Here is a 55,532-nt window from a genome sequence, read left to right on the forward strand (position 1 = left end):
TTCGCCAAGACACTGCCGGGCGGCCAGCGTATTGCCCATGGCACCATGATCTTTTCGATCGGCGTGGGGCTCACCGCATCGCTGATCAATCCAGTTGCCTTTTCCTACGGCTATGATCGTCTGCGTTTCGTGCGTCCGGTCCATATCGGCGATACGATCCGCACCCGTGTGACGATATCCGCCAAGGAGGAGGATCCGAAACGGCCGAAATCGGGACGCGTCGTGGAACGGTTAGAAGTTATCAACCAGCGTGGCGAGGTCGTTCTCGCCGCCGACCACATCCTGGTCGTCGAACGCAAAGCATGAGGGATCAAAAATGACAGCGGATCTTAAAGGCAAGGTCGTCCTGATTACGGCTGCCGCTCAAGGCATCGGACGTGCTTCGGCCTTGGCCTTTGCAAAGGCCGGCGCGAAGGTTCACGCGACGGATATCAACGCGGAAGCGCTTGCGGCACTTGCCAAGGAAGCCGATGTCGCGACGCACCGGCTCGACGTCCTCGACACGCAAGCGGTCGAAGCGCTTGTCGCAAAGATTGGCGCCGTCGATGTCCTCTTCAACTGCGCCGGCTTCGTGCATGCGGGTTCGATCCTGGAGATGAAGGATTCCGATCTCGAATTCGCCCTCGACCTCAACGTCAAGGCGATGATCCGCACCATTCGCGCGGTGCTTCCGGGCATGCTCGAGCGCAAGGATGGCGCCATCATCAACATGGCTTCGGTCGCCTCCAGCATCAAGGGCGTGCCGAACCGGTTTGCTTATGGCGTGACCAAGGCAGCCGTCATTGGCCTCACCAAAGCCGTCGCCGCCGATTACGTCTCCCAGGGCATTCGCTGCAACGCCATTTGCCCAGGCACCGTTGAAAGCCCGTCGCTGCAGGATCGCATGCGGGCGCAGGGCGATTATGAGACGGCGCGAGCCGCCTTCATCGCCCGCCAGCCGATGGGCCGCCTCGGCACTCCGGAAGAGATCGCCGCGCTCGCCGTTCATCTTGCGAGCGCTACCTATACGACCGGCCAAGCCTATGCCATCGATGGCGGCTGGACCATCTGACCACCGAGTTCAAGGATTTAAGATATGAAGCTTCTGCGTTACGGCGTTCCGGGTCACGAAAAGCCGGGTATTCTCGATGCGAACGGCACGCTGCGTGACCTTTCCGGTCATGTGGCCGACCTCTCCGGTGCGGCACTCGATCCCGACAAACTGGCGGAACTGAAGTCGCTCGATCTTGCCGGTCTGCCTGCCGTTGTCGGCAACCAGCGGCTCGGCCCGTGTGTTGCCGGAACCGGCAAGTTCATCTGCATCGGCCTCAACTATTCCGATCACGCGGCTGAAACCGGCGCCACGGTTCCGCCGGAGCCGATCATCTTCATGAAGGCGACTTCGGCGATCGTCGGCCCCGATGACGATCTCTTGATCCCGCGCGGTTCGACCAAAACCGACTGGGAAGTCGAACTCGGCGTCGTCATCGGCCGCAAGGCGAAGTACGTGAGCGAAGCCGAAGCACTCGACTATGTCGCCGGCTACTGCGTTGTGCACGATGTCTCCGAGCGCGCCTTCCAGATCGAGCGGCAGGGCCAGTGGACCAAGGGCAAGTCCTGCGACACCTTCGGCCCGACCGGCCCCTGGCTGGTAACCAAGGACGAGGTGCCGGATCCGCAGAACTTGCCGATGTGGCTGAAGGTCAATGGCGAGACCATGCAGAACGGTTCCTCCAAGACCATGGTCTATGGCGTTGCCCATCTGGTCTCCTACCTGTCGCAGTTCATGTCGCTGCAGCCTGGTGACATCATCTCCACCGGCACGCCGCCCGGCGTCGGCATGGGCATGAAGCCGCCGCGTTATCTCAAGGCCGGCGATGTCGTCGAACTCGGCATCGAGGGCCTCGGCAGCCAGAAGCAGAACGTACGCGCGGACGATTAAGTTCTACCGACTGGAGTGACCATGACCCGCATCACCAATCTGCGCGTCTTCGACCTGCGCTTTCCAACCTCGCAGGGCCTCGACGGATCCGATGCCATGAACCCAGACCCGGACTATTCCGCGGCCTATGTCATCCTCGACACCGACAAGGAGGGCGTAGCGGGCCATGGTCTCACCTTTACGATCGGCCGGGGCAACGACATCTGCTGCATGGCAATCAGGGCCATGCAGCACCTGATCGTCGGTCAGGACACGGCGGACATCCTCGCCAATCCGGGCCGCTTCTGGCGGCACCTCACGAGCGACAGCCAGCTGCGCTGGATCGGTCCCGAAAAGGGGGCGATCCATCTCGCGACCGGCGCCGTGGTCAATGCCGTATGGGACCTGCTTGCCAAGGAGATCGGCAAACCCGTCTGGCGCCTGGTATCCGACATGTCGCCGGAAGAGATCGCCGATATCATCGACTATCGCTACATGACCGATGTGCTGACCCGCGACGAGGCGATCAACATCCTCAAGAAGGCCGAGCCAGGAAAGGCGGCCCGCATTGCGACGCTCGAGAGCGAAGGCTATGCCTGCTACACGACCTCGGCCGGCTGGCTCGGTTATGACGACGACAAGCTCAGGCGGCTTGCCCAGGAAGCGATCGATCAGGGTTTCAACCATATCAAGATGAAGGTCGGCCGCGATCTTGCCGACGACATCCGGCGGCTCACCATCGCACGCGAAGTGATCGGTCCGGACCGTTATCTGATGATCGATGCCAATCAGGTATGGGAGGTCGGTGAGGCGATCGATTGGGTGAAAGAGCTTGCCTTCGCAAAGCCGTTCTTCATCGAGGAGCCGACAAGCCCCGACGATGTCGCCGGTCACCGCAAGATCCGCGAGGCGATCGGGCCGGTGAAGGTCGCGACCGGCGAGATGTGCCAGAACCGCATCATGTTCAAGCAATTCATCGCCGAGGGTGCGATCGATATCGTCCAGATCGATAGTTGCCGCATGGGTGGGTTGAACGAGGTTTTGGCGGTGTTGCTGGTCGCGGCCAAATACGGTCTGCCCGTCTGGCCGCATGCCGGCGGAGTAGGGCTCTGCGAATACGTCCAGCATCTGTCGATGATCGACTACGTTGCCGTCTCCGGCACGAAAGAGGGGCGCGTCATCGAGTATGTCGACCATCTCCACGAACACTTCGTCGACCCGTGCGTGATTGAAAACGCGGCCTATATGCCGCCGCAAATGCCCGGCTTCTCGATCGAGATGAAGCCTCAGTCGATCGCGGACTACACATTCCGCGGGTGATGAAGAAGTTTATATAAGAATACATCATTCAGATTGTTAAAAGCCGGAGCGGTGACAGATCGCTCCGGCTTTTTGTTTTCATACCTGCCTCTTCCAACGGGCGGCATTGTGCTCTTGACGCTTAAGTTCATTCATGAATAGATCATTCATCCGTTGTGCATTCCGGAGGGGAGTCCGGAAAGAGGAGGAACTGATGAAGACCTTGATCGTCGCGGCCGCCATGGCCGCTCTTTCCTATTGCGGTATCGCCAACGCTCAGGAATACAGCCTGCGGTTCTCGACCTCGCAGGTGAACCCCAACGAACCGATCGTCAAAGCGATGAAGACCTATGCCGGGCGCGTCGGCCAACGTTCAGGCGGCCGCATCGCCATCACGGTGATGACCGGCGATCAGCTCGGGGCACAGAAGAAGGTCAACGAAATGGTCATGAGCGGCGCGAGCCTGCTCAGCGCTACGGACTATGGCCAACTCGGCCAGTTCGTGCCGGATCTGTCCATTCTGGCCGGCCCCTATGTCTATCCGGATCTGGCAGCGACCGATCGTCTCTTTGCGTCGGATCTCTACAAGGAGCTTTCCGGCAAGCTCGAGGCGCAGGGCATCAAGATCATCATGCCGAATGGCCTTTTCGGCTATCGCCATATCATCGCCAACAAGCCGGTTCGCTCACCGGCCGACCTTGCCGGTGTCACCATTCGCGTGCCGTCGTCGCCGATCATGATGGCCACCTTCGCCAACTATGGCGCCCGGCCGACGGAGTTGCCGTGGGGCGACGTTTACAACGCCCTGCAGACGGGTGTCGTCGACGCCGCCGAAGGTCCGTTCGGCTCGATCGCCGGCGCGAAGCTGAACGAAACCCGAAAGGTGATTTCGAAGACCGGGCACCAGATCATGTTCACGGCCTGGGTCGCTTCCAGCCAGTTCTTCAACGGCCTGCCGGAAGACCTGCAGAAGATCCTGATCGAGGAAGGCCGGACGATCGCCAAGGAACTGACTGAGATGACGCTCGAAACGGACGATGCCTACGCCAAGCAGCTCGCAGCTTCCGGCGTCGAGATCGTCACCGACATCGATATCCCGGCCTTCATCGAAGCCTCGCGTGCGGCTTACGAGAAGGTGCCGAATATCACACCTGGGATGTACGATCAGGTGCAGAAGGCAATGGCCGAGTAAGCGCTCGAGCGGGCGTGGCGCGCGGCCGCATTCATGCCGTCGGCTCGGCGTCGCCGCCATTCCCATTCCGCCCTCTAGGATATCGAGACAACCATGGAAACCTCACGACCACAGGAGGAAGCAATTCCTCTGCTCAGCCTGCGCCGTGCCGATGAGGCGATTGGCGTTGCGGCACTGCTCGTCATCGTCTTTTCGATTCTTTGGGGAGTGATCAGCCGCTACATCTTTCCGCAGCCGGCGGCCTGGACCTACGAACTGGCGATCATGGCCTTTGCCTATCTCGTCTTCTTCGGTGCAGTCGCCGGTGTCCGCCTCGGCACTCATGCGGCCATCGACGTTCTCGTCGCAGCGTTCCCCTCGGGCTGGCAGAAGGCGGTCGCCTGGTTCAACTACCTTCTGCTGGCCCTGTTCTTCATCGCCATGACGATCCTCTTCTCCTGGCAGGCCTGGACGTCGCGCCACGTGCACACGATCGCGCTCGATCTATCACGCAGTCTTTCCTACGGGCCGCTGGCGCTCGCTTCGGCCGGCATGCTGGTCCAGCACCTCGTTGTCGAAAGACCGTGGACCGCCCGCCTGCATCGCAATGTGGAATCGCTGATATGACCTTCTTCCATCTGGCCGGCCCCTCGCTGCTGGTCGTCGTCCTCTTCCTGTTGTCGACGCCCATCACCTGGGCCATGGCGATCGGAGCACTCGCCTTCTTCGTCATCAACATGGACATGATCCCGCTCGCCAACTTCGCCCAGGAGATGGCAGAGGGTAGCCAGTCGGTTTCCCTGTTGGCGTTGCCGCTCTTCGTGCTTGCCGGCTGCATCATGAATGCATCGGGGATAACCCGCCGTCTGCTGGCGCTTGCCGACGTGATGGTCGGCCATATGACCGGCGCTCTGGCGCAGATGTGCACCGTGCTTGGCACCTTGCTCGGCGGCCTTACAGCGTCTGCCAACGCCGATGCCGCGATGCTCGCCAAGACCCTTGGCGTCGAGATGGCCGAAAGGGGTTACAGCCGCGCCTTCGCGGCGGTCATCACCTCGTCGGCATCCATCATCACCAGTCTTATCCCGCCCTCGATCGGTCTCATCGTTTATGGCTTTCTCGCGGAGACCTCGATCGGCCGGCTCTTTGCCGCCGGTGTCGTACCGGGACTTGTGCTTGCGGCCGGGCTGATGGTCACCACCTACTTCATCGCCCGTAAGCGCGGCTACAAGCCGCTCCGCAAGGAGCGCGCCACCCGGGCGGAGGGCACCCGGGCGCTGATCGACGGGCTTTGGGCCTTGTCTATCCCGATCGTGATCTTCGCCGGTACGCGCTACGGCATCTTCACCACCACCGAGGCCGGCGCCGTGGTGGTGGTCTATGTGTTGTTCGTCGCCGTCTTCGGCTACCGCGAATTTACGCTCCGCCAGATCCCGGAGGTGCTCGCAGAGTCGGTGCGCGATTCCTCCGTCGTCATGATCATGATCTGTGCTGCGGCGGCTTTCGGTTTCTATCTCGCCTGGGAACAGGTGCCGCAAGCGATGTCCGGTTGGCTGGGCGGTGCAACCGACAATCCGCTTTTGATGCTGCTCCTCATCAACGTTCTCCTGATCATCATCGGAACGGCGATCGAAGGGTCGGCTGCGCTCATTATCCTGACCCCGATGCTGATCCCGATCATCGACGGCGTCGGCATCGATCGTGTGCATTTCGGGGTGGTTTTCATCACCAATCTCACGATCGCCGGCATCACGCCCCCGGTCGGCGGCCTGATGTACATCTCGTCCATGGTGCTGAAGGTGCCGATGATGGCTTATGCGCGCGAGGTGCTGCCCTATCTCGCGATGATGATGGTCCTTCTGGTCATGCTCAGCATGTTTCCACAGCTCTCGCTGTGGCTTCCGAACCTCGTCTATGGAACCGCCGCGGTTCAGTAGTGCGATGAGATGGCCCTCCGCATCGACGGAGGGCTACGCGCCTGCGGAGACGTTCGACCGGTTCCGTCAGGCTTCAGGTTCGTGGCAAACCGCTTCGATGTTGTGCCCGTCCGGACAAAGCACGAAAGCCGCGTAGTAGTTCGCGTGGTAGCGCGGGCGCAGTCCAGGTGCGCCGTTATCTTTGCCACCCGCTTCCAGAGCCGCGCGATAAAACGCGTCGACTTGCTGGCGGCTGTCGGCCGCGAAAGCGATGTGAAGATGGGCCGGCTTTTCCTCGGTCTGGTGCAGGCACAATGAAGCCTTACCCTTTGCGCTGAGTTCGACACCGTAGGAGGGTTCGCCTTCTGCAATGATAGTCACACCGAGCGGCTCGAGTGCCCTAAGGTAGAAGGCTTTGCTCACGGCAAAGTCCCTGACGCCGAATTTGACGTGGTCAAACATAAGTTCTCCTGACATGCGCGAGCCTGCCTGGCGGTAGGGCCCGCAGTGCTGCCTGTGCTGCAATCGATCCTTCCCGGCCGATTTGCATGGGACCTAAATGGCATGTCTCAGCGATCAATGGCAAGGAACGGAGGCGGATCGCCCAATGGCGTCAGATCGACGACCGGCTGTTCGAGCTGCCGGTCGTTCGCAATCAAAGCGCCAGACTCCCCGTATCCGGCAGGCCCCGGAACGAGACATCCGTCCAGTCAACTCCCGTCCATCGGCGAGGCGGCATCAACGGCTTTTGAGATGTACATCGACCGAGGCCTGCTGCTTTGCCAGTGCATCGATCTCATCACGCGCCATCAGCGAAAACGCCGTCGAAAGGGCATCCGCGGTCGAAGCCTCCGGCGCAACGACCGAGACCCGGGCATAGCGCTTAGCGGTGGCGCCGCTTCGTGGGTCCAGAATGTGGCTGAAACGGCCTTCGGCGTCGAACTGGAACCCTTGCCCGGAGGATGTCGCAACTGCGCGGTCGGTGACGTCCAGGGTCGTGTTGACATCATCCGCATCCTCAAAGTCGGCAAGGCCGATGCGCCAGGGTTGCCCGTCGGCCCTTGAACCGATGGCGCGGTTCTCGCCCATGTCGACGAGGCTGCTGGTAACGCCGGCCTCACGCAACAGACCGACGACGCGATCGGTGACGTAGCCCTGAGCGATGCCGTTGAGTGTCAGCGCCATGCCCCGCCGGGAGAAAGCGATGCGATTGCGGTCGATGCGCACTTGCGCAAAATCGGCCAGGGCCAGCGCCTCGCGCACCTCGCCATATGATGGTCCGGCAGGATCGGCATCCGGCCTCGCGAAGTGCCGGGCGTAAAGCGCCCAAAGTGGCTGTATCGCGGGCTCGAATCGACCACCGGTGAGACCGTGAAAACGCCCGGATATTTCAAGGAGTTCCACAAGCTCTGTTGGCGGGGCCGCAAGGGCGCCAAGGCGATTCAGTTGGCTAAGGGCCGAATCGTCACGGTAAAGGCTGAAGATATCCTCTAGGCGCCGAACCTCTGCCACCACTCGGGTGATCAGCGCCTGGGCTTGCGCCCGGTCTTGATGATTGAGAACGAGTGTGGCCGGCGCCCCCAGAGCCTGACCGTGCCAGACGACAGGTTCTGACGGCAGCGCCGCCCACCCTTTTCCCCGCAGCAGCGGCAAGCCGGCGAAAGCAGCCATGATCGTGATGAAACGCCGGCGGCCGATGGGCTTATCCATGATCCTGTTCTCCCGGTGCTGTGGCATTGTCGTTGCTCTCTTCACCGGCGCCCAGGATGTAGCTTTCGGGAAGATCGGCGAAATTCACGATGCGGCCGCCATTCTCGACAACGAAGGCCTTTGCAGCTTCCTGCGAGGAGAAGGGAACCGCTTCTTCGGCGCCCATGCCGCCTCTAAGCCGGCTGTCGATGACGAAAACCGCCTTGCGCGCGTCGATCCAGTTATCGGCGCCGGGTTTTTCCCAGCTCGGCGCCTTGCCCATGTCGGATACATAGATGGCGGCAATTTCCTTGGGCTCGTCAGGCAGCATGGTGAAGGCAACGGTGTCGCGCGCCGACGAGAACCATATCGCTTCCGGTATCTTCTCAAGGATGATCTGGCCCTTGGGGCCGGCGTGTTCCAATACGTTCATGCCGCAATAGCGGCCCATGGCGTCCTGGGTGAGGGCATAGGGCGCAGGCATCTCGGCCTGCTCCTGGTTCTCGCAGGCAATAAGCAGCAGCGATGCTGCGACGATGAGGGCGAAGCGGACGGGTTTCAAATGTCCCTCCTGGAGAAAAGCAGAGTGGCAAGCGCGAGCGGCGCGGCTGTCCAGGCACAAAGCGCCGCAAGCAGAACCTCGCCTGTGAGGATCGAGTTCTTGGCAACTCCGCCCATGCCGGAGAGCGCGGCAGCGCCGCCGCTGCCGAGATTGAGAAGCCGATAGGCATCGGTCGGATTGGCAAGCAGCAAGAGGTCGAGCAGGCCATCCGGCAGTGAACGGCCTTGCGCTGCCACGAGCCCACCCAGCAGTGCCATGTCGTAGATCAGCACGAAAAAAAGCCAGAGGCCGATGGCAATGCCGCCCGCGGTGCTGCGCTCGCCCGCACTCGCACTCACGAAATAGCCGATTGCAACGAAGACCGCACCAAGCAGGACGGACGACCCGGTCATGGAAACGAAGGCGAGCCAACTTTGCACGTCCGTTGCGCCGCCCATCATGGCCAGCGCAATGGCGGCTGCGCCGTAGCCGCAAATGGTTGCGAAGCACAGTATGGCGATATGGCCGAGGAATTTGCCGAGCACGATCTGGCCGCGTCCAATGGGATAGCCGAGCAGTAGCAGCATGGTGCCGCGTTCGACTTCGCCGACGATGGCATCGTGCGAAATCAGAAGGGCGATCAGCGGCGCCAGAAAGATCGTCAGGCTCGAAAGGCTGACGATCACGACGTCGAGACGGCTCGCGCCGACATTGCCGGTGGGCGCGCTTCCGAGGAAAGTCAGCGTGAGGGCAAGGGCGGCGAGGACCAACGTCGTCGCAAGGACCCAGCGATTTCGCATGCCCTCGCGAACTTCCTTGGCCGCGATAATCAGGATGTTTTGCATCACGCCGCCTCCTGGCTGTTCAGGAAATGCGCGTAGAGGTCGTCGAGCGTCGGCTCTATCATCGTCAACGTGTCGATCCCGGAGGCCGCGTCGCTGAGGCGGTGCAACAAAGGAAGTCTTTCGGAATGGGCCACCTCGGCCTCCAGGCTGCCGTCGCCCGCTTCTGTCCATCGGACGCCGGCCTCGTTGAGAAGGTCGGGCTTTTCGCTGGAGACAGGCCGCACGCGGATTCGGGACGGCAGGCTGGCGATCCGCCTGAGGTCGTCGATGGTTCCGTCGGCGATCTGCGAACCGCGGTTGATGATGATTACCCGCCCGGCGCGATCCTCAAGTTCCCCAAGCGCATGCGAGGACAGGAGGATCGTCGTTCCGCCAGCGCGTAGTTCATCGATAAGAGTATAGAAATTGCGCCGTAGCGCCGGATCGAGACCGCTCGTCGGTTCGTCGAGAAACAGCACTTTTGGTGCGCCCAACAGCGCCTGCGCCAGCCCAAGCCTTTGCCGCATGCCCTTGGAATAGGTGCGGATGGGGCGGTCGGCGGCGCTGATCGCGAGCCCGACACGCTCGAAGAGTTCGTCTGCGCATCGGATATCCACCCGTTTCAGGCGCGCGTAGAAGGAGAGCGTTTCACGCCCCGTCAGCGCCATATGGAACGATACGCTTTCCGGAAGATAGCCAAGCGCCCGGCGGACGGCGAAATCGCCGTTTGCCGGATCTTCGCCGAGGACACGTACCTCGCCGGATGTCGGGCGGATCAGCCCGAGCAGCAGCTTGATCAGCGTCGTCTTGCCGGCGCCATTGTGGCCGACGAGCGCTACGGTCTCGCCTTCGCCGAGGGTGAAGGAAAGCGCACGCAGGGCATGCACCTTGCCGCCGTATCTTTTCGAAACCCCTTTGACGCTAACGGTCGAGGTCATGGTCATGTTCCTTTCGTGGCGGGATCGCCATCAACGGATGGCTGTCGGTGACGCCGCCAGGCAGAAGTGCGGGAAACCGCGCCTGGGCCCAGCGTACGACCTGGACCGCAGGGCTGCTCGTCAGCACGCGCGCCTGCGGTGCCGTCCAGAGGACCCGGTCGATCAGATCGTTGGGCCGGTAGGCGTTATCGGAGATGCCGTCGCCATCGAGATCGAAGCCGGGATTGTCGCTCCAATAATTGCCACGTCCATCCTCGGACCAGTCGAGATAGCGGGCGCCGACATACTTCACCTGGTTGCGGTTGCCGAGAAAGGCGTTGCCACTCAGTTTGTTGCTTTCAGAACCGGCAGTGAAATGGATGCCGATCGCGCAGCCCTCGAACAGGTTGTCCCGCAGGCGATTCTTGTTGGCGTTGTAGATGAACACGCACTTGTCCGGACCGGGCCGCATACCCGTCCTGTCTTCGACGGCATCGCCATCGGCCGCCGGAATTCCGTGCTCCTGAGACCGGACGCCACGCTCGTCCCAGCGCGAGACCGGCTGCAGGCGTCCTTTGACGATATTGCCGGTGATGGTTGACCCATTGGCATAGTTCAGAAGCAGTCCGTGGTCGCGGTCGCCATCGGAGACGTTGCCGGTGATTTTCAGCCGGCTGGAGAACATGATGGCATAGCCGACCGAGTTGCCGGTGGAGATGTTGTCGCTGATCTCGCTGTCGTTGGTGTACATGTAATGGATGGCAAAACGCAGATTGCTGAAGCGATTGCCACTGAAGACGTTACGCTTGCTGGCGTTGGTCGCGATGCCATCGCGCCCGAAGCTGATATCGTTCCCGGTCACCCGCGCGCCCGGCGCATTCCACAGCGTCACGCCGTTGCCGGTTTCGCTCAACCGGCCTTCCCCGGTGCCAATGATGACGTTGTCGCGGGCAATCGAGTTCTCGGCGCCGTGCAGATAGATACCGTAGAGATTGCCCTCGATGCGGCTCTTCTCGACGATGGCCCGTCTGGCAGTTTGTGCAACGAAGACGCCCGAATTCATGTCTTCGAGAGAGCTGCCCGATCCCGAGACGGTAATGCCGCTGAAGACCACGTCTTCGGCGGTGATGGTGACGACGCTGCCCTTGCCGTCGCCTTTGATTGCAGCGCCGGGTTCGCCGCGCAGCGTCACAGCTGTGCCGATCGTGATCGGGCCGTAAAACTCTCCGTTCTCCAGCACCAGTTCATCGCCGGGCTCGGCAGCATCGATCGCTTGCTGGAGGGCTGGCGCGGTAGCAGGCGAGAGGCGGATCGTTTCCGCCCCTGCCGTTGCCGGGATGGTGGCGGCGACTGCCGCCACCATCCCGAGCATTACCGCCTCGTGGAGACGCATCATGCCTTCTTTGGCTCCACGAACATCCGGCCCTTCATCTCCATGTGCATGGCGTGGCAGAACCAGGAGCAATAATACCACCACACGCCCGGCTTATCGGCGGTGAAGGTCACCGAGGCTGTCGCCTGCGGCGCAACTTCCATGTTGATGCCGTAGTTGATGATCGAGAAGCCGTGCGTGAGATCTTCCACCTCGTCGATGTTGGTGACGTAGACGGTTACCTCATCGCCCTGCTTCACCGTGAAGCTCTCGAGGCCGAAGGCAGGCGCGGCCGACGTCATGTAGACGCGAACCTTGTTGCCGTCGCGGATCACCTCGGAATCGACGAGCAAGTCGATATTGTCGGCCTTTGCCTGGGCGACCGCATCGGCAAAGAAGCTGTCGTCGCGGCTCCAGATGCTGACCGGGTTGATCTTCGAGTTGTGAACGATCGTCGCGTCATGCGGCTCGGCAAAGGTCGGGTTGTCGTGAACCAGCACCATTTCATCGCCCGAGATATCGATGAGCTGATCGTTCTCCGGCTTCAGCGGGCCGACGTTCAGGTAGCGGTCCTTCGAGAACTTGTTTAGAGAAATCAGCCACTTGCCGTCGGCTTCCTTCGTTTGCCCCATCGACGTGTGGTTGTGTCCGGGCTGATACTGCACATCGAGCTTCTGGCGGATCGGATTGACCTTTTCGCCCTTGTAGGCGCGTCTTGCATCCTCAAGGTTCCACTTGCAGATCTGGCTGTCGATGAAGAGCGTCGTGTAGCAATTGCCCCGGCCGTCATAGGCAGTGTGCAGCGGTCCAAGCCCGAGTTCCGGTTCGGCAACAACCGTGTCACGCGGCTTGATCTTGTCGTCGAACAGGTCGTCGAACAGGCGCACGTCCATGACGGTGACGGTCGGCGACAGCTTGCCGTTGGCGACGATATGAATGCCGTCCGGCGCCGTATTCATGCCGTGCGGGCCGTTGGAAACTGGAATATAGCGGGTGTAGGGGGAACCCTTGCGGCCGTCCAGAACCGGAACGCCGCCCATTTCCTTGAAGTCGCCTTTCGCGACCGCTTCCTCGATGCGCTTGAGGTTGAAAACGACGATCCAGTCCTGGTCCTTCGCCATCATCTCGGCGAGGTTCACGCCTTCTTCGGAGTTGTAGCAGGTGGCAAAGGCATATTTGCCCTGGTAGTCGGCGTCGACGTTGTCGAGATTACCGTCGACCATGACCTGCCATGCAACCTTCATCGTGTCGCCGTCGATCGCCGAAAAGATCGCGTGATACTGCTTGTGGTCGTCGAGAACCGAGCCGTCGTTCGGGATCGGTACGCGATCTTCGCCATTTGCGAAGACGTAGCCGGTGCGCGGGTACTTCTGCACGCGCAGACCGTGAACTGTATGCTGGTTCGGCAACTGGATGATCTTGTCGCACTTCATGACGTCGAGGCGGATGCGGCAGACACGCGTATTGGCCTTGTCGTTTGCGAAGAGATAACGCCCGTCATAGGTGCCTTCCGTGAAGGACGGGTGCGGGTGGTGCAGGTCGCCGTTGAGATAGATGCCGCCCTTGTCCTTCAGATACTCCTTGGTTTCCGGCAGGAGCCCCTCCGTCAGGATCTTGCGGCTCTCGTTCGTCATGCCCCAGCCGGTCGCGCTGTCGCGGTTGAAGACCGGGATTCGCATCAGCTCGCGCATCGACGGCAGGCCGAGGATGCGGACCTCCCCGCTGTGGCCGCCGGAGAAGAACACGTAATATTCGTCGAGTTCACCAGGCTTCACTTCGATGGACTGGCCACCGGCTGCCAGTGCCGGTGCTGCCGTAACGGTGGAAATCGTAACCGCGCCACCGACGGCCGCAGCACCCGCGACAGCCGCCGCGGCAGTGGAGCCGAGAAGCTGGCGCCTGCTGAGGGCGGTTGGGTTATTGGGATCTGACATGTCTTTGCTCCTTTGATGATGGCTTCAGACGGGCTCGCCTGTGGCCTCTTCCTTGCCGCCGATCGGCTTGCCCTTGTGGGTAACCACGGTTTTCGCCGGCGCTTGTCCCCTCGATGCAGGAGTGGAAAGCGCCATGAATTTCTCCCGCTTCAGCCGCACCTGGATCATGTGCGGGCAGCGCTGGTCGTCCTGGTAGAGTTCCTGGCAGTGCATGCAGTAGATGCACTCGTTGACGTTGATCTGCCCTTCCGGATGGATCGACTGCACCGGACATTCCTTGGCGCAGCGCTGGCAGGGCGAGCCGCATTCAGGCCAGCGCTTCAGCCATTCGAACATGCGGATGCGTCCGGGAATGGCGAGTGCGGCGCCGAGCGGGCAAAGATAGCGGCAGTAGAAACGTTCGATGAAGAGACCCGCAGCCAACAGCGTCAAGGCAAAGAGGACGAAGGGCCATTCGCGCGCGAACTTCAGGATGATCGCCGTCTTGAAGGGCTCGATCTCGGCAAAGGTCTCTGCCAGCGCCACCGAATAGAGCGACAGGCCGAACAAACCGAGGAAGATGATGTATTTCACCGGCCAGAGCCGCTCGTGCAGTCCCCAGGGCAGCTTGATCTGCGGCACCTTCAGCCATTTGGCGATACCGTTGGTAAGCTCCTGCAGGGCGCCAAACGGGCACAGCCAGCCGCAAAACGGGCCGCGTCCCCAGAACAGCAGCGCTGCCGCCACCGCCGCCCAGAGAATGAAGATCAGCGGCGCCGAGAGGAAAAACTCCCAATGAAAGCCGGTGATCAGCGAATTGACGAAGGTCAGGACATTGACCACGGAAAGCTGCGCATTGGCATACCAGCCGAGCCAAACCAGGGCGAAGAGCAGATAGCCGCGTCGTATCCAGCCGAAGAGTTTCGGCCTGCTGACCAGCCAGTTCTGGAAGAAGAAGATGGCGGTCAGTGCCAGCAGTCCGGCAGAGGCGATGACGACGGAAGCGCGGCTCATTTCCCAGATGCCGACCCACAACGGCACCTGTTGGTCATCAAGCTGGCCAGCCTCCGCCTCGGCTTGGGCGGGAGCTGCGGCGGCGGGCTGGGCGGCAGCCTGCGCAGGCGCCGCCTCGACGATCATGTAACGTTCGGGAAGCGTGTATCCGAGATCGTAGGGCAGGGTGGCCTTGTCGCGCACGCCAGTGCTGCGCTGGACCAGCAGCTGCAGTTCCCACGGCTCCGTGACGTCGAAGGTGAAGTTGTCGGGAATGATGTAGAGGGCGATTTCGCGCAGGCGAGGCGCGCCTTCGGCGGCGATCTGCGTCAGCCGCGTGTGATCGCGGTCGCGAAAGCGTAGACCTTGCCCGTCCTGCAACAGTTCGATGCGGTCGAAGATGCCACCGCGCACATAGCCTGACCCCTTGAACGAATAGGCGCCGTCACCGGCGACCAGAATGGCCGACTGGCTGGGCTTCAGCCGCTTGGCAAGGCGTGCATAACCCTCTTCGCCCAGCAGGCTCTTGCCGATGGAGAGCACGCTGACAGGCGCAAGATAGAGGTCGATGAAGCGGTCCTTGGGGTTGGCTGTTTCGGGCTTCTCGGCCGCATCCTTGTGATTGACCCGAAGGAAAGCCTCCGATACCTCACCGACGTCGAGCCGAAGGCTGCGGATCGAACCGTCGCCGAGAAGGGTTTGCCAGTCGCGGACCTCCTGTTGCGAGGGATCGAGCTTTCGAACCGGCGCAGCGCTGGCGACTGTTGCCGCGGCGTTGTCGCCGAGCCTACCGCTCCGCACCAGCTTGACGGCGGAGCGCACCACGCTGTCGCCCATCACCAGAACGGTAACGGTCGCGCCGCTGACGATGTCGACTTGAGGCGGCCGCTCGGCACCCGAGGCGACGCGCGAGAGATCACGGCCAATGATCGAATTCAGGGATTCGACGACGCGGGCTTCCGGGATGCCGATCAGAACGATCGGCTCCTTGTGGTCCACCAGCTTCAGCCCGCGCACCACGCCGGTCTTGTCGATCCCGACGACGATATGGATTGGCTTGCCGGAATAGCCGGTCGAGTTGGTGAAATCGGAGTTGAGGTAGGCGTAGCCGGCAATGTCGGCACCCTTGTAGACGGGCGCGATTGCGGGTTCGCCAATGGGGTCACCGAAACGGTCCGCGCCGGCAAAAAGCTCCGCCGGCTGAACCTTGGCGAGGTATTCGGAAAGGCCGCCGGCGGCGAACGCCTGGCCCGCAGCGGCAAGGACCGCAATGAAAAACGAAAGAAAGACGGCCAGACCGTGTTTTCGGATGGGGACGTTCTTCAGCATTCGCATTCCATCTGGCGCAGCGGCCGTTCTCAAACCAATCCTTCGCCGCGATCTTCGGCACAGGAAATTCGAGCGGAACTTAGCGACGCAGACGGCGGGATCGTTGAGCCAGATCAACCAACGGTTTTTTTGTTTCCGTAGAATGCAGGCGTTTTTTTCGGAGAGACTTCATGCCCAAACTGACCGAAGAGCCGCCCGTTCTGGACACCATGGAGGGCCTGATGCAAACAGCCGCGCGCATGGAGCAGGAGGCGATCGAAGGGTATGAGGCGCTGCGAGACAGGATGAGCGCTGAGGGGCGACCCGAGCTGGTCACGGTCTTCGAACGGCTGATCGCTGAGGAAAGATCGCATTTGTCCGAGGTCGCAAATTGGTCCAAGGCAAGCGGAATTGAAGCTGGCGGAACAGCGGCCGAGGTTTCGTCGCCGCCTGATCTCTTCGACCCTGAAGGCGCTGATTTGATTCCGGTAGAAGCCTTAAGCGCTTACCGCGCTTTTTCGATCGCCGTCAGAAACGAAGAGCGTGCTTTCGAATTCTGGAGTTACGTCGCCGGGAAAGCTCCCTCGCAAGAGATCCGGCGGGCAGCCGAAAAGATGGCCGGCGAGGAACTGGGCCACATCGCGACCTTGCGGCGCGAACGGCGGCTGGCCTTTCATCGCGGGCGCCAGGCTGCTTCGCCTGGCGCCGAGTTGACACTTGAAGATCTCGAACGGCGTCTTCATGAACGGTTGCTGGGCCTGGGAGATATTGCGGATTTGAGGGAACTAACCCGCTTCGCGCATGGCGCGAGAGAGCGTCTCGCGAGATGCTACGACCTTCGCGTGGTCTGCAGGCCGAATATCGACGGGTTTTCTCCGGCAGCGTTCGAACGTCCGGCTGTCCTTTGCGGCATAGTGCTCGACTGTTACCTCGATCTCATGGCACGCAAAAAGGACGAAAATGTCCTTGTCTTCGCCCAGGACGCTGCGTCCCAACTGGTGCGGTGTCTTCTGTTCCTGCGTGGTTTGCCCGCGGCAGGTGTGATCTTGCGTTGCGACGGTAGCGGACCGGATCACCCCGAAAGGCAATGACGGGCGTGCGTGTCTAAGCCTGGCGGTGCCCGAGGGCCATCGTGATGAGCGTGGCGAAGACCATGATGACGCCGTAGGGGATCTTGCGGCTTGCGCGGATCTCCTCGATGCGCATGACGACGGCGTAATGCGCAAATGCCAATGGCATGGGCAACCTCAAGGCCAGCATGGTCACGATGCCACCAAGCAGCAGGAAAAGAGCGAAGGGGAGCATGCCGTGCCAGCCGACGAAGAGGCCGATCGGCAGGAATAGCTTGGCGTCGCCGGCACCAAACAGCCGGAAAGCCCAAAGCGCGACACCAAGCGCAAAGAGCAGAAGACCCGCGCCGACATCACCGCCTATGCCGTCGAGTGAGAAGAGTGCCGCGCCGATGTCCTGCGTTGTCACGAGTCTGGCCGTGGCGCTAAGCGCATAGACGGCGACGAGCGCGAGCACGACGCCGTTCGGAATACGCCAGCGCTGGAAGTCGCTCCAAGCGGCATAGAGAAGGAATAGGGCCGCTACCAAAGTAATTATGTTGACCGTTTCCATCATGTTTTGCCCCGGTTCGCACGACAGATGCGCTTTACGTCATGATTGTCCAGTTCTTCCAAAGACTTCGCAACAATGCCAGCGATGGAAGATCTCAAGAAATATTACACAAATTCACAGTTTGGTGGGTTACTCCTGTACTTGCCCCTAAAAAACAAGGGGTTCGGATTTTAACCATAAGACGGGAATGCTCCATACTGCATCGTATTAGAGATTGACGATATAATAATTAAGGGATTATTAATGATGTCAGTCGGAGAGGCGGTCTCGATGACATGCGGGGCCGGGGAAAATAAGCGGTCACGCGAAAAGCTATACTGTGTAGGAGGTAATTCTCGATGAAAGCACTTTTGAACAAAGTCCGCGCTTTCGCGCGGGAAGAAGACGGTGTGGCGCTGACTGAATACCTGGTGTTGCTTGGACTTCTCTCGGGAGGTGTCATCGCGTCGGTTATTGCTATTGGTGGTGATCTTCAGGTCGCGTGGAGCAGCTGGGAGACTTTCTTTGGCACCGGGGATCTGGGTTATTCAGCGACGCCGCCGGCGCCGTGACATTTGTCGCTTATCGAGGGAGGGGTTTATTAACTCCTCCCCGCTATTTTAGAAATATGTATTGGAAGTAATTTTCTCGATGTGCGAGTGGCGGCGATGCGTTCCTCAACGGTCATCAGTCTAGTTATTGCGCTTTTTCTTGCAGTCACAGCAGTTTTTGCGACCCGTACTTACCTCGCCGATCAGCAGGCGCGGCTTGCGGCAAACAGTAGTGCGAGATCCTCGGAAAAGATGCTTGTCGTTGCGGCCAAAGCCATGCGCTTCGGCGACCGCGTTCGCGCTGAAAATTTGAAAACCATTCCTTGGCCTTCTGAAGAGAGGCCGGAAGGTTCATTCGATGCCGTCATTGCTCTTCTCGGCGACAAGGACGAGCCGCGCTATGCGATGGAGGCGATTGATCCCGGAGAGCCGGTGCTATCCTCGAAGATTACCGGCGCCGGCGAGCGCGCCACCCTCTCAGCGGCCCTCGATCAAGGGATGAAAGCCGTTTCCATCCGCGTCAACGACGTGCTCGGTGTGGCCGGTTTCGTGCGTCCCTCGGACCGGGTCGATGTACTCCTGACCCGCGTTATCCGCAACGCCAAGAGTGGAAATGAGCAGAGCTCGGTGGATGTATTGTTGCAGGGTGTGAAGGTGCTTGCCGTCGACCAGATAGCCGACGAACGCAAGGACGAACCCTCGGTTGTGAAGACGGTCACTTTTGAGGTGACGACCGACGAGGCGCAGCGCCTAACGCTTGGCGCCAATATCGGTACGCTCTCGCTCGCGCTTCGCAATATCGCTTCGGCCTCTATCGAGCAGACGCGGCCGGTAACAGTCGCAGATCTTGGGGGTGGGCCCATCGCTGCCGACCTCGCGGAAAGCTCTGACGACGGCCGATTTGATTCGATCGAGCGCATGGTTCGCAAGGTTGGTGAAGACCTCGGTGGCCGGCTGAACTCCGTCGAAAGCAAGATGAATACGCCCGCGCGTGAAAAACAGGTGCAAATCGTCGAGCGAAACGTTGAGCCGGTCTTGCCGGCAGAGCCCAAGTGGGCGACGGTTGGCGTCTGGAACACGACGAAGCGGGAAGAACACAGAGTAGGATTGATCCAGTGATGTGAGGTGAACCTGCCCTGAGGGGACAGGCCCGGCTTCGAGGAGAGGGAGCTAAGGCAGGAATGTTGAGGGGAAGCGTAAAGCGTTCAACAAGAGGCAAGGCCCTCGCGGCGGCTGTCGCGATCGTATCGGCCTATGGTCTTTGGGGGCCCAGCCTTATCAGGCCGGCAGATGCGCAGGAAAAATTCGTAAGTCTCGGCGAGTCGGTTCAGCAGGTGGTGCTTCCACCGAACGACACTATAACGATCACGACGGGTAAGCCTTTCGGTGACCTCGTGATCGGCAGCGCGGAACTTATCGATGTGGTGCCGCTCTCCGACAAATCCCTTTTCATCCGCGCCAAGAAGAACGGGGCGACGAACATCTCGGTTTACGGTGACGACAAGAAGCTTCTTGGTGTCATCGACATTCGTGTCGCGAGTGATTTCAGTGAGGTAGCATCGGCGATCCGCTCCGCATCGCCGGGTTCGCAGGTCCGGGTGATCAACTCGAACGATCGCATTCGTCTGACAGGCATGGTTCGTGATGCCAGCGAACTCCAGCGGGTGGTCGAAATCGCCCAGTCTTATTCCGATCAACCCGTCCTCAACCAGTTGCGCGTGAACGACTCCCAGCAAGTTATGCTGGAAGTTCGCGTTATCGAGGCGTCGCGCCAGACTGGCCGCGACCTTGGCATCGGCTGGTCGGGGCACGGCAAAAACGGTATCGGTAAGGCGACGACCAGCCAGGGGATCGCCGTGGAGGATGGTGCACTTGTTCGCACCCTGGGAAATGCAGCGGGTGCCGCAACCGGTATGCAGCCCTTTGGCCAATTGATTGCTAAAGTTCTTGAGATTTCCGGTGGTCAGATCGACGTGGTCATCAATGCGCTCGAACAAAAGGGTTTGGTGCGCCGCCTTGCCCAACCGAACCTGATTGCCATGAGTGGCGAGACAGCCAGCTTCCATGCCGGTGGCGAAGTGCCGATCCAGACCACAGTGGCCAACGGAGCGACGCTGGCGACGCAAACTGACTACCGCCCGTTCGGTGTGCGATTGACTTTTACCCCTATCGTCCTCGATGGCGGACTGATCAGCTTGAGGGTTGAGCCAGAAGTCTCTGAAATCGATACATCTATCAACGTCAACGGCAATCCGGGCTTCATTTCGCGTGCGGCCAAGACGACCGTGGCATTACGCGACGGTCAGAGCTTCGCCATGGCCGGCCTGCTGCAGTCGATTAATTCCAAGGATATCCAGCAACTGCCCGGCTTGGGGCAGCTTCCGGTGATCGGCGCGCTCTTCCGCTCGACTAGCTTCCTGAAGCGGGAGTCCGATCTCGTTATCGTCGTAACCCCGCATATCGTGCGGCCGGCGGCACCAGGCGAGGCGCTCTATAGTCCGCTCGACCAAACGCGCTCGTCCAATGACGTCGAGCTTTTTGCGCTTGGCGTTCTGGAAGTGGACAAGGATATGCTGCGCCGCTTCCGCAATGGCGAAGGCGTCACCGGCCCTTATGGCCACAGGCTCGATCTCGACACGGGAGGCGTTGTTGCTGTTGCGAAGAAGTAAGCGAGCGCTTCTGGTTCTGGCGGCTACCAGCCTTATCTCGGGCTGCGCCGACTATATGAACCACAGGGACACGATCACATTTGGTGCCGGTAATGCAATGGAGGCTAACAAGGGTATCCACACCCAGGATCCATTCCCACGCGTCGCGCAAAACACGCGCATCGCAACCGATGGCAAGGTGGTGAGCAGGGCTATACGAGGCTACCAAGGTGGCGGCGGGGCTCCGGCATTGGTGATCCCGCCTGGGCAGGCGGCCGGAAGCAACGGCTCGGCGTCGAGTAATTAACCGACGCAGCCGGAGTTTGATGCGGCAGCAGTGCCGGACAGAAATGCGGATAGAAGCAACTCGACGCGACGGTAAGCCACCGCGATCGGAAAGGCATGCCTATGCTGAACAGGGCAATCAAAAGGTTCTGGGACGACCATAGAGGTTACGTCATCGCGTTGACGCTCATTGCTATGCCGCTTTTGCTCGGCTTTTCGCTGCTTGTGATCGATGTCGGGCGCGGCAACAATCTGGATACGGACTTGCAGAACGCGGTCGATGCATTGGCGCTTGCCGGCGCGAGGGAACTCGACGGCAGCAGCGACAGTATCACGCGTGCCGAAGTCGCGATGAGCAACCTCGTGAAAAATCAGGCGCGGTTCTCGAATGGCGGGCCAGTTCTCATGGAAGCCGACGAGGTGGAATGGTATTTCCTGACCGAGATACCGGCGAGCGACGACACCGCCATCGATGTCGATTGGATCGACGCGCACCAGACGATCGAGGGCGCTGAAGCGATTTATGTCATGGTGGTCTCGCACGAGCGACCGATGACGACGCTGTTTCCGCTGCCTGTCGGGCTGACGAAGGATACGGTCGATTTCGGCGCATCGGCCGTGGCGACCTATAATGTGGCGGCGTGTGACGTGACGCCCATCTTCATCTGCAATCCTTATGAGGGTGACGGCCTCTCGTTCGAGGAAGCCTTCAGCCAAGGATTGACCTATAGCAGGGAATTTCGCCTCCTGAAAACGGACGCCACCCCAGGTCCGGGCAATTTCGGATTGCTAGATACCGAAATCCCGCTTCGCGAAGCCTTTGCCAAAGGTACTGCTGGCACGTGCTATTCCAGAACCTCAATCACTACAAAGCCCGGCGTAACGCTCGGGCACGTGAACGTGGGTCTTAATGTGCGGTTCGATATTTATGCCGGACCGCTAAGCCAGATGGCCGTCAAGAAAGACCCCGCCTATCGGCCCGCCGTAAACGTGCGCAAGGGCGCAAAGAACCCCAACGCGTGCAACAAGTTCACGTCCGCTGACGATGGTTCGGCGATGGGCTTCCCACCGGGCCAGGGCACCGACCGGCCCGGTGTCTCTGGTCCCAACTGGGATTATACGACTTACTGGCAGATCAATCACGGCGGAACCATGCCGCCCATCCCGAGCAACAGCCATCCCACTAGCACAAACCAGTGGCCGCCGTCGCGCTATGATGTCTATAGATATGAGATCAAAAATAATCTTGTAGGCGACCAGGCCGGTGGGAAAAAAAGCGGCGAAACCGGCATCCCGCAATGCGTTGACAAGGATGTCAAACTCACCGCGCAGCCCGATCGCCGCATAATCTTCGGCGCGGTGGTAGACTGCAATGACTTCAGAGACCCGACTAAGAGTACGACGATCAACGGCAAGACATCGCTGAAGCCGGATGCATTCGCCAGCTTCTTCCTCACAAACCCGATTGAGAAGGAAGACAAGACTGTGAATGATGATAATGAAACTGGCGCCGAGAAGCCGATCCGTCTCGAAGTCGTGGACGTCACGGGCAACAAAGGCCGCGGCACGCTGGACACTTTCATCCGCGAGGAAGCCTATCTGGTGAGGTGATGGTCATGATCCGCCGAAAAAGCTCCCTCTTCAAGCGCCTTCGCCGCGAGACGCAGGGTGCTGTCCTCGTGGAGGCGATCGTCGCCGTACCGTTTGTTACATTTTTCAGCGTCGCTATCTTGGAATTCGGCAACATGCTCTGGCAGAAGGAGCAGATCGAGACCGGCCTGCGCGACGCCGCGCGCTATCTCGCGCGCTGCCAGCCTGACAATCTGCCAGATTTCGATTCTGACTGTAGTGAAGTTCTAGCGCGACGAATTGCCTATTACGGCACGTCATCGGCTTCCGCGACCGTGCCGCGTGTGACCGGTTGGACGCCTGCGCGCAGTGCAATCACCTTTGAATATCCCATGCGCCAGGGGTACCAGGCGGGGTTGCATAAGGTGGTGGTGGCCCGTACGAGCCATGTCTACAGCACCTCGCCGCTGTTTGGTTGGCTCGATCTGGGGGCCGTGAACATCCAAGCCTATCATGAGGAGAGGTATGTCGGATGGTAATGGATCGCTCATTCCGACACTTCCTCGGAGACGAATCCGGTATCAGCCTCACGGAAGGCCTGATCTCCTTGCCAATCGTGATGCTCGCCTTCGCAGCGTTCGTGGAATTCGGCTACGCTATGTTCCAGTGGAACCAGACGGTGAAGGCGCTGCAATACGGCGCCCGCCTCGCGGCGGTCTCCGACCCGGTAGCGACCAGCTTCGATCCGAATGCAATCGCGGCGGACGGTGTCGGAGGGACTGCAATTCCTGCGGGCGCGAGCTTCGTCTGCGGCCCAGCGCTTGCCGGCTGCAATACGACGGCACTCAACCGTATCGTCGAGGGCGCCGGCGGTCGTCCGGGAATGCGCGATCTGAATTGGCGGATCGCACCCGAGAACGTAGTCGTCACCTACGAACTGTCTGGCCTCGGCTATTACGGCCGTCCAATGGGCGCGATTGCAACGATCCGCCTCGAGGTTCGCAACATTGATTTCGACCTGCCGATCCTGGGTGGCCTGCTGGGGCTCGACAACATTACAGTGCCCGCCCATCCAGTGACGATCACGACGGAAGACCTCAAGACATGTTCAACCTGCTGAGCCCTTCAATATTGCGTGGGGGTGCGAGATGACCGCACATATGAATTTTGCAACGACGACCAAGATTCTCGTTCTTTCCGACGATGCGGCGGCGGCGAGCCTCATGCTCGATACGTTCGGGTCGTTGTCGCGTTACGAAGCGCACCACATGGCGCTGAGCGCGCTTGGCGAGGCGGGACGAGTCGATCCGACACAATTCAATCTGATCGTGCTCGACGTTGATTGTGGCGACATGCTCTGCCGCCCGGAGATTTTCGCGTTCCGAGCCAGTCATCGCAATATTCCGATGGTGATCGTTTCCGAGCTTCTGTCGGATGAATTGATGCGGCCGCTGTTTCGGCTGAACGGTGACGACTGGCTGAAGAAGCCGCTCGAGCGCCGTGCACTGATCGAGATGATCTCGACCCATGCGCCGGGCGTCGGCGGCAACGAGAGCCGGGTTCATGCCGTCGTTGCTGCCGTCGGCGGTGCCGGGGCGAGTGTCATCTCCTCGTCGCTTGCCAATCTGTTGGCGCAGCCGACGAAAGGCGTCACGCCGCGTGTCGGTCTGTTCGATCTGGATTTCTCGTCCGGATCGCTCGGTTACTACCTCAACCTTCTCAACGACTACGATCTGAAGACCGTCATCGCTAATCCGGCGCGTGTCGATCTCGAATTCATCGATCTCGTGCGCAAGCGGCATGCCGGTGGTTTCACACTGCTGTCGTTCAAGCAACCAACGGTGCTGTTGGAGGCGAAAGGAACCGAGTTGGTGCTACGCATGCTGGATGTCGCCGCCTTCGAGAGCGACCACCTGGTGATCGATGTGCCCTACTACGAAACGCCTTGGAAGAGCAATGTGCTGGCCTCAGTCAACAGTGTTTCCATCGTCACCGAAATGACGATCCCGGCGCTTCATCAGGCAAAGGACCTGTTCGTCGATCTCGTGCGGCAGCGCGGCAGTGCTGACTCGATCCAGGTGGTCATCAACAAGTATCATACCAGGCTCTTCAGCCTCGGAGTGCGTCGCGAGCAAGTGGACAAGGTGTTCAAGGATACGCCTGCGCACATCATTCCTTATGACTGGGACACGCTAAGCGAGGCGGTGAACCGCGGCGTTTTGCCCAACGAGGTCAATTCGCGCTCGCCCTTCTGCGGTGCCGTCGGAAAGCTCGGAGCTCTCGTCAGATGAAGGAACTCCTCCACGGCAGCAGTCGATCGGTGGACCGAAGCAGCATCGGTCATGGCCGATATACGCGGGCCGTGTTGCTCTTGAGCGCGCTGACACTTACGGCGGCTGCGACTGGCGCATTGGCGGGCGGGACGGTGCCGCGCAGTCTCGGGCCGAAAACGAGCACGATCATAACGATCGAGAACAAATATCCGACCGGCACGATCGTCGTCGGCAGTCAGGAGCGGACGCTCGATCTGGTCATTTCAGGCAACCGCGCGATCCGTTATCGGATCGGTGTCGGCCGCGACGGTTTCCGTTGGAGCGGCGTCGTGAAGGTGGGGCGAAAAGCCGAATGGCCTGATTGGCGGCCGCCGGCCAAGATGAAGGCGCGGGCACCGGAACTGCCGGCGCTTGTGCCTCCTGGTCCGTTCAACCCATTGGGCGCCCGCGGCATCTATCTCTACCGGGGGAGCGCCGACACGCTTTATCGCATTCACGGAACGAACGAGCAGTCCACGGTCGGGCAATTCGCGTCCTCAGGCTGTTTCCGCATGAGCAATGCCGACATCATCGATCTCTACGAGCGGGTGACGGTCGGAGCAACGGTGATCGTCAAATAGTCGAAGAAGGTAGGAAGCAATGGCAACGGGGTTCATTGGACGTTTCTACAAGCAGCGGGATGAGGAGCTGAAGGAAGCCGCTGAACCCTCTCAGATGCCGGTTGCCGAAGCCGCCGCCGTGCCCGATCCCGAGGCTGCCGGCGCGGCTGCCAGCGCCAGGCTGGAGGAGTCTCTGGGGCTCGACATGGTTGCGGAGCGCGTCAATTTGCACCGCCATCTTCTCGACCGCATCAACCTCGGCATTCTCGACACGATGGACGACGAGGAAATCGCCACCGAGATCAGGCCGCTCGTCAAGGACTACATCCGGCGCAACAATTTCCCGCTTAATGCCAAGGAAATCAACGACCTGATTCGCGATATCACCGACGAGATGCTTGGGCTCGGGCCGATAGAGCCGTTGCTTGCCGACGACTCGATCGCCGATATCCTGATCAACGGTTACAACAGCGTTTACGTCGAAAGGCGCGGCAAGCTCGAAAGCACGGCGGTGCGCTTCAAGGACGAAGATCACCTGCTGCGGGTGATCAACAAGATCGTCTCCGCGGTCGGACGACGTGTCGATGAATCGACGCCGCTAGTCGATGCGCGGTTGAAGGATGGATCACGTGTCAACGTCGCCATCAGACCGATCTCGGTCGACGGACCGCTCGTCTCTATCCGCAAGTTCACGCGCAAGCCGCTGACGCTGGAGCGCCTGGTCGAGAATGGCGCCATGGCGAACGCGATGCGCATTCTGTTGAGCGCCGCCGTCAAGGCCCGGGTGTCGATGGTCGTCTCCGGTGGCACCGGCTCGGGCAAGACGACTCTGCTCAATGCCCTGTCGTCGCAGATCTCGGCCAAGGAGCGCCTGATCACCATCGAAGACGCGGCCGAATTGCAGCTGCAGCAACCGCATGTCGGACGGCTGGAAACGAGACCGCCGACGCTTGATGGCCGTAATGAAGTGCGCCAGCGCGAGCTTCTCAAGAATGCGTTGCGCATGCGGCCCGATCGCATCATCGTCGGCGAGGTGCGCGGCGAAGAGGCCTTCGACATGCTGCAGGCGATGAATACTGGCCACGAAGGCTCAATGACGACCATTCACGCCAACACGCCACGCGACGCCGTCGGCCGACTGGAGCAGATGGTTGGTATGGCGGGCATGCCCATGTCGCAGCTCAGCATCCGCTCGCAGATCGCCTCGGCGATCACCATTATTGTTCAGGTCCAGCGCCTGAGTGACGGCAGCCGCAAAGTGGTGTCGATCTCCGAGATCACCGGCATGGAAGGCGAAGTCGTGCAGATGCAGGAAATCATGCGGTTCAGGCGAACGGGTACCGACGATAACGGCCGCATCCACGGCGAATATCGGGCGACCGGCCTTCGACCACGCTTCGTCGAGGATTTTGCGGAGCTTGGGATCGTAATTCCGGCAGCGATCTTCGATCCGGGAAAACCACTGCAAACGGGGGCGACCGAACTATGACCTTGCTGATCCTCTACGCTGCGGTCTTCATCGCCGCGCTGGTTTCCGTCGAGGCGCTGCTGCGCAGCTACTTCCGGAAGTCCGAGCGGCAACGCGCCGTCAATCATCGGTTAAGCCTGCTCGATGCGAGCGAGGACCGATTCAAAACCTACCGTGCGATGCTGAAGGAACGCGGTGCCGATGGAGATTGGCGATCCACGCCGCTGGTTCAGCGCGCCCGGCAATTTTATGTTCAGTCAGGTGTCAAGTTCGACGCTCAGCGTTTTGCGCTTTACGGGATCGCCACCGCGGTGCTGGTCTGGGTGATCGTTCAATTCCTCGTTCCGAGCACCCTGGTCCGGATTCCCGCCTTTCTGGCGATCTGCTTTCTCATCCCTGCCATCGCCGTCTGGCGCATACGGGCCAGCCGGATTCGCAAATTTATCCTCAAGCTTCCGGAGGCGCTCGACGTTGCCAATCGCAGCCTATCTGCGGGGCATCCGTTGCCGGCTGCAATTTCCCTTGTAGCTCGCGAAATGTCCGATCCGGTGGGAACGGAATTTGGCCTGCTCTCGGATGAGTTGACCTATGGTACCACCTTGGATGACGCCCTCGTCAATCTCAGTCACCGCGTCGGGGCGGAAGACTTGAACCTGCTAGCAATCGCCTTGAGCGTCCAAGCAGGCACGGGCGGTAATCTGGTCGAAATCCTTCAAAATCTCTCGAAGACCCTGCGTGATCGCACAATGCTGAAAGCCAAGGTCAAAGCGATTTCGTCGGAAGGACGTATCACCGCGATTTTCATGTCGGTCTATCCGATCCTTCTCTACGCGATGATCAAGGCGCTTGCGCCGACTTACTTCGATCCTGTTTGGGCAAGTGGCCACGGCACGACCATCGTCGCCGTGCTCGTTGGTATCATGGCGGTCGGCAACGTTATTCTCTACAAGATGGTCAACTTCGAATACTGAGGCTGCCATGGGCGAGTACGGAATCTACATCGTCGTCTTCTTCGCGGTGATGATATTCTCCGTTGTTATTGCGGAGTTGGTATTGCGCAGACGCGCGGTCGATGTCCGATTGTCGGAGACGACCATAAAGACAGGTGGCGACGACCTCCTGCTCGGCGATAGCACCCTTGTTGATTTGGGTGAGGCGGAAAATCGCCTGATCCGCCGCTATTTCGAGATCACTCGACGCGACCAAAATGCCAATTCCACACAGAACCGGCTGATCCGGGCGGGATATTTCGGAGCCAAAGCGGTTTCCGTGTTTCAGGTCGTGCGCGCACTTCTCTGCGGTGTGGTCATGGTAGGGGCAGTCTGGGCCCTAAACCGCTTCGTCCCCAAGATGCCCCAGCTTGCGGTCCTGCTCGTGGCCATGATCGCGACCGGGATCGCGTTCGTGCTCGTCAATATCTACATCGACCGGCGCGGCGACGCCAAGGAGCGGGAATACCGGCGGCTCTTCCCCGATTTTATGGACATGCTGATCGTGTGCCTTGACGCGGGCATGAGTCTCGAGGCGGCGGCAAACCGCGTCGCGCGCGAATTCGTTCAGAAACAACAGGATTTCGGCCTGCATCTCTCGATCATGATGCTGGAAGTGCGAGGCGGGCGCCGCTTGCGCGACGCTTTGACTAACCTCGCGACGCGCTTACGGATCGATGAAGCGCGCTCGCTCGCCGTGCTGTTTCGTCAGTCGGAGGAACTCGGAACCAGCGTTACCCAGACGCTGCGCGTCTACAGCAAGGAAATGCGTGATCTCAGGGTCGTACGGGCCGAGGAGAAGGCTAATGCCCTACCGATCAAGATGCTTCTGCCGCTTGGCGCCTTCCTGTTTCCTGTCAGCCTTATTATTGTGCTCGTACCCATCGTCCTTCGCGTTCTCGGTATTCTCACCGGCTTGAAACCTGGTGGATAGGTAAGAGTGAGGTCCCATGCAGTATTCGCCCAGTCAGGATCGTGAAGATTTTGCCGTCGCGCTTGACCCGCGCATGCCGGTAGTGCCGCTGAGCTTCGAAGAGACCGGGCTTGAATTGTCATTCCTGCTGCGGCTCGCTGCCAAATGCGCGACCGAGCAGGATACTGTTACAGCTTCTCATCTTGCGGGCCGGATGAAGTTGTCGAAAGTGCTGACTAACCTCCTCATCAAGGAATTGATGAAGCTGTCCTATCTCGAGGCAAGAGGGCTGGCGGGGGAAGACGTGAAGTCCGACATCCGCTACGCACTTTCGATGAAGGGCCTGGAATATGCGCAGGCGGCCCAGCGGCAGTCGGAGTATGTCGGTCCGGCACCGGTATCTCTCGACGCCTTCTGCCAGCAGGTCGGCGTGCAGTCGATCCACCACGAACGCATCACTTCCGAGCGGCTCGCGCGGAGCCTGGACGGGCTGGTGTTGTCGCCGGCATTGGTTGAGAAGCTGGGACCGGCGGTCAATTCGGGCCGATCCATCCTTCTCTATGGTCCGCCGGGCAATGGGAAGACTAGCATTGCCGAGCGGACATTCGAGCTTTTCATCCAGACGATCTGGGTGCCCTACGCCATAGAGGTCGGCGGCTACGTCATCAGTTTCTATGACGAGGCGATGCATCAGGCCGTGCGAGAGGCGACTAGACCGCACCCGAAGGCCGATCAACGGTGGGTGGAATGCCGTCGCCCGGTCATCAAGACCGGTGGCGAACTCACGCTCGAGTTGCTGGACCTGACCCACAACCCGGGATCCAACGTCTACGAAGCGCCGGTGCACCTGAAGGCCTCGGGTGGCGTCTTCATCATTGATGATTTCGGGCGCCAGCAGGACCGGCCGCAAGCGCTTATCAACCGCTGGATCGTGCCGCTCGAGCGTGGCTACGACTTTCTGACATTGCATACCGGCAAGAAGTTCAAGGTGCCCTTCGACGAGCTCGTCGTCTTTTCGACCAACATTCCACCCCGGGAGCTTTCCGATGAAGCCGGACTGCGACGCCTCAAATATAAGATATATGTGAATAATCCATCGCGGGATGAATATGTTCGCATCTTCGAGTCCTATGCGCGCTCGGTCGCGATAAACTTGGCGCGTGATGATTTGCACGTTTTCTATGAGCGGAAGTACCGAGGGGATACGCTCGCGTCCTGTTACCATCCTAAGTACCTCCTGGATTTTATCTCCTCTTATTGCGACTTTAACGACCTGCCCAAGGTCGCGTCGCTGGAGATGCTTGAGCGGGCTTGGGGAGGGGTGTTCACATTGGATTGAGGCGGAAGACTGAGTCGCTATCGGCAGGGGTGTCGCCGTGTTAAGGAATGTCTGAAATATTCGTGCAGGCCGGCCATCGGCAAAAGCACAGAGCAGCTGAAGCGACTGCGGTCCAGCGGGATCGCGTGGGGTCTAGGGGACGGGTAGAGTCAGGGCCGTGGCCCAATTTGCTGACGGAGGAAATCGATGACGCATATTTCGAATGTCGGTGTCGAAATCGAGCCTGACGTCGAGTTGCGGCGCAGGGAGCACGGTGCGAAGGAGCCAAGCCGTTCGAGAAGCATGCCGATCATCGCTCTGGGGCTCATGTTGCTGCCGCTCAACACCGGCATTTTGCTTTACACCGCAAAGAATTCCGCGGACGTGCGCGAAAGCCGAGAAACCCTTTCTGCTCTCAAACGCTCGATCGAAGGCCTGAAGCAGCAGATCAGCAAACAGGCCTTGAACATCGCCAGCGGGGCCAAGGCCGATGATATGGCAGCCGTTCGCAAATCCGTTGAGGAGTTGCAGAAGGATGTCGCCGACCTCGATGGCCGCGTGACCCCGAGCATGTTCGCGTCCGGCGGCAGCATGATCATCAGCGCGCCCGGGAAAGAAGTGACCCAGCGCCTGTCACCATCATCCTATTCGGTTTCCGCTCCGCAATCCGCTGTTGATGATGTCCTGGCCGCAGCCGATCCGCAAGGCGGCTCCATCGCCAACTTGCCGCGCTACGAGCGAACTGTCTCGGCGGATGGCAAGCTCGTTCTAAGAAAGGTGCGCTAGATTTAGCAGCCTTGACGTCGGTTCTCACCTGCAACTTCTTCGATGAGCCGTCGAAGAATTTGTATCAATAGCCCAGCGTCCTTCACTCGCAGAAGTATTGCCGGCGCGTTTGTCCTCAGTAGAAACTCACGTAAGTGCGCTCACGCCCTGGCGGCCTGGCGCCGACGGACTTGAGCGAACGGCGACAGCCAGTTACCGCTGTGCGTATTTGACGCTGTTCTTCATCAACTCGAGATTCCTCGCCGTCGTCTCATTCGAGGGGTCGATCTCGTATGCTTTCAGGAAATAGGTACGGGCTCTGGGCAGATCACCGCGCAGCAAGTGGGAATAGCCGATATTGTTGTAGTAGACGGCCGTGCCGCCGATCATCTTGGACAGCTGCACGTAGGCGCGATCGGAAGTATCAAACCGGCCGATCATGTCGGAAGAAGCCGCAAAGCCCAGCCATGCGGCAGGATCTCGCGGAAAGACCTCGACCGCCCGTTTATAGATTGCGTAGGACTTTCCGTAGTTTTTCTCCTGGAACTGGAGCTTGCCCGTGGTCACCAACTCGTCGTCCTTGTAGAAGGCAACCGCCGAGTCATCGTTGAGAGTTTTCGCGCTATCGCCGAAGGCGGCGACATCGTCGAGTGCATCCGATTGGCACCCGGCCAGCAACAGCACCCCTGCGAGCAGCGTAACGCGGCCTATTTGGCTCCGAGACATTTCCATTACATTCCCCCAATTATGGGCATCCTAGCCTCGCGTAGAAATGAGCTCACCGGAAATCTTCCGAAAAAATACCTAATAAAGATAGAATTGAAATTGGAGTCGCAATAAAGAGACACATACCGACCGTATCTGCCACCCCAATTCTGCCTTGCAGACTTAAAGTTCAACCGCTGGAAACAACAGACACCAACGAGGAAGGCCCGTCTCGCCTTATTTGGTTCGGTCGGCAAAACGCGTAAGCCTCGATTAAGCATGATCTTATATTTTCGGCTGATACGATCCAGATCGGGTGTTCGGGGCTGAAGGAATGACCATGCACGCCTTAGTTTTGACCATCATTCGCCTTGGGCCCTCCGGGGCCTACATGGCGGCCGCCATCTCGCTCCTCAGTGTCGCACTACTTTGCAGCACTCCGTCCAGCCCGCTCGCGTGGGCCATATACACAACCATGCTGCCGACGACGCGCACACTCATCCTTACGCTCGTAACCGCTTCCGATATGGTCTTCTGGGGCGCGACAGTGGCGCTTCTTGTCGCCGCCGCAGCTGGCGGCTATCTGGCGGTTCGGCCGGAGCAATACTTGCAGCTGCGTTTCATTCATGCGCACGTTGCGCTCATAGCATCAGGCCTCGCCGTACTCCAGATCTCACAAAACAGCGCGGGCCTTGTCAGTATTTCGTTTTCTCAACTTCCGCCGGCTGGCTGGTCACTCGTCGGCGGCCCGTCTGCGGCGTTCGCCTTGTTTGTCCTGATACTGCTAGCATGCCTTAACGCTCATGCGGCGATCATCAAGAGCATCCGTTCCGCTCGTCATTGCGTCGCATGAAATGGCGAATCGCGAGGGCGGTCGTTCTTCAAAGAGAGTTCGCGGACTTCCTATTCGGCATTGAGGATCTCGCTTGGTCCAATTACGCAGGCGTTTCTCGGCAAGGGATTACGGAGTGTCGTCTGATCTGCCGGCCGGAAAATTGTCTATATTTATAGCTGGTGTAGGTTTGATCAGCCGTTGCCCGACGTCAGTCCGGACACTTGCGCGGGAGCTATTAAGAGCACGCATGGATTCGCCATCAATCGTCAACGACCTTGCCTCGATCATCCAGACGTCTCTCGCGCCTGTTTTTCTCCTTGCCGGCACGGCTGGATTTGTCAGCGTCTATGCGACCCGCCTCGGCAGGGTGTCGGACCGGGTTAACGAGGTGGGCGAAAAAGACGGGGAGGGTGAAGCGCGGCGCATACAACTAGACTATCTGCGCCGGCGGACACTTGCTCTTGAGATCGCGGTCGCCTTGGGCACCTTGGCCGCGATCTGCACCGGCTGTGCAATCCTGAACCTGCTTGCAGGTGCGCTCGAGTTTGGATTCCGCGAAGAAAATCTGTTCTGGTTCTTCGGCGGTGCGATCGTCTCGCTCATTGGTTCGCTTGTGGCATTCTTGTTTGAGATGCTCATCGCCGGGCGGAACATGCTGCGGCAAATGCGGATGGATCAGTCGGCTCTCGATCGCGATTGAATGTCGTAGACGGGAGCCGTGGGGTCCTTGGCCATCTACCTGAACGGGTTTATCATTCTTCCGCGGCTATGACCGCGGATAGGCGCGGCTGGTATAGTGAAACTAGCATTGGAGACATATGCCAAGCAAAAACCCGAGATGTCCGACTTAGCGAAGCGTCGCGAACGTTAGCCGGGCTGGAATGAACATGGGAACGCTGCTGGCGTAACTAGCGTATTCAGGGAAGGTGCGCCGTAACACGCGTTCCTCGTTGAACACTCGCCTGAACTGAAAGGCGAAGTGGGTCGCACCAACGAGCAATGTAACAAGCGACCAATTCGCGATCATGAACCCGATGGCACTGAGAGCTTCGGCGGCATACAGGGGGTGACGGACGATCGCATAAGGCCCACTGGTGACGAGTTTCCGGGCCGTTGCCATCACCGAGAACGAGCGCCCTAACCAAAAAAGACAATAGATCGACAACGCCGCACCGATAAGCATCAGGACAGTTGACGCGATCAACATGCCCGGCCCCGCCGTTCCCCGCGGCAGCACTATGAGGATCATCAGGCCAAAAGTCCCCGCGAGCGCGCTCAGTCGTGGCTCTATCCCGTCTGCGTTCTGCCGGGGCGGCAGGCGAAACACCGTCAGGCCGACGACCAGGCATAGGAACAGCAAGCCCATCAATCGCGTAGAGAGGACGAGAGGCCAGAAATCCACGCTGCCGCGCAGACGAATGATTGTAACGATCGAGGCGAGCTGTTTCAGCGCCAGGAACAAGAAGGCAAGCACAAGGAACACCTTGCCAAGAAGATCTTCGAACCTGCTGATCATGGGCGTGAGTCTCCCGATTCCTGTGATAGCCCACCTGCCGGTACTCTGCCCGCAATCTGCTTTAGCGGATAGGCAAGTTGCTGATGGTAGAGCGGCGGAACCGGGTCATCTGTGCCGTAGGCTTTTGGCATGCGTTCAGGCATGTACAGAGTACCAGCCAAGGCATCGATAAAGGGCAGTTGCCCAGCGAAGTTCTTGTCATAGGCCTGTCGCTCGTTGGCATGATGCCAATGATGAAACTGCGGTGAGGCGAGCACCCATTTGAGGGGACCGAACCTGAGCCGCGTGTTTGAATGGATCAGAAGCGACTGCCCCTGATAAACTAAGGCATAAACGGCGACCGCTGCGCCGGAGAAACCAAATGTATAAACGGGAAGTAGCGAGGCCGTCATGGTCACGATCTGGTCGACCGGATGTACACGATGGGCCGCCAACCAATCCATCTCCTCGATGCTGTGGTGGATAGCGTGGAACTTCCAGAGGAAGGGCACTGCATGGAAAATGCGGTGCGCCAGGTAAAAGCCTGTATCGGCAACAAGGATGACCTCGATCGCCTGCAGCCATATCGGCTGGCCTTGCACAATGCCGGTTAGGTTCTCCGGTACCACGAAACGGATCGCGATCATCAGTAGGCTGACCAGGAGGAAGAAACCGAGCTTGATCAGGATGCCGTTGAACAGGAGATAGATTAAGTCATTCAGCCAGTGCTTTCGGAGCACTTTCTGGTGAGCATGAAGCGGAAGCAGCCGCTCGATTGGGACGAAAATCATGGCGACGATGAGGATCGTCTTAAGATCAAAAAGTTCTACCATTCGACGTCCGTTGATTGCTCATCGTGCCTAGGTACACCGAAGAGCCGCCAGAAAAGCAAAACGGCGGCAACTGACACATATCCGTCCACAGCATATTGCCAACCGAAATATACCGAGCCAAACATTGTAAGAGCGACAAAAACCCACCCGGCGATCGCGAGCCATCGATGGATTTGTGTCAGGAAGAGTGCGTTCAGAGTTGCGACGGCAACGTGGATACTCGGCATCGCCGAAATGCCCGCCAATATGTCCTTGGCACCAGATGTGTAGGCGGCATCGAGCCGGTCGGCGATAAAGAAGTGGTAGTCAGCTCCGTCGCCCTGCTTAAGTACCAGGATAAGGTCCGTGAAACGGTCCCCGCCGAGGAACCGATCGTAAGATAAGGGACCCACCGAGGATCCGACAGCGGCGAAAACGATGCCAAGACCCAGATAGATGGCGGCCAACGATAGCAAATACCTGGAACGCAATGCATCGCTCGGATGGAGCGCCGCCAAGGCAATGCAGCCGAATAAGCTGATCAGCCAGCCGGGGAAATAGACCGCCAGCATTACCGGCATGGCGGCCGGCCAGGGAACAAGAAAATGGGCCCAGCGCCAAGGATCACCGAATTGGAGCATGCGATCCATCTCGGCAAGAGCGCGGTCGGCATAGAATGGAACGAAGCGCGGAATCTGAAACTTCATCGTCCAAAACGCCGCCATGCCGAAGCACATGCCTGCAGCGATGCCGAGAACGCCGGCGCCTAGGCGCCTAATCGTGCGGGCGAGTTCGGACAGGGGCGCAGCCGGGCGGCGGACAATGGCGGCACCAGCTAGGCTAAGTGTGCACAGTGCGAGCGCCGCCGGCACAAACTGCACGGCGAATGCACTCAGGTTCCGAACGTAGAGTGCGGGCGCGACGCTACCGGCAATGACTGCGAAAACCCCGCAGGAGATGCTTGGCCACGCCAACGGACCAATGAACGCGGCCACGCGAATTAAGGCGTCAGTCATATGAATGCGAGCCCCCAACTCCTAGCACGCATTGAAACACCGCCTGAGATTGTCAGCAAGCTTATCCTGTCGCGCTAGTTAAAATTCAGGCGGTCGTTCCCCGGCAAGCCTGTCGCTTAGAGGCCTGAGTTCGACTCGGGCGCAACCTGATTGGGTCCGGATAGAGTAGCCTATCGGGCAATGGTGATCGCCCGAAGGCAGATTTGCAACTTACTCGTCGTAGCGTTCGCGCGCTCAACGACCCCGGTCAAGTTAAAAAGCCAATGCATATGTTCGGCTTTGACGCAACTTACAGTGGCTTCGATAGCCGGCAAGCATAAGGTTCACAAATCCGAATCTGCGCCAGATCATGCAATCGGAGGGCTTGCTGCTTTGAAATAGCTGACTGTGAGGGAGCCGCATCCCCATGTTGGTTTTGGTCCGAAGCAAGCTTCCTTGACGACTTGCCCTCCTTCTTCCGATACCGTCAATCGATGTGCGCGGCGAGGCGGTGAAACATGGCAATGCTTCTGGTTCCGGGGTTCATGCTCGATGCCGATCTCTGGCGCGACGTGGTGCCCGGGTTGGCCGAATATGGCCCGGCTACCTACGCTGATCTTTCACAGGACAGCTCGATAGCGTCGATGGCCCGCCGGGCCCTCTCGGAAGCACCGCCGGAGTTCGTGCTGGTGGGCTTTTCTATGGGAGGATACGTCGCTCGTGAAATCGTCCGGCAGGCTGGCGGCCGGGTAACCGCCCTCGTCCTCATCGCCACCTCCGCACGCGGCGATAGCAACGTTGAGCTTCAACGGAAGGCCGCAATCGCTGGACGGGCAGGCGGTGCCGTCTCCAGGGGGCTGAGCAGGGCGGCCGTGGCGTCTTCACTGCATCCAGCCAATGCAGAACGGGCAGACATCATCGCGCGCATCCTAGCCGCAGGGCAGCGATTGGACGGCGACGTCTTTCGCAGACAATCGCTGATCGATCGACGAGACGAACGGGATGATCTGAAGACGATCCGGTGTCCAAGTCTCGTCATCGCGGGAGAGGTGGACCGATTGAGGTCACGAACCGAGGCGCTCGAGCTTCACCAGGGTATCATCGGTTCAAGTTTCGAAATTATCGAGAACACAGGGCACATGGTCCCCATGGAGGCGCCGCAGCGGCTCGGCACCGTCATGCGCGAATGGCTCGATCTACTGCGCGACGGATGATGATGATCGCTGAGGGCGCGGTATCGCGGCACGCGACGTTTGGAGAGGTCGGCCGGTGTTGACCGCCCCTTTGTTTGACTGCCTCTCTTGCCGAAATTGCCTAAAGCGCGATGACGGCCTCGATCTCGACCTTTGCACCCTTAGGAAGCGCGCTGACTTCGTAGCAGGCCCGTGCGGGGAAGGGCTTGGAGAAGAAGCCGGCGTAGACCTTGTTGATTTCGGCGAAATGGCTGAGATCGGTCAGGAGGACCGTCGTCTTGACGGTGTTGGCGAGGCTTGTGCCGGCGGCGGCCGCAATTGCTGCAAGGTTCTTGAGACATTGTTCGGCCTGCGCGATCGCGTCGTCGGAGTTGAATTCTCCGGTCGCCGGATCGGCCGGGAGCTGGCCGGAAACAAACAGCAGGTCGCCGACCTTGATCGCCTGCGAGAAGGGGCCGACGGCGCCCGGCGCGTCGTTCGTGTGAATTTCCTGGATCATGATCTGGTTCCTCGAAAGTGGTTGAATGGAGTCGCTTAAGCGTAGCGGGCGATTGCGAGATCGGTTGCATCGATCTCGGGCTTGCGGCCACTGACGAGATCAGCGATTACCCGGGCCGAACCGGAGCTCATTGTCCAGCCGAGCGTACCGTGACCGGTGTTGAGATAGAGACCCGCGACCTTCGTCGCACCGATGACGGGCGTACCGTCCGGCGTCATCGGGCGAAGGCCAGACCAGAAGCTGGCCTTTGACACGTCGCCGCCCGGGAAGAGGTCGGTGACGGAATGTTGGAGCGTGAGGCGGCGGGGCTCGCCGAGATCATTGGTGTAGCCGGAGATTTCGGCCATGCCGCCGACGCGGATGCGATCTCCGAGCCGGGTAATGGCGATCTTGAAGGTCTCGTCCATGACCGTCGATTCCGGCGCGCGCGAGGCGTCGGTGATCGGGATCGTCAGCGAATAGCCCTTGACCGGATAGACCGGCAGACGGATACCGTGCGGTCTGACGAGCAGCGGCGAGAAGCTGCCAAGCGCCACCACGACGGCATCGGCCTGCAGCGTGCCGTGCGCGGTGACGACGCCGCGTACGCGGCCACCCTCGACGTCAAGGCCGCGGATGATGCTGCCATACTTGAAGCGCACGCCGAGCTCTTCCGCCTTTTTCGCGAGCGCGTTTGTGAACTTGAAGCAGTCGCCAGTCTCGTCCTTCGGCGTCAGCAGACCGCCGACGATTTTGTCACGCACATGCTTCAGCGCCGGCTCGACGCGGATGCAGCCGTGGCGGTCGAGAACTTCGTAGGGAATGCCATCGGCGGCGAGCGCCTTGACGTCCTTGCCGGAAGCATCGAGCTGCTGCTGCGTGCGGAACAATTGCAGCGTTCCCTGCATGCGCTCGTCATAGGCGATACCGGTTTCAGCGCGCAGTGTGGCGAGTGAGATGCGGCTGTAATCCGCCAGGCGCAACATGCGGCTCTTGTTGATCGCATAGCGCTTGGAGTTGCAGTTGGAGAGCATCTTCACCATCCAGCACAACATCGCGGCATCGACCTTCGGGCGCAGGATCAGAGGCGCATGCTCCATGAAGAGCCACTTCATCGCCTTCATCGGAATCCCGGGCGCGGCCCAGGGCGAGCAATAACCGAAAGAGACTTCGCCGGCATTGGCGAAGCTCGTCTCCAAAGCGGGGCCTGGCTGACGATCGATGACCGTCACCTCATGTCCTGCCTTGGCAAGCTGGTAGGCCGACGTCACGCCGATGATGCCGGAGCCGAGAACGATAACTTTCATGATGTCCTCATGGGAGAAGAGAAGGGGTCAGCGGTATTGCCGCTCGTAGCGTTGGCCGAGGCCGGTCAGGATTTCATAGGCGATGGTACCGGCGTTGCGGGCGATGTCTTCAAGCGTCTGACTGGGGCCGAGTACTTCCACGAGGCTGCCGAGGTGCAGGCGATCTTCGGGCAAGGCGGAGATGTCGATGGTGGTGCTATCCATTGACACGCGGCCAACGATCGGCAGGCGAATGCCGTCGCAATAGACCGCGCCCCGGTCGCTCAGGCTTCGTGGCAGGCCATCGGCATAGCCGGCAGCAATGGTGGCCAGGCGGGTTTCTGCCACGGCAATATGGGTGCCGCTGTAACCGACGCGCGCGCCGGCAGGCACGGTGCGCGTCTGAACGACCGCGACATCGAGGCGCACGACTGCTTCCATCGGGTTTGGTCTGCCGGCGGCCGGTGCACCGCCGTAAAGAGCGATGCCGGGGCGAGCGAGCACCCCGTGGTAGGGCTTGCCGAGGAAGATGCCACCCGAATTGGCGAAGCAGAGCTCATATTCGGGGAATTCAGCCGTGATGCGGTTCATCTCGGCAAGCTGGCTTCCATTCTGATCGCTCTCCGGCTCGTCGGCGGAGGCGAGGTGACTCATGATGAACTGGATATCGATGTTAGCGCCCGCCTTCAGCACGCTGGCAACGGCTGCCCGCTCTGCCGGTGGAACACCGAGACGCGACATGCCGGTATCGAATTGCAGTACCGCCGGCAGCTTGCGGCCGAGCGCTTTCGCAGTCTCGCTCCAGCGCTGCAGTTGCTCCATCGAATTAATGACCGGCACGATGCCGTGCTCAGCACAGGCAGTCTCATTGCCGGGCTGGAGTCCATTCAACACATAGACGGCATCGGCGGCGAGAGTTGGCTGCAGACGCAGGGCTTCGACAAACTGCGCGACGAAGAAGTGGCGGCAACCATGCTCGTAGAGCCTGGCGGCGACCCGGTCGGCGCCGAGGCCGTAGGCGTCCGCCTTGACGACCGCCGCTGCGCGCGCAGGCGCGACTTCAGCCGCCATCCGTTCATAGTTGCGAGCAAGGGCCGCAAGATCGATTGTCAGGTAGCCCGACGCGCCGCCCGTGGCGGTTGTCCTAACCTGAATTTTTGCCTGTATCGCCCCGTCCATCCCGGCCTCCCCACGTTGGCGGGAGACTAGTGAAACGATCGTGAAATTTCCGAGGAAACAGTGATTGATCGTTGCGTGAAATCATGGTCAGTGAAAGAAACGACGACGAATTGGAATAATCTGCTATGGCCGCACTTGACGCGATAGACCGCAATATCCTTCGGTTGCTTCGACTCGATGCCCGACGAAGCAATGCGAGTCTAGCGGCCGAAGTTGGCCTGTCGCCATCGGCGTGTCTCAGGCGCATAAAGCTGATGGAGCAGGCCGGCGTCATCCGGGGCTACACCGCGCTGGTAGACACCGCCAACGTAGAAGCCACCATTGCCGTGATCATCAACATCACGCTCGATCGTCAGACCGAGGACTATCTCGACCGCTTCGAAGCCGCGATCCGTAGGCACCCCGAAATAAAGGAGTGCTTCCTGATGACCGGCGGATCGGACTATCTTTTGCGCGTCGAAGTCGCCAATGCCGGTGAATTCGAACGTATTCACAAGGAAATCCTTTCGGCTCTTCCTGGAGTCTCACGGATACATTCGAGCTTTGCGATCCGTAACGTGCTCGCAACAAGGACCGGGACCAAGCGTTCTATGCGGCTGTAAAGCGGACGAGATGCAGGCGCAGATTTCGCTTGCGCAACGTGCACACGCGTGCAATTATGCACGCGTGTGCACTGGAGTTTTGCGGATGGACGATCACAATTCACGCTATTCAAATGACCTCGCAGGACGAGCGTCGTTATGTCGGGACGTCATTCGTTCCGCCGGCGCCCTGGTGCTCAGCGGCTTCAAGGAGAGTTCCGGGCGTGGATTCTCGATGAAGGGGCCTCAGGATTTTCTGACGGAGACGGATGCTGCGTCCGAGGCGCACATCCGTCAGACAATCGCTGCGCACTTTCCTGAAGATGCATTTCTGGGGGAGGAAGGTGGCGGCTCGATCGCCGACCGCGTGTGGGTCGTCGACCCGGTGGATGGCACCGCGAATTTTGCGCGCGGAATCCCGCATTTCTGCATCTCGGTCACCTATGTGGAGGGGGGAAGGGCGGAGATCGGCGCCATTTACAATCCGGCGCAGGACGAACTCTATTTTTGTCGACGGGGGGCGGGGGCGACGTTGAATGGGAAGCCCATCAGCATCTCGTCGACAACCACCTTTGATGCCGCCTCGGTCGAAATGGGATGGTCACGCCGGGTGCCGGACGAGACCTTTCTCGAGACCATGCGGCTGATGCTGGTGAAGGGTGCCAATGTCCGACGCGGCGCGTCGGGAGCACTGGCGCTTGCCTATGTTGCTGATGGGCGCTCGGACGCCTACGTGGAATTGCATATGAACTCCTGGGATTGCCTAGCCGGACTCTTACTCGTAGCCGAGGCAGGTGGTGTCGTGTGTCCCTTCATGGAGATAGGCAGTCTTCGGGACGGAGGACCAGTGCTTGCCTCGACACCGGCCATCGCCGATGGTGTGAGCGAGGCTTCGGGCATCCCGATCCGGGCCCGCGAATTGACCGCTGCACTTCAGCCCGCCTGAACCAACAAATGGCGGCATCGCCACGCTAACGGCACGTTCGCCATCCTCAGAAGGAAATACCAATGGATGCACCGGTTTACGCGCGACCCGCGATCAGCCTGATCGCCAGTGGGATCGGTCCGCACAAGGTCGATCTCTATATTGGCGGCAGCGATGGCGCGGGCGACATGGATCTGCTGAAGCGCCGCGGGATCACCATCGTCGTCAACTGCGCGGTCAACCTCGATATCAATCTCGTGCGCGAAGAGGAAGTCGCAGTCAACGACGACCTCTGCGCGAGTGGCTACGCCGACATACGCTACTACAAGCTCGGCATGATCGATGGCGATGGCAGCCCGGACACGATGATGCTCGGTGCCTACTACATTCTCGATGGCGCCCTGCGTCAAACGATGCCCAAGCGCCCAACCTATCCCTTTGTCGATGGCGGCAACATTCTGGTGAATTGCCGCGGAGGGCGCAGCCGCTCCGTGTCACTGGTGGCGCTTTTCCTGCACAAGCAACAGCCGCATCTGTTTCCGACACTCGACGCCGCGATCGCTCATATCCGGGAGCGCCGCGAATTGAGGCCGGACGAATGGTTCGAAACGCCGAAGCCCATGTTGTACGAAGCGGCAAGACGTGCCTCCCACTGGATTGATCTCGTGGAAGCGTCCCGTGCGGAGGCGAATATCAATGGCTGATTTGCCGCGGATTGCCGTGATCGCCGATGCCCATTTTCATGATCTCGAAGCCAACTTCGGATTTCCCGCTATCGAGATCGATGGAAAGAGGCTTGCCGTCAGAAGCTGGGCGGATACGCGCGAGTCGACCCGCGTGTTCAACGAGAGTGCCAAGGCGCTGGACTGTGCTCTGGCGGAGGTGGCCCGGCGAGGAATCCGCCACGTCGTCCTTCTCGGCGACTACACGGATGACGGCCAGAGGCAAACCACCGAGCACCTGCACGCCGTTCTGGCGCGGCACGAACGCGATCATGATACACGCTTCTATGCGCTTCCCGGCAACCACGACATCTTCGGCCCGAAGGGGCGCCATCACACGAAACAGTTCCTCGACGCAAAGGACGCCAGGGTCCTTGTCACGAGCGACGAAGCAAAGTTTGGCCCTGGCACTTACGCCACGCCATTGATGTATTGCGAGGGATATCCAGCAGGCTTGGCACCCATGGCTGTGTTCGGATACTTCCGGAAGCCTGACGACATCCATTGGGAAACGCCGTTCGGCGCTTCGGACAAGGTCGAAGACCGGCTCTACGAAGTTTCGTCCCCCGACGGCCGAAACAGTTATGCGCTGATGGACGCCTCCTATCTGGTCGAGCCAGAGCCGGGCCTGTGGCTGATGATGATCGACGCAAACGTGTTCGAGCCACGCGACGGGGTGTTTGAGGATGGTGAAGAGGAAGCGTTCATCGACAGCACCGGGGCCGGCTGGAACGCGCTTCTGAGGCTGAAGCCGTTCATTATCGATTGGATCGCCGATGTGTCGGCGCGCGCCCGTCGGCTCGGGAAAACGCTTCTCGCCTTCTCGCACTATCCGGTGCTCGACCCCTTCGACGGTGCGACGGGAGCTGAAGGCGTGCTTTTTGGTGAGATCAATGTTGCCCGCAGAACGCCGCGTGAGGCGGTTGCGCAAGCGCTCGTCGACGCCGGGTTGACGGTGCATTTCAGCGGCCATCTGCATGTCGAGGGCGTTACGCGCTGGGAGCGGCGCGGCCGTGCGCTCACCAATATCGCCGTGCCATCGCTGGTGGCCTTTCCGCCAGCCTTCAAAATCGTTGAACCATCCGCCTCGCATTTCCTGGTGGAGACCGTTGAATTGTCTTCAAGTGCCGTCGATCCGCGCATCTTGCGTGCCTATGGGCGCGAAATGGCGCATCTGGACGAACCGCCGGATCGTGCGTTCGATGCTTTCGAATATGGCTGGTTCCTGAAGGCCCACAAGCGCGCGCTCGTCCAGCATCGCTACTTTCCCAAGGAATGGCCACCGAAGGTCGTCGACGAGATCTCTGGGCTCTCCGTCGAAGATGTGTGCGCTCGCCTCGGCGGCCCCGGCACGATAGAGGGCGTAATTCCCGCATGCCCGCCCGAGGATGCGGCTCGGTTGGTGCGCCTGGATATGCTGGAGTTGATCGCCGATTGGTACTGCCTGCGCCAGGCCGCCGTGCTTGCACTCGACAAAATCCCTGCGCTACGCGTCAGGCTTTATCGAGCGCTCGCCGCGCGATTTGGGCGCCCTCCGGAAAGTGGCTGGGACGGCTCGGTGGACGGGTTCCTTTCGATTTTCTTTGGCGCGTTTGACGCTTTCCTCGATCGCGCGGAGGCCGGCGGACTTTGCGTCCATATCGAGAATGCATCCTCCAAAGAGGAGGCCGCCTAAACATGACACACTATCTGTCCGTCACGGCAGCCTCGACAGTCCCGCCTGCAACTTTCAACGAATTGCGGGAGTCCTGCCGTCTCGGCGTGCGGCGGCTGAAGGGGGGACGCCTGGAGGTGGCGAAGTTCGTGCTTGCCCACCCCTATGACGTTGCCTTTGCGAGTGCGCGGGAAGTGGCCGAACGCAGCGGCGTCTCCACGACGACAGTGATGCGCCTCGTCGGCGATCTTGGATTCGAGAGTTACGCAGCATTTCAGCGACTCTTCCGAGCGGAATTGATGCGCGGCAGGCAGTAGGGGGAGGGGCGGAATGGGGTCGGCGATCGTCACCATCAATCTCTTCGGCGCCGTAGCTCTGCTGCTGTTCGGTCTCGGCCTGGTACGTGACGGCATGGAGCGCGCCTTCGGCGCTCGCCTGAAGGCCGGCCTCGCAGCCGGAACGCGCGACCGTTTTCGCTCCTTCTTCGCGGGCCTGGTCGCGACCGTTGCGTTGCAGAGCTCGACTGCTACCGCCCTTATGGCCGCGTCCTTCGTCGAGCGCGACCTCATCCTGCCACGCATGGCGCAAGTGGTATTGCTCGGTGCCAATGTCGGAATGGCAATGACCGCCTGGATCGTCGCATTGGGACTCGCATGGCTCTCTCCGCTTCTGTTGCTTTCCGGCGTTGCCATCGGGCGCGGAGGCTCGAGCGCCCGTAAGGGAGCAGGCGCCGCCCTTGTCGGTGTCGGGTTGATGCTGCTGTCGCTACATCTGATCGGCGCTGCGACGGAGCCGCTTCGCGCGTCGGCTGCACTTTCGGCCTTTCTTGCGCTGCTCGACACTGCCTGGCCCGTTGCGTTGGTCATTTCCGCGGTCCTCGCCGTGCTTGCTTCGTCCAGCCTTGCGATCGTGGTGTTGATCCTCTCGCTTGCTGCATCGGGCCATCTTTCGACGGGGCTGCTCATAGTCCTGGTACTTGGCGCAAATCTCGGTGGCGCCGTACCGCCGGTTCTTGCGACGCTCAAGGCGGCGCCAAGCGCCAGGCGTGTCGCGCTTGGCAACCTGATCGTGCGCGCGGCCGGCTGTGCCTTGACGCTGCCGCTCGCCGGTTATTCCGCGCAATTGCTCGAACTGTTACCCGTGTCACACGACAAGCTGCCGGTCGACGCGCATCTTGGTTTCAATCTCGCATTGGCGGTTCTGGCTGCTCCCTTCGCCGGTCCACTTTCCCGCCTGACCGCACGGCTTCTGCCGGATCCGACGAAAGCCGAGGATGGCCCATCGTTTCTGGAGCAGGGCGATCTGCAGACGCCGGTCGCGGCACTCGCCGGTGCAAGCCGGGAAGTTCTCAGCGTCGGCGATATGATCGAGCGCATGCTCGTGCAGGCAAACGACGTCTTGCAGCAGACCGATCTTTCTAGGCTTTCAACGATCAGCGCGCTCGAGGGGCGGGTCGATCGCGTGCAGCACGAAATCAAGGTCTACGTCTCGCGTGTCGGGCAGACCGACATCGATGAACAATACCGCCGTCGCGCCACGGATATCGTCGACTATGCCATCAACCTCGAACACATCGGTGACATTATCGAAAAGGGTCTGCTTGCTGAGCTCGCGAAAAAGATCACCCGAGGCCTGACCTTTTCCGGTGACGGCCACAAAGAACTGTCGCGACTGTTCGCGATCACAATCGACAACCTGCGTATGGCGCAGGCGGTGTTTGACACGCGCGATAATGCCATGGCGCGGCGCCTCGTCGAGGCGAAAGAGGATGTCCGCAGATTGGAGCGGCAATCGGCTGAACGGCATCTGCAGCGGCTACGCGACGGGCGTGCCGAAAGCATCGAAACCAGCTCGCTTCATCTCGATATGTTGCGTGATTTGAAGCGCATCAATGCGCATATCGCCTCGGTCGCGCATCCTATCCTGGATCAAAGCGGACTATTGATCGAGAGCCGCATCAGGCCAGCGGCTTCTTGAAGTCGCAGGCTTAGCGCCTTGCCGTCTTGCGCTCGACCATCGTGACGGGAACCACCTGAAGCCGGGTTTCCATCTCGTCGGCTTCGAGTGCCTCCAGGACGTGATCGGTCAGGGCGGTGAAGGATTGGGCCACCGTGGTAAGCTCGTAGCTCTTCCAGCCTGCCTGGGGAATGTCGTCGAAGCCGACGACGGAGAGATCGGCTGGTATGCGGCGGTGCATCTCGGTGCGCGCGGCATCGAGAAAGCCGAGCGCCAAAAGGTCGGTGACGCAGAAAGCACCGTCGATCGCTTCATCGACGAGCACCTCGCAACCCGCCTGATAGCCGCTTTCGTAGCTCGTGGTGCCGCCCGACCAGGCGACAACTTCGACGCCCGCCGTTGCCATCTTCTGTTTGAACGCCGTGGTGCGGCGAAGCTGCGCAGGAGTATGGCTGCCGCTGGAAATCACAGCAACCTTCTTGCAACGAGCCTCGATCAGCCGCAGCGCGGCGAGATCGGCGCCGCGGGAATCGTCGCTCAGAACCATATTCGTATCGGTGCGGTCGATTTTCTGGTTGATGAGGATCAGGCGGACCCCGTTGGCAACGCACTGATCGACGATTGATTCCGGTGGTTCGCCGGAGAGAACGACGATGGCCTGCGCGCGGAACTCGAACAGCAGCTCGATCAGCGGCGCGATATCCTTGCGGGCATCGGCCGCATTGAGCAGCAGGCACTGCAACCCCCGACGCAGCAGGCCGATGCTCAGGAGGTCGAGCTGTTTGGCGTGGAAAGGCGAGCTGAGGTTGGCGCCTACGACACCGATCAGGTTGGAGCGATCGTTGTTCAGACCCTGCGCCAGTCGGTTGACCCGATAGCCGAGCTCGCGCGCGGCCTTCAGCACCTTGCGCCGCACTGCCTGGGAGACGCTGGCTCCAGGCGTAAATGTTCGCGAGACGGCCGAGCGCGAAACGCCCGCACGTTTTGCGACCTCTTCGGCCGTCACGAACCCTCTTGCCATGCCGCTCCCCTACAGAATCAGACAGTTTCCATCAGGGGCATAAAAGCTCCCCCATTCCAACGAAAAAGTGCGACCAAGCGCTCAAGGACCGATGGTCCGCGGTTTCCGCTCGACAAGCCTTGTCCACGGTACTCTTGCCCTCGAGCTCGTCGCCGATCGGGGGGCCGGAAAGCTTGTTAGAACGTCGATTGAGCGTGTGTTCGAAAAGTAATGGGTTTACATCAATAAAAATTCAAACAAAACAATCGGATACATCATTGCGCACGTGTGCATTTTTTTATTGACAAGACGGATGTAGCATTGGATCATGCATTCCACAGTCGGAGAGTTATTGGAATGTTTGTTCCGTCTGTGTTCGCGGTAATGACAGCGCCCCTGAGGAGTCGGTGTCGTCGTTTTTTGCAGGGTGTTCGTACCTGTCCGCGAGTGGGGAGGATTGGAGCCAAGCAGTGTGGTGTCTCGTGACCGTGCGAGCCTTTGCGTGCGGCTGCGCGGAATTAGGCGCGAACCCTGCTTTCCCATCAATACTACTGGAGCGCGGCCGGCGTCGATTGCCGCAACAGGCTGCGCATGTCGAGTTCCAAGGGGAAGAGCATGGCCTTATTGAGTGAGACAGTCCAGGCGTCGACAGTGCCAGATCACGCGACGGCACCGACGGCCTGGCAGCGCTGGCGGTATCGTGCGAAGGTCGCTTCTCGAGAGCCGACGACATTGATCGGTGTCCTGACGGCTCTTCTGTTCACCTATCTGATCGTCGTGCCGATCATCTCGATCGTGCTGGATTCTGTCCGGGTTCAGTTCGGTCACGAGCGGCGGCTCGGCAAGGATTTCGGTGATCTGACGCTCTACTATCTCGATCGGGCGTTCCTTTCGCCTGTGTCTGTTGATCTCTTCTGGCGTCCGCTTTTTAACACGCTTTCGGTTGCAATCGGGGCGATCAGCTTGTCGCTCCTGATCGGTACGGTGCTTGCGTGGTTGATCAGTCGGACCGATATGTTCGGCCGCCGCTGGTTCGCGACTGCGCTCATCGTTCCCTACATGTTGCCGGCCTGGACTTTCGCGCTCGCCTGGACGACGCTCTTCAAGAACAGGACCGTCGGCGGGCAGCCGGGCTGGTTCGAGGCTATGGGGCTGACGCCGCCCGACTGGGTCGCCTATGGCCGTTTCCCGATCGTCGTCATCCTGGCATTGCACTATACGCCTTTTGTCATCCTGTTGTTCGGCTCGGCCCTTCGTCGCTTCGATTCCCAACTCGAAGACTCCGCACGCATCCTCGGGGCAAAGCGTTATCAGGTGGCGCTGCAGATCATCCTACCGCTGATGCGCCCAGCGCTGCTGTCCTCGATGGTGCTGATCTTCGCCAAATGTCTCGGCGAATTTGGCGTGCCCTATGTGCTCGGTCTACCCGTCAAGTTCGAGGTGCTCTCTACCTCACTCTTCCGCAGCATCGCGTCGCGCCAGACGGGCGTTGCCGGCGTTGTTGCAGCCTCAATCATGCTGATCGGCATCATCACCCTGATGATCGATGCGCGTCTTGTCCGCGAAGCGCGCCGCTTCGTCACCGTTGGCTCGAAGGGCTCAATGAATCGCCAAAGCCGGCTTGGCAAGTATCGTCTGCTGGCCACGTGCTTCGCGGCACTGATCTTTCTGCTGAGCGTCGGGTTGCCGCTGCTCACCCTGTTCCTGTCCACCATCATGAAGCTGCCGGCACAGTTCACGCTCGACAACTTCACTCTGGACTATTGGGTCGGGCGTGATCTCCACACCGTGGCGCTGCAGACCGGCGTGTTGTTGAGCCCCGATCTCTGGGCCGCCGCGAAGAACACACTGATGATCGTCGGCCTTGCATCCCTGACGTCGGGTATCCTCGGGCTGCTTGTCGGCTATGTCGTCATACGTACCCCCGTTAAGGCGCTCTCTGTCTACCTGCGCCAGGTGACTTTCCTGCCCTATCTCGTGCCAGGCATCGCTTTTGCCGCGGCGTATCTGTCGCTCTTCGCGGTCGCGCGCGGTCCAGTGCCCGCCCTCTATGGCACGGTCACCATCCTTATCCTGGCGCTGATTGCCGACCAGATGCCCTATGCCTCGCGCGCCGGCATCTCCGCCATGACCCAGCTCGGAAAAGATCCGGAAGAGGCGGCTCAGGTTGCCGGCGCCGGCTGGTTCCGCCGCATGATGTTGATCGTGATCCCGATCCAGAAAGGCTCGCTCGTCACTGGCGTCCTGCTGCCGTTCATTTCGGGCATCAAGGGCCTCAGCCTGTTTGCCATCCTCGCCGTGCCGAGCACCGATGTGCTGACGACCTATTCGCTGCGGCTCGTCGACTACCACTACACTCAGGCGGCAAATGCGGTTGTGCTGATCATCGCCGCCATCGCCTATCTCGGAACGCTGGCAGCTCAGAAGCTGACCAGGACCAATCTCGCAGAAGGACTCGGAAGCTGATGCCAACCATCAATCTCAGCGGCGCCCAGAAGAACTATGGCGTCAATTCCGCCAATGCCGTTTCGAACCTCGACCTCGAGATCCGCGATGGTGAATTCATGTGCCTTCTAGGGCCGTCCGGCTGCGGCAAGACCACGACGCTGCGCATGATCGCCGGCCTGGAAAACCTCTCTGACGGCGAGATCCGTATCGGCGAGCGGTTGGTCGACTCGGTGCGGGCGGGCGTGTTCATTCCACCCGAAAAGCGGGAGATGGGGCTCGTTTTCCAAAGTTACGCGCTTTGGCCACATCTGACGATCGAGCGCAACACCGACTTCGGCCTTCGGTTGCGTAAGCTGCCGAAGGAAGAACGCGAGCAGCGGGTCGAGGAGGTCATGCAGGCGCTCGACATCGCCAAGTATCGCGACCGCTACCCTTCACAGCTTTCCGGCGGTCAGCAGCAGCGCGTGGCGCTCGCGCGCATGCTGGCGGTCAATCCGGGCGTACTCCTGCTCGACGAGCCGCTCTCGAACCTCGACGCACGGCTGCGCCTCGAAATGCGGGCTGAGCTCAAGCGCATCCACAAGGAATTCAAGACGACGATCGTATTCGTGACCCACGACCAGTGGGAAGCCATGACGCTAGCGACGACGATTGCGGTCATGAATGAGGGCACGCTGCAGCAAATGGGCACGCCCAACGATATCTACGACCGTCCCGCAAACCGCTTCGTTGCTGAATTCGTCGGCAGCCCTCCGATCAATATCCTGACCTTAGGGCCATCCATATCGGCGACGTCCCGTGCGGCAGAAGCCTATCTCGGCGAGCGCTATCCGTCACTGCGCGGCTTAGGCTCGGTCGGTATCCGGCCAGAATCGATCAGCTACACGACCAAGCGTGAAGACGTTCCGACGGGCAGTTTCACCGGCGAAATGGCAGTGACGGGCGTTCTTCCGACCGGCGGCAGCTGGATCCTGGAGCTCAGGAACGACAGCGACACGCTCTTCCTGACGACGAATGCCCTGCCACGTGTCGAGACCGGGTCGAAGGTTTCATATTTCGCGCCGCCCGAGGCCCTGCATGTCTTCGACAAGAATGGCCAGCGCATCGCCGAGGCCGACGCGTTGCTGCGCAAGAACACGCTGAACTAAGGCGCCGGGCACCAAACGGCACACCGAAACATAATCTGAGGGAGGAACAGACGATGCAAGTTCGGAAGACTGACAGGACGCGACGCGCAACCAGGCGCGCCTTGCTGGCAACGACGATCGTGGCGATCAGCGGGCCGGCGTTGGCCGAGGAACCATTCGACCTGAACGCTCTCATCGAGGCCGCGCGAAAAGAAGCGCCGATTACGGTCTACGACAGCACCGGCAAGATCGTGGAAATGGCCAAGGCCTTTGCCGAGAAGTATGGCGTCGCCGCCGAGGGTTCCAAGGTCAAGGCGACCGCCCAGCTCGAGATGATCATTCGCGAAGCCCGTGCCAACAATATTCAGGGCGACGTCTCGATCATCAGCGACGCACCGGCCGCGATGGCCCAGCTCATTCCTCAAGGCTTTGCCGAGAGCTGGCTGCCGCCGGACCTCGCATCCAAAATTCCGGAGGAATACCAGGACCCGCTGACGGTGGTCACAAGCGCCAATGTATGGGCCTACAACACAGAATTCTTCGACACGTGCCCGGTCAGCAACATCTGGCAACTGACCGAGCCGAAATGGAAAGGCAAGGTCGCAATGCAGGACCCGCTCGGCAAGGCGTCCTATGTCGACTGGTTCAACCAGATGGCCAAGCACGGTGACGACAGGGTGGCCGCCGCCTACAAGGAGCTCTATGGCAAGGAGCTCCAGACCGACGACGGCAGCGCAACCGCGGCCTGGGTGAAGGCGCTTGCCGCCAATGCTCCGTTGTTGACCGATGCCGATGCGGCCGCCGCCGATGCGGTCGGCGCGCCGGGGCAATCGCAGCCGTTCATGGGGCTGATGAGCTCGGCTAAGTTCCGAGATAATGCCGACAAGGGCATGAAACTCGGCCTTTGCAAGGACCTGAAGCCGTGGCTCGGCTGGATGTATCCGGGTGTCGGACTGATCACCAAGGGCACCAATAGTCCGAACGCCTCCAAACTCTTCATCCACTACGTGATGACGGCCGAAGGCATAGCACCACAGGCGGAGGATGGGAAAATATCGACGAACAAGGACGTCTCGCTGCCTGCGGACGAGCCTTCAGGCATCGGCACCGTTCTCGATCAGGTCATGCCCTATGACATGTCGACCAGTCTCGACGACTGGGATGCACGTGAAACCTGGCAGGATCTCTGGCGCATCAACTACCAGAAGTAGTCTTGTATCTGACCGGTCTTCTTGGGAGGGAAGCCATGAAAGAAGGTAACAGCAAGTTTCTGGCCCTAGGGTCGGTGTTTGCCGCACTGACAACGGTAATCGCGGCCGAGGCGAAGGCAGATGAGGCGTTTAACCTCGACGAACTGATCGAGGCCGCAAGAAAAGAAAAGCCAATCAACGTCTACGATAGCACCGGCAAGATCGTCGAGATGGCGGAGGCCTTCACCGCCAAGTATGGAGTGAAGGCAACGGGAGTCAAAGTCTCGGCCAACAGCCAACTGGAGATGATCATTCGCGAGGCGCAGGCCAGCAATGTCCAAGGCGATGTCGCTCTCATCACGGACGCGCCAGCCGCTCTAGCGCAGCTTTTGCCGCAGGACTTTGTCGAGAGCTATCTGCCCGGCGATATGAAGGCAAAGATACCGGCAGCCTTCCAGAATCCCCTTGCGATTTCGACGAATGCCAATGTCTGGGCATATAACACCGAGGCCCATGACAAGTGCCCGGTCAGCAACATCTGGGAGCTGACCGAAGCGAAATGGAAGGGCAAGATCGCGCTCGTCGATCCTCTGACCAAGAGTACCTATACCGACTGGTTCAACCAGTTGGAGAAACACGCCGATGCCGAGGTCGCGGAGGCTTATAAAGCCCACTTCGGCAAAGATCTGGAGACTGGCGAAAAGAGCGCCGCGGCGGCCTGGATCAAGGCTCTGGCCCAGAACGGACCGCTCGTCACCGATGGCGACGATCCGGTGGCCGAAGCGGTTGGCGCCGCCGGCCAGAAGGAGCCCTTCTTCGGACTTCTGAGCTCGGCGAAATTCCGCGACAACGCGGGCAAGGGCTACAAGCTCGGCCTATGCACGGAACTCCAGCCATGGGTGGGCTGGACCTACACCAAGCTCGGTCTCGTCGCGTCCAAGACGGCAAGCCCGAACGCTGCGAAGCTCTTCATCCACTACGTGCTGACGGAAGAGGGGATCGCGCCTCAGATGAAGGATGGCAAGCTGCCGACCAACATCGACATCAAGATGCCAGCGGACGAGCCGTCGGGGATCATGGAAGTGGCGGACCGCCTGTTCCCCTACGATGCAGCAACGGGTCTTGAAGATTTCGACCGGCGCGAGGAGTGGCAGGACTTCTGGCGCGTGAACTACAGCAAATAGAAACGTCGGCCGGCACGACCTCGCGAGGACAGGTCGCGCCGACCCGCTTTGCATGAACGGAAAGAGAGTATGAACAACCCCCATCCGGCGGTAAGCCACAGCCCGCCTGTTGATGCGGGCAGGCTTGCCCGCTCACGTCGCCTGATGAAGATCGCCGAGGGTGCCGCGCGCGCCGTGGGACCATCGTTGCTTGAGGCCTTTCGTTCGGAAATGGCGATCGACTACAAGCGCGACCTGCACGATGTCGTAACGATCCACGACCGAAGTGCCGAGGCGCTGATCCGCGAGTACGTCTTCGCGAACGAACCGAACTCAGCCATGCTCGGCGAAGAAGGCGGTCAGTTCGGCGAGGGCGAAATCCAATGGTATGTCGACCCGATCGACGGAACGGCGAACTTCGCTCGGGGGCTCGCCTTCTGGTGCGTGTCCATCGCCGCGGTCGCAGAGGGCGCCGTCGTGGCAGGGGCCGTCTACGACCCGGTCGCGGACCTGCTTTTCGCTGCCGATCTCGAGCGCTCCTATTTGAACGGAGAATGCATCACCTCCAAGGCAGTCGGCGACGAAAACCGTGCAACCTTGATCACAGGATATCCCGTGTCGCGGGACTTTCGCCTCGATGGGCGGGATGTCGCCCTTCGCCGCTTTGGCGATCTGGTCGAAACCTTCTCGACGTTGCGCAGGCCGGGCAGTGCCGCTCTTAGCATTGCGCATGTGGCGGCCGGGTTCGTCGATGCGGCAGCCGGGTTCGGCGTCAATGCCTGGGATGTGGCTGCCGCAACGTTAATCCTGAAGAATGCCGGCGGCCGTTACGAGCCGCTGACCCTCGGTAAAGTGCCGCTCGGTTCTGCCGATTTTCTATGCCCTGGCTATGTGGCCTACGGCGCCGGCGCCGACTATCCGACCTTGAACCGCATCGCTGCCGCGATTTCTGACGGCCGCACGGCAAAAGCTTTGGTGTCCTGATCGCGACGAGGTAAGCATGCGGAGCAACTCAGGCGATACGATCGCCACCGCCAAGGCCAGCAGCGAGCTGCCGAAGCTCAGCCTCATCTATGCCAAGCACCCGGCCTATGATGTCGATATCTTCATCGCGGGCAAGGAAGGGGCCAGCGATCTCGATCTCCTGCGCAGCAATGGCATCACCACCGTTGTCAATTGTGCCGTCAACCTCGATTTCAATTTCGTTAGGGCGTCGCAGTTCGTCTCGGATCATCGAAGCAGCGTTCATGGTCCAGGCGAGATCCGCTACTACAAGGTGGGTCTGATCGATGGGGATGGAAATCCGGAGACGCAGATGCTCGCGGCCCACTACATCTTGCGGGCTGCTCTTGAACAGGTCCTGCCCGAGAAACCTTCCTATCCGCGACGCGAGCGCGGCGCGGTCCTCGTCAATTGCCGCGGTGGACGCTCACGCTCCGTTGCCGTCGTGTCGTTGTTTCTCCATCTCACACTGCCGGAAGAGTTCCCAACCCTGGAGGCCGCGATTAGTTTTGTTCGTGATAAGCGCGGCCTTCCCGAGGACGAGTGGTACAAGGCGCCAAAGCCCGTGCTGACGGAGGCGGCGCGGCGCGCTGCCGGATGGGCGCGTTCAATCGGTTGCTAGATGTCCAACAAATGGACCCGGTCGGTTGCACCCCCCGGGCGTCGTTCACATACTTGCCCATCAAGACCAGGGACGCGGCAACTGGCTGTTCATTCACCCACGCCGCCCGGACCTTCCAGGATGCAGCGGGCGCTTCCTGAATCCGATAGTTTCTATGGCATGCCGCCTGGGAGCGAAACCGCGCCAGCCAAAGGGGCATTTTGCTGTTCGGCTAACCTCCTGACGACAAGGCCTTCTCTCTTTCGGCCTTGAGGATATTGACGCTTGTCGCTTTGGTGGAAAGCTTGTTGTAGACGTGGTCGAACCCGTTCTTCAGATCGACAACGTGCCAGGGCAAAATTTCATGAGTAGAAGCGGTTTGAAAAAAATCCTGGTGACTGGGGGGGCCGGATTTATCGGCCATCATCTCGCGCGACGATTGTTGGACACTGGCCGAGACGTTGTGGTGCTGGATGATCTGAGCTCAGGAAGGCGCGACAATGTTCCAGGGGCAGCCACCTTCATTAAAGGTTCGATTTTGGACCGAGAGGTGGTTGAAGAGGCGCTTTCCGGGGTCGATGCTTGCATCCACTTGGCTGCCGTCTCTTCGGTGGAGAAGTGCAATCGGCAACTGACGTCTTCTCATGCAGTCAACATAACCGGGTTCCTGAACCTCGTTGAGGCAATTGCCGATTCCGGTGCCAAGCGGACAGTTGTCTATGCCTCTTCGGCTGCCGTTTATGGAGCCAGCCAGAACCTGCCGCTTTCGGAAGAGGGTAGGTGCGCTCCTCTGTCACCCTATGGTGCGGACAAGCTATCCTGCGAATTGCACGCTCGAGCCGCCTACGAAGTCTACGGCATCTCGACGACAGGTCTTCGTTTTTTCAACGTCTTCGGACCAGGCCAGGATTCACATTCCCCCTATTCGGGGGTGATTGCCAACTTCGCGCAAAGATTGAGTAACAATGAGAATATCATGATCTATGGCGATGGCATGCAGACTCGGGATTTTGTCTACGTCGACGATGTGGTTGAAGCGCTTATCCGGTCGGTGGAAACTCGTCGCGACGGGGCACGTGTCTTGAATGTTTGTAGCGGTGTCGAGACGTCGATCAATGACCTCGCACGACTAATGATCGAAGAGACCAAATCCAATTGCGGCATCCACCACGTTGATGGCCTGCTCGGCGAAGTCAGACATTCCCAGGGATGCACGCGAGCCCTTCAAGCGGCGCTCGATTTTCGATGCCGCACGGATCTTCGCGCCGGCCTGGCACAATTGTTAGCGCCGATCCGACAATAGCACTTTGGAAGGAGCGTCTGGCTCGTACAGAGTGCAACGACCTCAACACCAAATGAAAT

At 60.1% G+C, this 55,532-nt stretch carries 55 protein-coding genes (1 of these 55 cut by a window edge); 38 read left to right on the top strand and 17 right to left on the bottom strand.

The features are described from left to right. The 7 genes from ACQ5BM_RS13570 to ACQ5BM_RS13600 all read left to right on the top strand — a co-directional run. On the top strand, positions 1-306 hold the 3' portion of the coding sequence (locus tag ACQ5BM_RS13570; protein WP_429811801.1) for a MaoC/PaaZ C-terminal domain-containing protein. 141 nt of this gene lie to the left of the window's left edge; 306 of the gene's 447 nt are visible here — the last part of the coding sequence; its start codon lies off the left edge, out of view; the stop codon is at positions 304-306. A gap of 10 nt (positions 307-316) precedes the next feature. Next, on the top strand, positions 317-1,051 hold the full coding sequence (locus ACQ5BM_RS13575; RefSeq protein ID WP_429811802.1) for an SDR family oxidoreductase: 735 nt from the start codon (positions 317-319) through the stop codon (positions 1,049-1,051). Between the two features lie 24 nt (positions 1,052-1,075). Beyond that, positions 1,076-1,921, top strand: coding sequence for a fumarylacetoacetate hydrolase family protein (locus tag ACQ5BM_RS13580; RefSeq protein ID WP_429811804.1), 846 nt, complete (start codon positions 1,076-1,078; stop codon positions 1,919-1,921). A 21-nt stretch (positions 1,922-1,942) separates the two neighbouring features. After that, complete coding sequence (locus tag ACQ5BM_RS13585; RefSeq protein WP_429811806.1) at positions 1,943-3,220, top strand: L-fuconate dehydratase; 1,278 nt, start codon at positions 1,943-1,945, stop codon at positions 3,218-3,220. Positions 3,221-3,413: 193 nt separating this feature from the next. Beyond that, entirely contained in the window at positions 3,414-4,391 is a 978-nt protein-coding gene (locus tag ACQ5BM_RS13590) for a C4-dicarboxylate TRAP transporter substrate-binding protein (RefSeq protein WP_429811808.1), read from the top strand. A 93-nt stretch (positions 4,392-4,484) separates the two neighbouring features. Next, positions 4,485-4,997, top strand: a complete 513-nt coding sequence (locus tag ACQ5BM_RS13595; protein ID WP_429811811.1) for a TRAP transporter small permease — start codon at positions 4,485-4,487, stop codon at positions 4,995-4,997. Continuing rightward, positions 4,994-6,307 (top strand): TRAP transporter large permease, encoded by a 1,314-nt coding sequence (locus ACQ5BM_RS13600; protein WP_429811814.1) that lies wholly within the window; start codon positions 4,994-4,996, stop codon positions 6,305-6,307. The genes ACQ5BM_RS13595 and ACQ5BM_RS13600 overlap by 4 nt, the downstream gene beginning before the upstream one ends. Positions 6,308-6,373: 66 nt before the next feature. On the opposite strand, the gene ACQ5BM_RS13605 is transcribed toward ACQ5BM_RS13600, so the two are convergent. The 8 genes from ACQ5BM_RS13605 to ACQ5BM_RS13640 all read right to left on the bottom strand — a co-directional run bounded on the left by ACQ5BM_RS13605 (position 6,374) and on the right by ACQ5BM_RS13640 (position 15,864). Beyond that, on the bottom strand, positions 6,374-6,748 hold the full coding sequence (locus ACQ5BM_RS13605; protein ID WP_429811817.1) for a VOC family protein: 375 nt from the start codon (positions 6,746-6,748) through the stop codon (positions 6,374-6,376). Between the two features lie 276 nt (positions 6,749-7,024). Then, positions 7,025-7,996 carry an FAD:protein FMN transferase gene (locus ACQ5BM_RS13610; RefSeq protein WP_429811820.1) on the bottom strand — a complete coding sequence of 324 codons (972 nt, stop codon included), beginning with the start codon at positions 7,994-7,996 and terminating at the stop codon, positions 7,025-7,027. Then, complete coding sequence (locus ACQ5BM_RS13615; RefSeq protein ID WP_429811822.1) at positions 7,989-8,537, bottom strand: nitrous oxide reductase accessory protein NosL; 549 nt, start codon at positions 8,535-8,537, stop codon at positions 7,989-7,991. Before ACQ5BM_RS13615 ends, ACQ5BM_RS13610 begins: the two co-directional genes overlap by 8 nt. Next, entirely contained in the window at positions 8,534-9,361 is an 828-nt protein-coding gene (locus ACQ5BM_RS13620; protein WP_429811824.1) for an ABC transporter permease, read from the bottom strand. Before ACQ5BM_RS13620 ends, ACQ5BM_RS13615 begins: the two co-directional genes overlap by 4 nt. Further along, positions 9,361-10,278 carry an ATP-binding cassette domain-containing protein gene (locus ACQ5BM_RS13625; protein ID WP_429811825.1) on the bottom strand — a complete coding sequence of 306 codons (918 nt, stop codon included), beginning with the start codon at positions 10,276-10,278 and terminating at the stop codon, positions 9,361-9,363. Before ACQ5BM_RS13625 ends, ACQ5BM_RS13620 begins: the two co-directional genes overlap by 1 nt. Next, positions 10,262-11,650 carry a nitrous oxide reductase family maturation protein NosD gene (locus ACQ5BM_RS13630; RefSeq protein ID WP_429812046.1) on the bottom strand — a complete coding sequence of 463 codons (1,389 nt, stop codon included), beginning with the start codon at positions 11,648-11,650 and terminating at the stop codon, positions 10,262-10,264. Before ACQ5BM_RS13630 ends, ACQ5BM_RS13625 begins: the two co-directional genes overlap by 17 nt. Continuing rightward, complete coding sequence (gene nosZ / locus ACQ5BM_RS13635; protein WP_429811827.1) at positions 11,650-13,563, bottom strand: TAT-dependent nitrous-oxide reductase; 1,914 nt, start codon at positions 13,561-13,563, stop codon at positions 11,650-11,652. Before nosZ ends, ACQ5BM_RS13630 begins: the two co-directional genes overlap by 1 nt. A 24-nt stretch (positions 13,564-13,587) precedes the next feature. After that, positions 13,588-15,864, bottom strand: coding sequence for a 4Fe-4S binding protein (locus ACQ5BM_RS13640; protein WP_429811829.1), 2,277 nt, complete (start codon positions 15,862-15,864; stop codon positions 13,588-13,590). 170 nt (positions 15,865-16,034) lie between these two features. Between ACQ5BM_RS13640 and ACQ5BM_RS13645 the strand changes: the two genes are divergently transcribed. Beyond that, positions 16,035-16,934, top strand: a complete 900-nt coding sequence (locus tag ACQ5BM_RS13645; protein WP_429811831.1) for a ferritin-like domain-containing protein — start codon at positions 16,035-16,037, stop codon at positions 16,932-16,934. A 13-nt stretch (positions 16,935-16,947) separates the two neighbouring features. On the opposite strand, the gene ACQ5BM_RS13650 is transcribed toward ACQ5BM_RS13645, so the two are convergent. Then, complete coding sequence (locus tag ACQ5BM_RS13650; protein ID WP_429811833.1) at positions 16,948-17,469, bottom strand: A24 family peptidase; 522 nt, start codon at positions 17,467-17,469, stop codon at positions 16,948-16,950. A gap of 335 nt (positions 17,470-17,804) precedes the next feature. Between ACQ5BM_RS13650 and ACQ5BM_RS13655 the strand changes: the two genes are divergently transcribed. The 14 genes from ACQ5BM_RS13655 to ACQ5BM_RS13720 all read left to right on the top strand — a co-directional run bounded on the left by ACQ5BM_RS13655 (position 17,805) and on the right by ACQ5BM_RS13720 (position 30,844). Next, complete coding sequence (locus ACQ5BM_RS13655; RefSeq protein ID WP_429811835.1) at positions 17,805-18,017, top strand: hypothetical protein; 213 nt, start codon at positions 17,805-17,807, stop codon at positions 18,015-18,017. Positions 18,018-18,113: 96 nt separating this feature from the next. Further along, complete coding sequence (cpaB, locus tag ACQ5BM_RS13660; RefSeq protein ID WP_429811838.1) at positions 18,114-19,115, top strand: Flp pilus assembly protein CpaB; 1,002 nt, start codon at positions 18,114-18,116, stop codon at positions 19,113-19,115. Positions 19,116-19,177: 62 nt separating this feature from the next. Beyond that, complete coding sequence (locus tag ACQ5BM_RS13665) at positions 19,178-20,665, top strand: type II and III secretion system protein family protein (RefSeq protein ID WP_429811841.1); 1,488 nt, start codon at positions 19,178-19,180, stop codon at positions 20,663-20,665. Continuing rightward, positions 20,610-20,951, top strand: coding sequence for a pilus assembly protein (locus tag ACQ5BM_RS13670; protein WP_429811844.1), 342 nt, complete (start codon positions 20,610-20,612; stop codon positions 20,949-20,951). Before ACQ5BM_RS13665 ends, ACQ5BM_RS13670 begins: the two co-directional genes overlap by 56 nt. Positions 20,952-21,052: 101 nt before the next feature. Continuing rightward, positions 21,053-22,540: a TadE/TadG family type IV pilus assembly protein gene (locus ACQ5BM_RS13675; protein WP_429811847.1), complete on the top strand. Its 1,488-nt coding sequence runs from the start codon at positions 21,053-21,055 to the stop codon at positions 22,538-22,540. Positions 22,541-22,545: 5 nt separating this feature from the next. After that, positions 22,546-23,037, top strand: coding sequence for a TadE/TadG family type IV pilus assembly protein (locus ACQ5BM_RS13680; protein WP_429811849.1), 492 nt, complete (start codon positions 22,546-22,548; stop codon positions 23,035-23,037). Then, positions 23,031-23,618, top strand: coding sequence for a TadE/TadG family type IV pilus assembly protein (locus ACQ5BM_RS13685; RefSeq protein WP_429811852.1), 588 nt, complete (start codon positions 23,031-23,033; stop codon positions 23,616-23,618). The genes ACQ5BM_RS13680 and ACQ5BM_RS13685 overlap by 7 nt, the downstream gene beginning before the upstream one ends. Positions 23,619-23,646: 28 nt before the next feature. Next, a complete protein-coding gene (locus ACQ5BM_RS13690) occupies positions 23,647-24,789 on the top strand; it encodes a pilus assembly protein (RefSeq protein ID WP_429811854.1) in 1,143 nt (380 codons plus the stop codon). Continuing rightward, positions 24,786-25,391 carry a L,D-transpeptidase gene (locus ACQ5BM_RS13695; protein ID WP_429811857.1) on the top strand — a complete coding sequence of 202 codons (606 nt, stop codon included), beginning with the start codon at positions 24,786-24,788 and terminating at the stop codon, positions 25,389-25,391. Before ACQ5BM_RS13690 ends, ACQ5BM_RS13695 begins: the two co-directional genes overlap by 4 nt. A gap of 19 nt (positions 25,392-25,410) precedes the next feature. After that, complete coding sequence (locus ACQ5BM_RS13700; RefSeq protein WP_429811860.1) at positions 25,411-26,859, top strand: CpaF family protein; 1,449 nt, start codon at positions 25,411-25,413, stop codon at positions 26,857-26,859. Then, complete coding sequence (locus ACQ5BM_RS13705; RefSeq protein ID WP_429811862.1) at positions 26,856-27,809, top strand: type II secretion system F family protein; 954 nt, start codon at positions 26,856-26,858, stop codon at positions 27,807-27,809. Before ACQ5BM_RS13700 ends, ACQ5BM_RS13705 begins: the two co-directional genes overlap by 4 nt. 7 nt (positions 27,810-27,816) lie before the next feature. Next, positions 27,817-28,761 (top strand): type II secretion system F family protein, encoded by a 945-nt coding sequence (locus tag ACQ5BM_RS13710; protein ID WP_429811864.1) that lies wholly within the window; start codon positions 27,817-27,819, stop codon positions 28,759-28,761. Positions 28,762-28,777: 16 nt separating this feature from the next. After that, positions 28,778-30,079: an AAA family ATPase gene (locus tag ACQ5BM_RS13715; protein WP_429811867.1), complete on the top strand. Its 1,302-nt coding sequence runs from the start codon at positions 28,778-28,780 to the stop codon at positions 30,077-30,079. 282 nt (positions 30,080-30,361) lie between these two features. Further along, on the top strand, positions 30,362-30,844 hold the full coding sequence (locus ACQ5BM_RS13720; RefSeq protein WP_429811870.1) for a hypothetical protein: 483 nt from the start codon (positions 30,362-30,364) through the stop codon (positions 30,842-30,844). Between the two features lie 192 nt (positions 30,845-31,036). Here ACQ5BM_RS13720 and ACQ5BM_RS13725 read toward each other — a convergent pair whose 3' ends face one another. Next, positions 31,037-31,549 carry a tetratricopeptide repeat protein gene (locus ACQ5BM_RS13725; protein ID WP_429811872.1) on the bottom strand — a complete coding sequence of 171 codons (513 nt, stop codon included), beginning with the start codon at positions 31,547-31,549 and terminating at the stop codon, positions 31,037-31,039. 313 nt (positions 31,550-31,862) lie between these two features. On the opposite strand from ACQ5BM_RS13725, the gene ACQ5BM_RS13730 reads away from it, so the two are divergent. Both ACQ5BM_RS13730 and ACQ5BM_RS13735 read left to right on the top strand, forming a co-directional pair. Further along, complete coding sequence (locus tag ACQ5BM_RS13730) at positions 31,863-32,381, top strand: hypothetical protein (RefSeq protein ID WP_429811876.1); 519 nt, start codon at positions 31,863-31,865, stop codon at positions 32,379-32,381. A gap of 229 nt (positions 32,382-32,610) precedes the next feature. Then, positions 32,611-33,063 (top strand): DUF2721 domain-containing protein, encoded by a 453-nt coding sequence (locus ACQ5BM_RS13735; protein WP_429812049.1) that lies wholly within the window; start codon positions 32,611-32,613, stop codon positions 33,061-33,063. Between the two features lie 147 nt (positions 33,064-33,210). Here the strand turns inward: ACQ5BM_RS13735 and ACQ5BM_RS13740 are convergent, their stop codons facing one another. The 3 genes from ACQ5BM_RS13740 to ACQ5BM_RS13750 are packed head-to-tail and all read right to left on the bottom strand — an operon-like array spanning position 33,211 to position 35,686. Beyond that, the gene (locus ACQ5BM_RS13740; protein WP_429811878.1) at positions 33,211-33,879 is read right to left on the bottom strand and encodes a methyltransferase family protein; all 669 of its coding nucleotides are present in this window, start codon (positions 33,877-33,879) and stop codon (positions 33,211-33,213) included. Beyond that, positions 33,876-34,691 (bottom strand): sterol desaturase family protein, encoded by an 816-nt coding sequence (locus ACQ5BM_RS13745; protein WP_429811881.1) that lies wholly within the window; start codon positions 34,689-34,691, stop codon positions 33,876-33,878. Before ACQ5BM_RS13745 ends, ACQ5BM_RS13740 begins: the two co-directional genes overlap by 4 nt. Further along, positions 34,685-35,686, bottom strand: coding sequence for a phosphatase PAP2 family protein (locus ACQ5BM_RS13750; RefSeq protein ID WP_429811883.1), 1,002 nt, complete (start codon positions 35,684-35,686; stop codon positions 34,685-34,687). The genes ACQ5BM_RS13745 and ACQ5BM_RS13750 overlap by 7 nt, the downstream gene beginning before the upstream one ends. 497 nt (positions 35,687-36,183) lie before the next feature. Between ACQ5BM_RS13750 and ACQ5BM_RS13755 the strand changes: the two genes are divergently transcribed. Continuing rightward, complete coding sequence (locus ACQ5BM_RS13755; protein WP_429811885.1) at positions 36,184-36,879, top strand: alpha/beta fold hydrolase; 696 nt, start codon at positions 36,184-36,186, stop codon at positions 36,877-36,879. Between the two features lie 100 nt (positions 36,880-36,979). Here ACQ5BM_RS13755 and ACQ5BM_RS13760 read toward each other — a convergent pair whose 3' ends face one another. The 3 genes from ACQ5BM_RS13760 to alr are packed head-to-tail and all read right to left on the bottom strand — an operon-like array spanning position 36,980 to position 39,801. After that, positions 36,980-37,357: a RidA family protein gene (locus ACQ5BM_RS13760; RefSeq protein WP_429811887.1), complete on the bottom strand. Its 378-nt coding sequence runs from the start codon at positions 37,355-37,357 to the stop codon at positions 36,980-36,982. Between the two features lie 35 nt (positions 37,358-37,392). Next, complete coding sequence (locus ACQ5BM_RS13765; protein ID WP_429811890.1) at positions 37,393-38,643, bottom strand: D-amino acid dehydrogenase; 1,251 nt, start codon at positions 38,641-38,643, stop codon at positions 37,393-37,395. Between the two features lie 27 nt (positions 38,644-38,670). Beyond that, positions 38,671-39,801: an alanine racemase gene (gene alr, locus ACQ5BM_RS13770; protein WP_429811892.1), complete on the bottom strand. Its 1,131-nt coding sequence runs from the start codon at positions 39,799-39,801 to the stop codon at positions 38,671-38,673. A 125-nt stretch (positions 39,802-39,926) separates the two neighbouring features. Between alr and ACQ5BM_RS13775 the strand changes: the two genes are divergently transcribed. From ACQ5BM_RS13775 to ACQ5BM_RS13800, 6 genes are all read left to right on the top strand, one after another. Further along, complete coding sequence (locus ACQ5BM_RS13775; protein WP_429811895.1) at positions 39,927-40,403, top strand: Lrp/AsnC family transcriptional regulator; 477 nt, start codon at positions 39,927-39,929, stop codon at positions 40,401-40,403. A gap of 85 nt (positions 40,404-40,488) precedes the next feature. After that, positions 40,489-41,328: an inositol monophosphatase family protein gene (locus tag ACQ5BM_RS13780; protein WP_429811898.1), complete on the top strand. Its 840-nt coding sequence runs from the start codon at positions 40,489-40,491 to the stop codon at positions 41,326-41,328. Positions 41,329-41,390: 62 nt separating this feature from the next. Beyond that, on the top strand, positions 41,391-42,011 hold the full coding sequence (locus tag ACQ5BM_RS13785; RefSeq protein ID WP_429811901.1) for a protein phosphatase: 621 nt from the start codon (positions 41,391-41,393) through the stop codon (positions 42,009-42,011). Further along, positions 42,004-43,704: a metallophosphoesterase family protein gene (locus tag ACQ5BM_RS13790; RefSeq protein WP_429811904.1), complete on the top strand. Its 1,701-nt coding sequence runs from the start codon at positions 42,004-42,006 to the stop codon at positions 43,702-43,704. Before ACQ5BM_RS13785 ends, ACQ5BM_RS13790 begins: the two co-directional genes overlap by 8 nt. Positions 43,705-43,706: 2 nt before the next feature. Continuing rightward, positions 43,707-44,000 (top strand): MurR/RpiR family transcriptional regulator, encoded by a 294-nt coding sequence (locus tag ACQ5BM_RS13795; RefSeq protein ID WP_429811906.1) that lies wholly within the window; start codon positions 43,707-43,709, stop codon positions 43,998-44,000. 13 nt (positions 44,001-44,013) lie between these two features. After that, entirely contained in the window at positions 44,014-45,660 is a 1,647-nt protein-coding gene (locus ACQ5BM_RS13800; protein ID WP_429811908.1) for a Na/Pi cotransporter family protein, read from the top strand. A gap of 10 nt (positions 45,661-45,670) precedes the next feature. Here ACQ5BM_RS13800 and ACQ5BM_RS13805 read toward each other — a convergent pair whose 3' ends face one another. After that, positions 45,671-46,660 (bottom strand): LacI family DNA-binding transcriptional regulator, encoded by a 990-nt coding sequence (locus tag ACQ5BM_RS13805; protein WP_429811910.1) that lies wholly within the window; start codon positions 46,658-46,660, stop codon positions 45,671-45,673. A 594-nt stretch (positions 46,661-47,254) separates the two neighbouring features. Here ACQ5BM_RS13805 and ACQ5BM_RS13810 point away from each other — a divergent pair. From ACQ5BM_RS13810 to ACQ5BM_RS13840, 7 genes are all read left to right on the top strand, one after another. After that, complete coding sequence (locus ACQ5BM_RS13810; RefSeq protein WP_429811913.1) at positions 47,255-49,105, top strand: ABC transporter permease; 1,851 nt, start codon at positions 47,255-47,257, stop codon at positions 49,103-49,105. Then, on the top strand, positions 49,105-50,235 hold the full coding sequence (locus ACQ5BM_RS13815; RefSeq protein WP_429811915.1) for an ABC transporter ATP-binding protein: 1,131 nt from the start codon (positions 49,105-49,107) through the stop codon (positions 50,233-50,235). Before ACQ5BM_RS13810 ends, ACQ5BM_RS13815 begins: the two co-directional genes overlap by 1 nt. Before the next feature lie 53 nt (positions 50,236-50,288). After that, complete coding sequence (locus ACQ5BM_RS13820; protein ID WP_429811918.1) at positions 50,289-51,425, top strand: ABC transporter substrate-binding protein; 1,137 nt, start codon at positions 50,289-50,291, stop codon at positions 51,423-51,425. A gap of 35 nt (positions 51,426-51,460) precedes the next feature. Then, entirely contained in the window at positions 51,461-52,588 is a 1,128-nt protein-coding gene (locus ACQ5BM_RS13825; protein ID WP_429811921.1) for an ABC transporter substrate-binding protein, read from the top strand. A 69-nt stretch (positions 52,589-52,657) separates the two neighbouring features. Beyond that, positions 52,658-53,551, top strand: a complete 894-nt coding sequence (locus tag ACQ5BM_RS13830) for an inositol monophosphatase family protein (RefSeq protein WP_429811924.1) — start codon at positions 52,658-52,660, stop codon at positions 53,549-53,551. 16 nt (positions 53,552-53,567) lie between these two features. Beyond that, positions 53,568-54,191, top strand: coding sequence for a dual specificity protein phosphatase family protein (locus ACQ5BM_RS13835; RefSeq protein WP_429811927.1), 624 nt, complete (start codon positions 53,568-53,570; stop codon positions 54,189-54,191). Between the two features lie 295 nt (positions 54,192-54,486). Beyond that, positions 54,487-55,473: an NAD-dependent epimerase/dehydratase family protein gene (locus tag ACQ5BM_RS13840; protein ID WP_429811930.1), complete on the top strand. Its 987-nt coding sequence runs from the start codon at positions 54,487-54,489 to the stop codon at positions 55,471-55,473. Positions 55,474-55,532 lie beyond the last annotated feature (59 nt).

Origin of the sequence: Ensifer sp. B1-9 (assembly GCF_050474445.1) — a bacterium.
Classification (GTDB): domain Bacteria; phylum Pseudomonadota; class Alphaproteobacteria; order Rhizobiales; family Rhizobiaceae; genus Ensifer.

Coding starts and splice junctions, on each gene's coding strand:
- ACQ5BM_RS13595 (WP_429811811.1), top strand. CDS start 4,485: ATGGAAACCTCACGACCACAGGAGGAAGCAATTCCTCTGCTCAGCCTG.
- ACQ5BM_RS13815 (WP_429811915.1), top strand. CDS start 49,105: ATGCCAACCATCAATCTCAGCGGCGCCCAGAAGAACTATGGCGTCAAT.
- ACQ5BM_RS13655 (WP_429811835.1), top strand. CDS start 17,805: ATGAAAGCACTTTTGAACAAAGTCCGCGCTTTCGCGCGGGAAGAAGAC.
- ACQ5BM_RS13675 (WP_429811847.1), top strand. CDS start 21,053: ATGCTGAACAGGGCAATCAAAAGGTTCTGGGACGACCATAGAGGTTAC.
- ACQ5BM_RS13830 (WP_429811924.1), top strand. CDS start 52,658: ATGAACAACCCCCATCCGGCGGTAAGCCACAGCCCGCCTGTTGATGCG.
- ACQ5BM_RS13745 (WP_429811881.1), bottom strand. CDS start 34,691: ATGGTAGAACTTTTTGATCTTAAGACGATCCTCATCGTCGCCATGATT.
- ACQ5BM_RS13780 (WP_429811898.1), top strand. CDS start 40,489: ATGGACGATCACAATTCACGCTATTCAAATGACCTCGCAGGACGAGCG.
- ACQ5BM_RS13700 (WP_429811860.1), top strand. CDS start 25,411: ATGGCAACGGGGTTCATTGGACGTTTCTACAAGCAGCGGGATGAGGAG.
- ACQ5BM_RS13620 (WP_429811824.1), bottom strand. CDS start 9,361: ATGCAAAACATCCTGATTATCGCGGCCAAGGAAGTTCGCGAGGGCATG.
- ACQ5BM_RS13590 (WP_429811808.1), top strand. CDS start 3,414: ATGAAGACCTTGATCGTCGCGGCCGCCATGGCCGCTCTTTCCTATTGC.
- ACQ5BM_RS13755 (WP_429811885.1), top strand. CDS start 36,184: ATGGCAATGCTTCTGGTTCCGGGGTTCATGCTCGATGCCGATCTCTGG.
- ACQ5BM_RS13625 (WP_429811825.1), bottom strand. CDS start 10,278: ATGACCTCGACCGTTAGCGTCAAAGGGGTTTCGAAAAGATACGGCGGC.
- ACQ5BM_RS13665 (WP_429811841.1), top strand. CDS start 19,178: ATGTTGAGGGGAAGCGTAAAGCGTTCAACAAGAGGCAAGGCCCTCGCG.
- ACQ5BM_RS13825 (WP_429811921.1), top strand. CDS start 51,461: ATGAAAGAAGGTAACAGCAAGTTTCTGGCCCTAGGGTCGGTGTTTGCC.
- ACQ5BM_RS13630 (WP_429812046.1), bottom strand. CDS start 11,650: ATGCGTCTCCACGAGGCGGTAATGCTCGGGATGGTGGCGGCAGTCGCC.
- ACQ5BM_RS13810 (WP_429811913.1), top strand. CDS start 47,255: ATGGCCTTATTGAGTGAGACAGTCCAGGCGTCGACAGTGCCAGATCAC.
- ACQ5BM_RS13610 (WP_429811820.1), bottom strand. CDS start 7,996: ATGGATAAGCCCATCGGCCGCCGGCGTTTCATCACGATCATGGCTGCT.
- ACQ5BM_RS13820 (WP_429811918.1), top strand. CDS start 50,289: ATGCAAGTTCGGAAGACTGACAGGACGCGACGCGCAACCAGGCGCGCC.
- ACQ5BM_RS13720 (WP_429811870.1), top strand. CDS start 30,362: ATGCCGATCATCGCTCTGGGGCTCATGTTGCTGCCGCTCAACACCGGC.
- ACQ5BM_RS13605 (WP_429811817.1), bottom strand. CDS start 6,748: ATGTTTGACCACGTCAAATTCGGCGTCAGGGACTTTGCCGTGAGCAAA.
- ACQ5BM_RS13835 (WP_429811927.1), top strand. CDS start 53,568: ATGCGGAGCAACTCAGGCGATACGATCGCCACCGCCAAGGCCAGCAGC.
- ACQ5BM_RS13775 (WP_429811895.1), top strand. CDS start 39,927: ATGGCCGCACTTGACGCGATAGACCGCAATATCCTTCGGTTGCTTCGA.
- ACQ5BM_RS13585 (WP_429811806.1), top strand. CDS start 1,943: ATGACCCGCATCACCAATCTGCGCGTCTTCGACCTGCGCTTTCCAACC.
- ACQ5BM_RS13740 (WP_429811878.1), bottom strand. CDS start 33,879: ATGATCAGCAGGTTCGAAGATCTTCTTGGCAAGGTGTTCCTTGTGCTT.
- ACQ5BM_RS13705 (WP_429811862.1), top strand. CDS start 26,856: ATGACCTTGCTGATCCTCTACGCTGCGGTCTTCATCGCCGCGCTGGTT.
- ACQ5BM_RS13790 (WP_429811904.1), top strand. CDS start 42,004: ATGGCTGATTTGCCGCGGATTGCCGTGATCGCCGATGCCCATTTTCAT.
- ACQ5BM_RS13735 (WP_429812049.1), top strand. CDS start 32,611: ATGGATTCGCCATCAATCGTCAACGACCTTGCCTCGATCATCCAGACG.
- ACQ5BM_RS13710 (WP_429811864.1), top strand. CDS start 27,817: ATGGGCGAGTACGGAATCTACATCGTCGTCTTCTTCGCGGTGATGATA.
- ACQ5BM_RS13685 (WP_429811852.1), top strand. CDS start 23,031: ATGGTAATGGATCGCTCATTCCGACACTTCCTCGGAGACGAATCCGGT.
- ACQ5BM_RS13715 (WP_429811867.1), top strand. CDS start 28,778: ATGCAGTATTCGCCCAGTCAGGATCGTGAAGATTTTGCCGTCGCGCTT.
- ACQ5BM_RS13760 (WP_429811887.1), bottom strand. CDS start 37,357: ATGATCCAGGAAATTCACACGAACGACGCGCCGGGCGCCGTCGGCCCC.
- nosZ (WP_429811827.1), bottom strand. CDS start 13,563: ATGTCAGATCCCAATAACCCAACCGCCCTCAGCAGGCGCCAGCTTCTC.
- ACQ5BM_RS13690 (WP_429811854.1), top strand. CDS start 23,647: ATGACCGCACATATGAATTTTGCAACGACGACCAAGATTCTCGTTCTT.
- ACQ5BM_RS13670 (WP_429811844.1), top strand. CDS start 20,610: ATGGCCACAGGCTCGATCTCGACACGGGAGGCGTTGTTGCTGTTGCGA.
- ACQ5BM_RS13580 (WP_429811804.1), top strand. CDS start 1,076: ATGAAGCTTCTGCGTTACGGCGTTCCGGGTCACGAAAAGCCGGGTATT.
- ACQ5BM_RS13650 (WP_429811833.1), bottom strand. CDS start 17,469: ATGATGGAAACGGTCAACATAATTACTTTGGTAGCGGCCCTATTCCTT.
- ACQ5BM_RS13695 (WP_429811857.1), top strand. CDS start 24,786: ATGAAGGAACTCCTCCACGGCAGCAGTCGATCGGTGGACCGAAGCAGC.
- ACQ5BM_RS13750 (WP_429811883.1), bottom strand. CDS start 35,686: ATGACTGACGCCTTAATTCGCGTGGCCGCGTTCATTGGTCCGTTGGCG.
- ACQ5BM_RS13725 (WP_429811872.1), bottom strand. CDS start 31,549: ATGTCTCGGAGCCAAATAGGCCGCGTTACGCTGCTCGCAGGGGTGCTG.
- ACQ5BM_RS13600 (WP_429811814.1), top strand. CDS start 4,994: ATGACCTTCTTCCATCTGGCCGGCCCCTCGCTGCTGGTCGTCGTCCTC.
- ACQ5BM_RS13640 (WP_429811829.1), bottom strand. CDS start 15,864: ATGCTGAAGAACGTCCCCATCCGAAAACACGGTCTGGCCGTCTTTCTT.
- ACQ5BM_RS13805 (WP_429811910.1), bottom strand. CDS start 46,660: ATGGCAAGAGGGTTCGTGACGGCCGAAGAGGTCGCAAAACGTGCGGGC.
- ACQ5BM_RS13730 (WP_429811876.1), top strand. CDS start 31,863: ATGACCATGCACGCCTTAGTTTTGACCATCATTCGCCTTGGGCCCTCC.
- ACQ5BM_RS13765 (WP_429811890.1), bottom strand. CDS start 38,643: ATGAAAGTTATCGTTCTCGGCTCCGGCATCATCGGCGTGACGTCGGCC.
- alr (WP_429811892.1), bottom strand. CDS start 39,801: ATGGACGGGGCGATACAGGCAAAAATTCAGGTTAGGACAACCGCCACG.
- ACQ5BM_RS13680 (WP_429811849.1), top strand. CDS start 22,546: ATGATCCGCCGAAAAAGCTCCCTCTTCAAGCGCCTTCGCCGCGAGACG.
- cpaB (WP_429811838.1), top strand. CDS start 18,114: ATGCGTTCCTCAACGGTCATCAGTCTAGTTATTGCGCTTTTTCTTGCA.
- ACQ5BM_RS13800 (WP_429811908.1), top strand. CDS start 44,014: ATGGGGTCGGCGATCGTCACCATCAATCTCTTCGGCGCCGTAGCTCTG.
- ACQ5BM_RS13795 (WP_429811906.1), top strand. CDS start 43,707: ATGACACACTATCTGTCCGTCACGGCAGCCTCGACAGTCCCGCCTGCA.
- ACQ5BM_RS13785 (WP_429811901.1), top strand. CDS start 41,391: ATGGATGCACCGGTTTACGCGCGACCCGCGATCAGCCTGATCGCCAGT.
- ACQ5BM_RS13645 (WP_429811831.1), top strand. CDS start 16,035: ATGCCCAAACTGACCGAAGAGCCGCCCGTTCTGGACACCATGGAGGGC.
- ACQ5BM_RS13575 (WP_429811802.1), top strand. CDS start 317: ATGACAGCGGATCTTAAAGGCAAGGTCGTCCTGATTACGGCTGCCGCT.